The organism is Sedimentitalea sp. XS_ASV28 (assembly GCF_041224545.1).
GTDB lineage: Bacteria > Pseudomonadota > Alphaproteobacteria > Rhodobacterales > Rhodobacteraceae > Sedimentitalea.
In genome coordinates, this window is the sequence record NZ_JBGFGP010000124.1 from 57,236 (window position 1) to 109,753 (window position 52,518).

The window sequence follows — 52,518 nt, forward strand, 5'->3', positions numbered from 1 at the left end:
CGGGCAGGAAAACATCCTTGAAAAAAACTTCGGAAAAATGGGCGTCCCCGTTCAGGTCCTTAATCTCACGAATTTCCACCCGCGGAGCGGACAGGTCGATTACAAACTGAGATAGCCCTTGGTGCCGGTCAGCAGCGTTGCCTGACGTGCGCACCAGCGCAATCATGTAATGTGACCGCGTGGCATTGGTGGTCCAGATCTTCTGTCCGTTCAACAGCCAGCCGCCATCGGTCTTTTTAGCGCGACTGCGCACGCTCGCAAGATCGGACCCCGCGTTTGGTTCGCTCATCCCGATACAGAAGAAGCTCTGTCCAGCGCAAATGCCGGGGAGATAGCGTTGCTTCTGCTCTTCCGAGCCATAGCGCTGGATCAAAGGACCGCTTTGCCGGTCCGCAATCCAATGAGCAGATACCGGCGCACCTGCGGCCAATAGCTCCTCGACGATGACATAGCGGCGAAAGAAACCGGCTTCCTGGCCTCCATACTTCTTTTCAATCGAGAGCCCAAGCCAGCCCTTTTCTGCCATCTTCCGGCTGAATTCCGCAGAGAACCCCATCCATGAGCGCGCTCGGACAACAGCAGGTAGATTCGCGGTCTCCTGCTGCGCAAAGGCACGGACCTCGGCACGTACCGCTTCATCTTCTGCCGGCACGTTCGAGAGAGATAAGGGACTCAACATTATGTCGTACTTCCACGTCTGCACAAAAGCATATTTCGCGCCTCACACATGCTTGCTGGTACTTGCTACAGGCCCCGGCTGTGCCGGGACCTGCAGCCCGATAAAAGGCCGGGTCAGTTCAATTCGTTCATGAAAGCCTTCATCACGACGGTTCCCGGTTTGCCACGGGAATCCAGTTCCGCAGCCCATTCTACCCCGACGGATTCAAGCGAGTTACGGATTTCGGTAACATCGGCATCGGGCAGTGTTACAAATCTCACCCCGGCATCGGAAATCTTCTGCTTGTCACCTTCCACCAGATCATCAATCACGGCACAGGCGTGCCGGGTGGCGCGTTCGCCAGCTTCGGTCAGGGCCTGCTGAACGTCAGGCGAGAGACTGTCATATTTGGATTGGCTGATCATGTATGCGGTTACAAAAGACCCAAGGTTCAAACCCTGTGTCGCCGTTTTCAGGTGCGGAGCCAGATCATAGGGAAATATGGACCCATACGGAAACACGATCGCGTCCACAGTTCCACGCGACAGAGCTTCGCGAGCCTCGGGCGCTGACATCTGCACAGGGACTCCACCCAATTTGGTCATGGCAAGCGCCTGAGACCCGCCGCTGGTACGGATTTTCTGGCCACTGATGCTCTCAATCCCCGTAAGCTCTTTGGCCGAAAACAGCTGATAGGGTGGCAGGGCGAGCACCATCAGGGCACGAAGGCCTTCCGGGGCGTACTCCACCTCATCCAGAACGCCGCCGGGCTTCGCGAGTTCCCAATAGGCCATTGTCCCTTCGCATGAACTGTCGAAAGTGCCAGGCAACTGGGCCACCGAACTGAGCGGCAACTTGTCCGCCAGATAGGACGCCCCGATATATCCGATGTCTGCAACACCGGTCTGGGTCAGCGAAAGCATGTCCTTTGCTTTGCCCAGCTGCTGCGCCGGGAAATACTCGATGCCGACTGCGCCGCTGGTGTTTTCCTCCACATCCTCGACGAATGGCTTCAGCAGGTTTTCCGCTATATAGTGTCCTACGGGAAGACTGTCCGCCACGCGTAGCGTGACGTCCTGGGCCATCGCGGCGCTGGCACCGACACCGAGGGCAAGGCTCGCGATCAGGCATATCTTATTGTTTTTCATGTACTTTCTCCTCCTTGAAAGACGTGTCATTGCATAGTCGAGGGCAGCCATAGAATGATCTGGGGAAAGGCTGCCAGCAGGGCGATCACAATCAGATGCGCCCAGAAATGGGGCATGACTCCCCGGAACAGTTCGCCCAAGGGGCGACGAGTGTACCGGGCCACGACGAAAACATTCATTCCCATCGGAGGCGTGACCATACCAACTTCTGCGGTAACGACGATCAGGACGCCGAACCAAACCGGGTCAAAGCCCAACTGAGAAATGAGCGGCAGGGCCACAGGTACCGTCAGGATGAGAATGGCGATCTGATCCATGAAGAAACCAAGGATCAGGTATCCCACCAATATGACGGCAAGGATGATCCAACGGGATACCTCAAGGGTCCCGACCCAGTCTGCAAGATCATTGGTGACACGGGTCAGCGTAAAGAAATAGCCGAAAACATGGGCCCCCAGAATGATGAAAAGGATCATGCAGGTTGTTTGAGCGGCCGAACGCAATGCCTGCCAGCTGTTCGAGAGAGTAAGCTTGCGCTCCCAAGCTGCGATCAGCATGGCACAGAAGGCCCCGATACCTGCGGCCTCGGTCGGCGTTGCTATGCCGGAATAGATCGTACCGGTAACGGCAAAGAACAGGATCAACACCGGGCCCACTCTTTTGAGCGAGCCGAACTTCTGGGCGAAACCATAGGCTTGCCCCTTGGGGGCCGCCTCGGGATCGCGCCAAACCAGAAAAGCGATGGTCAGCATGATCGTTGCTGTGACAAGGATTCCGGGGAAAACGCCCCCCACCAGCAGCGCTGAAACGGGGATATCCGCAATAATTCCATAGAGGATCAAGGCGATCGATGGCGGAATAAGCATGGCCAGAGTTCCCGAAATCGCGACAACGCCTCCAGCCAGTTTCGGGTCGTACCCCTCTTTCAACATCGCCGGTATCGAAGTAGAGGCAAGCGTCGCCGCTGCCGCAGTGGATGACCCCGAAATCGCGCCGAAACCGGCCCCGGCCAGTGCCGTCGCCATCGCGACCCCACCGCGCAGACGGCCGACCCAGACCGTCGCGGCGCGAAACAGATCGTTTGCGACACCTGAAATGATGATGAATTCCGCCATCAGGATAAACATCGGTATCGTGATTATCTCGTAATCGCTGGCGGTAGAGAGGGGTGTGGTCTTGAGGATGCCTTGAAGGATCGGCCAGCCCCCGAACATGTACAGCCCTACGGCCCCTGATACGCCCATCGCAAGGGCCACGGGCAGGCCCGTCACTAGCAAGAGAAACAGAAGCACGAGAACAATTGTCACGGTCATTCGCCATGCTCCGCGGTTTTGGCGTCGGTATTTGCAGGCGCCGGCACCTCGACCAGGTCCCGCTCGGAAAAAACCGAGGCCAGATGGAGCACGGCCCGATATCCGCATCGCAAGCAAAGCGTGGCCATGCCCGTCGCGAGAAGCGCATAAGCGATCCATGTCGGCCAGGCTACAACCTCGGCTATGCGATCGTCCGACAAGAAAGCGTCACGTGCCTGGCTGATGCCAAGCCAAGTCATGATGGCAATGAAGAGCGTCGAGGCGCCGTATCCCAGGCCCTGTGTGAGATGCCGCACCGGTCTGGGCAGAAACGGCACGAAGACATCGAGCGCAATATGACCGTGATGGTTCAGGCTGTCGGACAACGCCAGAAAGAACACTGCACCAATCAAGTACAATCCGATCAGACTGTATGACCAGCTTAATGGCGCTGACAGAACATAGCGCAGGCAGACATCGATCACCACGATCAGCATGATGGCCGCCATGGCCAGTCCGGATATGCCGATCAGAACGGTCTCTGCGCGCCCCAACAGCGCAGAGACCGCATTTGCCGGTTTGTTCTCCTCCCTTACTCCTCCCATAGTTTCCTCCTGACTGGGTTTGGTAGCTTGCACTCAGAATCTTGCGAACCGTGCGTCCGTTCTGTTTTCCGACCTGCGTATGGTCGAACTGAAGGAGCATGACCGATCCTTGTCTGAAACTTCGTAATCTGTTCTGGGCATGGGCCTGTTCGTCAGTAGGATTTCGGTAGGCCAAGTACTTTCTCGGCGATGAAGCAAAGGGCGAGTTGTGGAGAAACCGGCGCGATCCGCGGGATCAGACTTTCACGCAGATATCTTTCGACATGATATTCCTTGGCGTAGCCGAAACCGCCGTGGGTCATTACCGCCGTCTGGCACGCGCTGAATCCTGCCTCGCCCGCAAGATATTTCGCGGTATTCGCAGAAGCACCGCACGGCAGCCCATTGTCATATTCCCAAGCCGCCTTCATGATCATCAACCAAGCCGCTTCCAGTTCCGCGTGACAGATTGCAAGCGGATGCTGAATCGACTGATTTTTGCCAATCGGGCGATTGAAAACCACCCGTTCACGAGCATATTCGGTTGCGCGCTTCAGCGCCGCAAAGCCAAGCCCTACTGCTTCTGCCGCGATCAGGATACGTTCCGGATTAAGTCCGTGCAGGATGTACTCAAAGCCGCGCCCTTCCTCACCGATCCGGTCGGTTTCAGGAATCTCGAAATCCTCGAAAAACAGTTCATTCGAGTCCACAGCCTTACGACCCATCTTGTCGATTTCCGAAACCTTGATGCGGGCTCGGTCAAACGGCGTATAAAACAAGGACAGCCCGTGCGTTGGCGATCTGACCTCCTCCAGCGGTGTCGTACGCGCCAGGACCAATAGGTTGTCGGCTTCCTGCGCGGTGGAGATCCAGACCTTCTGACCATTCACCACGTATTTGTCGCCTTGCTTCTCGGCCCGCAATTTCAATTGGGTCGTGTTCAGCCCGGTATTGGGTTCGGTAACAGCGAAACAGGCTTTCTCACGCCCCTCGACCATAGGGCGGATCATCCGCTCTTTCTGTTCTTCTGTTCCGTACACGGCCACGGGATTGAGACCGAAAATGTTGATATGTACGGCGGAAGCGCCCGATAGCCCGGCTCCGGACTCCGAAATGGTGCGCATCATCAGGGCCGCTTCGGTAATACCCAGGCCCGCACCACCCTGCGCTTCGTCGGTGCATATTCCGAGCCATCCCTCGACGGCCAGCGCATCGTAGAAATCCAAGGGAAATCCTCCCTCCCGATCGCGCTTCAACCAGTATTCGGCATCGAATCTTTCGCAGATCCGGCTCACTGCGTCGCGGATCGCTCTTTGATCTTCGGTCAGGGAGAAATCCATCTGTCAGTCCTCTATTGCCACACGCAATGCGCCGTTGTCCTGCAACGCGGCGATTTCGCTGTCGGTAAACCCGGCCTCGGCCAATATTTCGGGACCGTGCTCGCCCAGGCGTGGTGCAAGGCGCTGCGGCTTGACCGGGGTACGTGAAAAACTGACCGGGACAGCCATCTGCCGAAGTCTGCCTTCAGTGGGATGGTCCACGGTCTCGAAAAAGCCGGTTGCCTTTAGATGCGGGTCCTCAAATACGGATTCATAGCTGTGCATCGGCATTGCCGGCACGTCTGCACGTTCAAAGATCTCCAGCCATTTTGCGGTGGTCTTTGTGCGAACGATCTGACCCAATGTCGCGTAAACGAAATCAATATTCGCCATGCGGTTCGCAAAACTAGCGAAACGTTCATCCGTTTCGGGAATATCCGTGCGCCCGATTGCCTCGAAGAAGCGACGCCAGTGACCGTCGGTGTAGATCAGAGCACAAACATAACCGTCCTGGGTCTGATAAGGACGACGATCCGGAGACAGATGCCGGGCATAGCCGCCTTCGTCCAGTGGAGGGTCGTATGTCAGCCCGCCCATGTGATCGCCCATGATCATCGAGATCATGGTTTCAAACATCGGAATTTCGATTTTCTGCCCTTTGCCTGAGGTGGTTCTCTCAACCACCGCAGCCAGGATCGCGTTAACGCCGGCCATTCCGACGATACGGTCCGCAATGGCTGCCGGCACATAGGCGGGTTTGCCTCCGGCTCGAACAAAGCCATGTGAAATGCAGGAACCGCCCTGGATCAGATCATCATAGGCCGGCCGGTTCGCATAAGGCCCTGACTGCCCGTAACCCACAAGTGCAGCATAGATCAGGCGCGGGTTCAGACCGGCGAGGTCTTCATACGACAGACCCAGCCGGGCCATCGCCCGAGGACGGATATTGGTAACGAGCACATCAACCGTCTTTACCAGTTCGAGGATCGCGGCGCGGCCTTCCGGCTGTTTCAGGTTCAGAGCAATGTCCCGTTTCGAGCGGTTCACGTTCAGGAACAAGGGTCCCATATCCGCATGTCGCGACGGGCCGATCTGGCGGACGACATCGCCCTCAGGCGACTCGACCTTGATCACATCTGCCCCGTAGTCCCCCAGAATCTGAGAGGCGTAGGGACCCATCAACACCGTAGACAGGTCCAAAATGCGCAACCCCTTTAACAGGCTCATTGCTTTCCTTCCATTTTGTCCATATATATGAACAATATATTCACCATATGGATCATTAATCGAAACGCGATCCGCTTTGTCAATAGGATTCTGGACTCTGAAGACCGCCGGGGGTTGTTGCCGGCAGGGCGCTAAAGAGAGAGAATAAGCAAAGTGAGATCACCAGCCGGAGCCGCTCAATGGCAGTCAAGCAAGTCGAAAACCTATTGGGATTGCTGGAATTTTTCGCTGAACGTAAGAGTCCCGCCACATTGGCCGATGTTGTGGCGCATTTCGGCTGGGCGCGGTCCAGCGCCTTCAACATTCTGACGACGCTGGTGGAAAACGGATATCTCTACGAACCCAAGGCGCGCTCGGGATTCTATCCATCACCCAGATGGCTGCAACTGGCTCAATCAATTGCGGAAGGTGAGCCAATCTCCGAAAAGCTTCGCCAGGTGATGACCGAACTGGCCACCCAGACCGGGGAAACAATCTGGATCTCTGCATCCAGTGGGCTGTTTGCTGTATTTATCGACATTGTCGAATCGATGGCCAACATTCGCTACACCGCCAAGGCGGGCAAGCGGGTTCCCATCCATGCAACGGCGTCCGGGCAGGCGCTGCTTTCACAACTTCCAGAACAGGATCGCAGCGTGTTGCTGCGAAAAGTCAACTTTGAGCGATATGGTGCCAATACCCCGATGAGCATCTCCGAGGTTCTGGATCAAATCGAGGCCGGGCGTCGGCGTGGATGGTTCGAGTCCGCCTCGAACTATTCACCTGACCTTGGTGGCGTGGCCGTGCCCTTGGTGGACGGTCATCGGACCTACAGCGTCACCGTTGCAGGGCCTTTATACCGCGTCCGCGACAAGGCAGTCGAACATGCGCGTTGTATCCATGAAACGATAAACCGAATCTACGGTCGGGATCATAGCCGCACAACGCTCACAAACTTCGACATTCCGTTTTAAGCGACACCCACATTTGCGTGACCTGAGGCATCCGGGTGGGCGCGGCGGTCGGGACGGCATCGGGCCAGCAGCCTGATCAGGAGCCCGGCGGGCTGACCAGTGAGCCGCGCCGGGTTTGATATCAGTCCGCGACGACGCTCTGTCGCTGGACACCAAGGCCTTCGATACCCAGTTCGACAATGTCGCCTTCTTTCAGATATTGCGGCGGCGTCTGCCCCATACCGACGCCCGGAGGTGTCCCCGTCGAAATCACATCGCCCGGTTGCAGGGTCATGAACTGGCTGAGGTAGGACACGAGATAGGCAACGCCATAGACCATCGTTCTGGTCGATCCATCCTGTTTGGTTTCGCCATTCACCGTCAGCCACATTCCAAGTTCCTGCGGGCTGGCAATCTCGTCCGGGGTCACGAGCCAGGGTCCGATCTGGCCATAATTGTCGCACGATTTGCCCTTGGTCCACTGCCCGGCGCGCTGCAGCTGAAAATCGCGTTCCGATACATCGTTGGTCACGGCATAGCCCGCCACATGCTGCATGGCATCGGCTTCGGATACGTATTTCGCGGGTTTGCCGATGATCACCGCCAGTTCAACCTCCCAATCGGTCTTGGTTGATCCGCGCGGGATCACGATCGGATCGTTCGGCCCGCAAATGGCCGAACTTGCCTTCATGAAAATCACCGGTTCGGGTGGCACGTCCATACCGCTTTCGGCGGCATGGTCGGCATAGTTCAGACCAATGCAGATGAACTTTCCGGTGCCGGCGACCGGCGGCCCGAGACGTGGCGCGCCTTCCACAAGCGGCAGAGCCGAAACATCCATCCCCTTCAGGGCGGCGAGGTTTTCAAGCACCGCGCCGGACAGGTCCGGAATGAGGCCGGACAGATCCCTGATGTTGCCATCAACGTCCAGGACACCCGGTTTTTCCGCGCCCTGGGCGCCAAATCGCACAAACTTCATCTCACTCTCCTTCAGATAGCCCAGCCGCCATCCACGATATGGCATTGGCCGGTCGTAAATGCACTTGCATCGCTGGCGAGATACAGCGCAAGCGCAGCGATCTCTTGCGGTGTACCGATACGCCCCATGGGCTGACGGGCGATGAAATCGCCCATCGCCTTGTCGTAATCCCCGGTCGCCCGAAGGCGGTCGTGCAACGACGGGCTTTCGACGGTCCCGGGACAGATCGCGTTGCAACGGATTCCGTCCGTGACAAAATCGGCGGCAACCGATTTCGTCAGCCCGATCACCGCCGCTTTTGACGCACAATAGGCAAAGCGGTTCGGCACGCCTTTCACGCTGGATGCAACCGAAGCCATATTGATGATCGAACCCGACCCCTTTACCAGCATGCCGGGCAGATAGGCGCGGATCATCCGGTATTGGGCCTTCGCATTCAGATCAAAAGCGAAGTCCCAATCACTGGCAGCGCACTCCATCACTGTGCCGGCATGGACGACGCCCGCGCAATTGAACAGCACGTCGATCGGCCCGGTCTCTTCGGCAAGTGCCGTAATGGCGGCGGCATCGGTGACATCGAGACGCCGGGACGTCGTGCCATCGATCTGCGTGACCGCTTCGGCATTCAGGTCGGTGGCCCAGACCGTCGCCCCCGCCGCGACAAAGGCTTCGGCGGTTGCGCGACCTATTCCCTGTCCGGCGGCTGTGATGAGACAGGTCTTGCCTGAAAGTGCTGTCATATCGGTCTCCTGATTTGGGAATGTGGTCATGCGCCGGCCTTTCCAAGCAACAGATCCGGCAGGAAAGTCACCAGCGTGGGGAAGAAGATCAGCAGCAACAGCACCACGATCAGCGGGATGAGGAAGGGCAGGATTGCGCGGGTCAGCACGCTGAGGCTGATCCCCGACACGCCCGAGATCACGAAAAGCCCTATCCCCATGGGCGGCGTCATCAGACCGATCATCAGATTGAAGATGAAGACCACCCCGAAATGCACCGGATCTATGCCGACCGCCGCGACTGTCGGCGCCAGGGCCGGCACCGCCAGGATCATGATCGCGAGACCCTCGACAAAGAATCCGGCGATGAACAGGAACAGGTTGATGATGAGCAGCAGCAACAGCGGATTTTCGGTCAGCGATGTCAGCCAGATCGACAGGTTCTTGGGCGCCTCATGCGCGGCAAGAACCCAGGCAAAAACGCTGGCCGTCGCCACGATGAAACAGACCATCGCCGTGGTGCGTATGGTGTCGAGGATGACGTCGTACAGTTCCCTGAATCCGATCTCGCGATAGACGAGCATCGACAGCACGATGGCATAGGCCGAGGCGCCGACAGCGGCCTCGGTCGGCGAGAACAGCCCGCCCACGATTCCCGCGATGATGATCGCCGGGGTGAGCAACGGCAGAACCGCACGCAGGAAGCTGCGGCAGACATGACCAAGCGTTGGTACATCGTCGCGCGGAAAGTTGCGGCGACGGGCAACGATGCCAATCAGGATCATGAGCGCCACCGCGGTCAGAAGTCCGGGCACCACCCCGCCCAGGAACAGCCGCCCGATCGAGGCATCCGCCAGCACGCCATAGATCACCATGGGGATCGATGGCGGAATCAGCGGCCCGATCACCGAAGACGAGGCCGTGACGGCACCGGCAAACCCGTCGGTGTATCCGGCCTTTCGCATCGCCCGGATTTCCATGTTCCCGAGTCCCCCGGCATCGGCCAGCGCCGACCCCGACATGCCCGAAAAGATGATCGACGCCACCACATTCACATGGGCCAGCCCGCCCCGGAAATGACCGACGAGCGATCTGGCGAAGACAAAGACGCGCTCGGTAATGCCGCCTGCATTCATCAGATTGCCCGCGAAGATGAAAAAGGGCACCGCCAGCAGCGGGAAGCTGTCCGATATGGATTTGGTCATTCGTTGCGCCATGACAGCCAGCGGCGTGCCATCGGACCAGAGCTGGATCATCGCCGAAATGCCAAGGGTAAAGGCCACACCCATACCGAGAAGCAGAAGCGCCAGCCAAAGGAATATCATTGCAAACATTGTGTCAGGGCCTTCAGATCAACGAGCCATCGGCATCTTTCGGGGCACCGTGCCGCGCCGCGCGCATGAGGTTCGCTGCGGTGCGCACGGCGATAAGTGCGGCGGAAACGGGCACGGCGGCATATTCCCAGGATGAACTGATACCCATCGCAATCGTGGGCAGCTTGCGGACCTTCCAGGCAACATCAGTGCCATGCCAGCAAAGCGCTACGGCAAAGCCGAGGACAAGAAGCTGCATGGCCATGTAAACCGTGGTGCGCAGTCGGCTGGGAAACCGGTTGGTCAGCAATGTGATCGAGATATGCCCGTTCAGCCGGACCAGATAAGCCGCCCCCAGAAACACGATCCACAGAAACAGGAAGCGCGCGGCCTCTTCCGACCAGGCCAGGGGATAGGGAAAGAAATGGCGGCTGAGGATTTGCAGGACAAGCACCCCAAAGGCCGTCAGAAACAGAATCACCAGAAGAATCTCTTCCAGTTTTTCGAACATGCGCATGTCATGAATCCTCGCTCGGCTGCATAATTGCGCCGGGCCGGTTGGTGGCGGCCCAGCGCGGACTCAGGTCACTCGACAGCGGCCATGGCATCAAAGACGCCAGCGCCCCAGACATCTTCGAATTCGGCATAGACCGGGGCCATGGCCGCAGCCATCTCGGCGCGATCGGGTTCTGTCACCTTCATGCCCTTGTCCTTCAGCGTCGCAACCAGGTCTGCCTCGACGTCCACGATGCTCTGGTTATATGCGTCGCCTACCTCGCTGAAGGCTTCGATCAGGATGGCCTGATCTTCCTCGGACAACGAATTCCAGGCCATTTCAGACACGATGGGCGCCACGAACTGGACCAGATGCCCGGTCAGAGCCAGATGTTCCTGGACTTCATAGAACTTGGCCGCATCGATGGTGGGCAGCGGGTTTTCCTGGCCGTCGACGACGCCGGTTTGCAGGCCCAGGTACAATTCGGAAAAGGCCATCGGTGTCGGCGTCGCGCCAAGCGCCTTCATGAACGACAGGCTCAGCGCCACCTCGGGAACGCGCACCTTCATGTCCGCCATATCCGCAACCGAATTGACCGGGCCGAGGTTGTTGGTCAGATGGCGAGTGCCGTAGTACCAGATATCGAGCATCCGAAAGTCATGATCGGCGCGCAGTTCCTCGACGATCTTCCGGCCCTGCTCGCTTGCGAACATGCGCTCGACATGGGCGAAGTCCTTGGCGAGAAACGGTGCCTCGAAAACCCCCATGCTGGGCGTCCACTGGCTCAGGATGCCGGCACCGTCAAAGGCCATCTGATGCGTGCCAAGTGTCATGCCCGTCAGGATCTCTTTGGCGCCGCCGATCTGTCCCGAAGGGAATACCTTTATGTCAACACGACCGTCCGTTTTTTCGAGAACTTGCGCAGCAGCCTTTTCCAGCGCCAGATTGGTCGGATGCGACGGCGGCAAGACATGCCCCAGACGCCATTCCTCCGCCTGGACCTGCGACATCAAGGACAATGTGGCCGCGGTTGCGACGGCGCTCAGCGTGGTCAAAAATCTCATCTTTTCCTCCTGTAAACCGAGATCTTATTGTGCGGGTGACTGCAAGTCAGCCTGGCAGGCAGGCAGGCCCGATCGGGTCGAAACTCTTATAGGTCAGAATGAACTCGGCGTGGCCGAGCTCTTCGGATTTGGTCGGCGCCCCGGCCGCCACATCAATCACCAGGTCGTGGATTTCGTCGGCCACCGCATCAAGCCCGTCCCCCTGAAGGATACGCCCGGCATTGACGTCCATATCCTCGGAGAGCCGCGCATAGGTATCCGGGTTGGCACAGACCTTGATGACCGGCGAAATCGCCGAGCCCACCACCGAGCCGCGCCCTGTCACGAACAGGATCACATGCGCTCCGCAGGCGATAAGCTCGGCGATCTCGGCATTGTCGTTGATGTTGGGAAAGCCGAACCGCACCTCGCCATCGGGGACCACATCCAGCAGATACAGGCCGCCGGTTGGCGGAATGTCACCCGGTTTGATCAGACCGACAATCGGCGCGGCGCCGGATTTGGCATAAGCGCCCATCGATTTTTCCTCGATGGTCGACAGCCCGCCTTCGGCATTGCCCGCCGCAAAGCTGCCATAGCCCAGCGTGGCATAGTATTCGGCGGCCTTGTTCACCGATTGCACAAGCGCGCGCGCGAGCTCCGGGGTGGCGGCGCGGGCGGCCATGATCTGCTCGCATCCGATAAGCTCGCCGGTTTCCTCAAAGATGCATGCGGCACCGGCGGCGCCCATCCGGTCAAAGGCGCGACCGACCGCCGGATTGCCGGTGATCCCGCTGGTAGCATCCGATCCGCCGCAGATCGTACCGACCACCAGATCCGACATGTCCATGGGAACGCGGGGTGTGACGCGCAGCGCCTCGATCTGCTCGGCAACCCAGGACCGGCCCTGATCGACCGAGGACCGGGTTCCCCCGGCGCGCTGGATCACGATAGAGGTGACGGGACGGCCACTCTCGGCAACGACCTTTTCCAGCCGGAAGCGATTGAAGCTCTCGCATCCAAGCGAAATCAAAAGCACCGCGCCCACATTGGGATGCGTACACAGCCGCTCCATCATGGTCTGGGCATAGTCGTTCGGATAGCACCCCGGAAAGCCGATCACCTGTGCGCCCTGATCGCGATAAGGCATCACGATTTCGGTGGCGACATGGCGCGCGCATTCCACCAGATAGACCACAGCGGTCACATTGCGGATGCCCTTGCGGCCGTCACGGCGCAGATAGCCTTCAAGCATGGGTGCCTCCTGCGGTTTCCGTCAGCGAATGCGTGGCGGTATAGTCGCTCTGGATATTGTGCACATGCACATGGTCGCCCGGTGAGATATCGACCGAGGCCGAGCCGATCGGCACCCCGTATTTGCGGATTTTCTCGCCCCGGGCGATGGCGACGCGCGCGATCTTCTGGCCCAGCGTCACCGGTTGTTTCACATCGACGAACGTGCCGTCAGATACAGGGTTCGGGCCGGCATCGACCGGTCCGAGCGCCACAAGAACATTATCAGTATCGGAGAGCAGCAACAGCTTGTGTGTGTTCGGAGTGGTCATGCGGGGCTTTCGTCAGATTTTGAGGACGGTTGCATTCTCGATCAGATCCCAGTCGAGATCGCGGCCCAGGCCGGGCGTGTCGGGAAGGCGGGCGATACCGTCTTGAACGGGCAACGGCTCGGTCAGACCAAAGGCGAAATCCTCAACCGGGCACAGCAGCTCCAGATAGGAACAGTTGCGGATCGCCGCGCACAGATGCAGATTCACCAGTTCGAGCGGATGGAAGATGGTCGAATGCAACTCGCAATTGACGTTGAACGCCTCGGCCAGATGCGCCGTCTTCATGACTGCGGTCACACCGCCCGACCAGCTTACGTCGGCGCGCACCGCATCCACCACATGTGTCGAAAGACATTCCGCGATACTGTATGGATGTTTCGCGATGACCTCGGTTCCCCAGACCGGTATATCCAGCGCGCGGGTCAACTCGCGCAGGGAAGACAGGCTTTCATCCGCCATGGGTTCCTCGAACCAGGCAAATCCAAGCTCTTCAAGACCCCGGCCATAGCGCAGCGCCTCGGGCAGGGTCATGAGCGCGACGGGATCCGAGGCCAGCGTGAACTCGCGCCCGACCGCCGCGCGCACATCGGCATGAATATCCAGATCATCGGTAATCGACTTGCCAGGCGGGTGCAGCTTGTAGGCTGCAAACCCGTTGTCCCGCGCGGCCATCGCCTCGGCGATATAGACGTCGGCATCGTCATGAAACATCGAACTCAGGTATACCGGCACCTCGTCCCGAACGCCGCCCAGAAACTTGTAGAGTGGCTGGCCCGCCGCCTGCGCCGCCAACAGCCAGAGACATGTGTCCAGCGGCCCGTAGATATAGATCGGCAGGTGGCTCCAGAATCGATCCTGGGTTCGAAAATCATGCCAGAGTGCCTCGCGGTCGCGCGCGTCCCTTCCCTCGACGAAGTGCTTCAGGGACGCGGCCAGATGGGCAGAGCCAAGCGCGCTCGCACCCGCAAAGCCGAAGATCGATGCCCGATGCCCGCAATCGGTTTCCATCGTGTAGACCAGAAACTCGATCCCCTCGGCCCGTTTCGCACCCCGGAGCAGGTCGCCAGAAGCGGCATCGCCGGCAATCCGGCACGCGCGAATGTCCAGCCTCCTGATGCGCATCAGAACTTGCCGTAAGTCAGATAGGCTTCCTGTGGATCGGTGCCGTTCATGATCGCGGTCCGCACCTTGCTTTCGGTCTGCATCGCCTCGACGCTTTTCATCGTCACGTCTTCGGCAAGGGCGCGCGGTACACGTACCATACCATCCCGATCACCAAGCATATAATCACCCGGCTCGATCCGCACGTCTTCGATCTGAATCGGAACATCCGTCGCGGTCGGTATCCAGCGCCCGACGACATCCTTGGGGGTATGTCCCCGCCGCCAGGTCTGAAATCCGATGTCGAGCAAAAAGTTCGTGTCCCGCGCCAGACCGTCAAGAACGCAACCCAGAACACCCTTCTTCTGGAGCGTTTCGGCCGTCAGCTCGCCCATCTGTGCCAGGTCGTGCGTGTGCGGCTGGCTGACCCAGACATGGCCCGCCCGGGCCTTGGACAAAAGACCGGTCCAGGCCAGCAGGGTCTGATGCCCGTCGGCAGTATCATCGGGGCGCCCCTCGATGGTGAAGGCGGGTCCGCACAGGGTCCGTTCCGGCATCAGGGGCGTGATGTCATGAGGCAACGTGAAATTTCGCAGCCCCATAGCGCGCAATATGTCATGCACAACGCCCGAATAGCAGGTCGAGAGTCGCTCGGTGATCTTGTCGGTCATGCCTACCCCTTCGAAACTGGCCCGGCGACGCCGGGAAGGCGATGGGTCGAGGTCGCGCCTCCACCCAAAATTCACATATGAGTTGTTGCTTCATCAATGAATTGATTGATTGTGTCAATGAAAACTTGCGGCTAGTGTTTCGCCAGTGTTGGAAAGGCGATGATGTATTGGACGAAGAGACTGGAAAATACCGGGCGCCCGCGCTCGATAAGGGGCTGGATATACTTGAATTTCTTGCCGCCTCGCCCGAAGGGTTGACCAAGGTCGAGATCGCCAAGGGACTCGGTCGCACAGCCAATGAAATCTACCGTATGCTCAGCACGCTGGAGCGGCGCAACTATGTCACCTCCTCTCCGGGCGGGGACAAATTCATGCTGAGTCTCAAGCTGCTGATGCTCGCCAACGCGCATCCGCCGCGGCGTCGGTTGCTGGACATCGCCGAACCGCTGATGCGGCAGTTCACGCAAAAAAGCGAACAGTCCAGCCATCTTGCGCTCTGGGAAGACGGCAATGTCGTGATTTCCTCATCCATGTCCGCGCCCGGAAACTGGCGGCTTGCCCTCCGGCCCGGCGCAACCGTCGGAATGTACAATACCGGTTCCGGATTCGTTCTGGTGGCATTTCAGCCGGATCAAACACGCAAGCGTATGATCGGCGAACATCACCTGGTCAAAGGTGAAGACCGGATACCCGACGCCGCCTTTCTGAAAACACTCGATCACGTGAAAGAGGTCGGCTTCTCACGCGGGGCGAGCCAGACATTGACCGGGGTCATCAACCTGTCTTTCCCGATCCTCGACCCCTCGGGCTGTGCCATTGCCGCCTTCACCTGCCCCTATATCGAGCGGATCGACGATTATGATGCCCCAAGGCTGGAGGATGTCATCGCAATGGCCGGAGAGGCCGCACAACAGATCGGCCGACAGGTCAGCGGAAGGTTCCTGGGGCTAAGGTGATCCGACGCCAGCCCCCCCGCGCTCCTCTGGCGGAAACGCCTGGCCCGATCGCGGCCGCTCTGAACTGGCAATCCGATGCTTCGGCATTGACCACGCCGGCGATTTGTGGGCGCAATTTCACCCGACAGGCTGACCCGCGCCGGTAACGCCAACGCCTGACAGCGGAGGATCAAATGACAGAGACCGCCACACGCACCGAGTTCACCGTGACCGACACGGAAACATCAATGGACCCGCACCTCCAATGGGCGGTCAGCAACCGAAAACGCGGCTTTCTGCGGAGTGCCACAGCCTCGTCGGCACCGAGCGAGATCTCGGTGATTGCCAAGGTCAGGAACGCCGTCAAATGGCACGGTTTGAGCGAAGTGCGAAACCCGATGACCATTGCCAGTCAGGATGCCGAAGACGAGACGACCATCGTGACCGGTCGGGTGCCGCTCGACAGGATCGAATTCATCCGCGAACTGGATTTTGTCGAGAGCCTCAAGGCCGCACAGCCGGTCCAGCTGACGCTCGCCGCAGGGATCGCGGAAACTTCGGCCAGGCCCGATCTGCTACCACCCGACACGCTGGCAAATGGCGGAGAGGGTGTCGTCGTGGGCGTCATCGACTACGGATGTGACTATGCGCATCGCAACTTCAGGGACGGTGCCGGCAGGACAAGGATCGAAGCGATCTGGCACCAGGCTGGCGCAAGGATCCCGACGTCGACTGCCGTTAGCTATGGCCGCGAATACACCGCCGCCGAGATCAACGCCGCGCTCGCCCTGGCGGATCCCTATGCTGCGCTCGGATATGCGCCCGACCTCGATACCCCCAACAGTGTCGGCACGCATGGCACACATGTGATGGATATCGCCGCAGGAAACGGCTTTGGTTCGGGCGTCGCGGGTTTCGCCCCGAACGCCACCTTGATCTTCGTCGACGTTTCCCACGCCGACATCCCGTTTTCCGGGCCAAGCGTCGTCGAGACCTCGTTCGGAGATTCGGTCATGCTGCTGGAGGCGGTTCAGTACATATTCGACAAGGCCGGTGACCGGCCATGTGTCGTCAACATCAGCCTCGGAACGAACGGTGGGCCGCATGACGGCTCGACCCTGGTCGAGGACGGGATTGACCGGCTTCTGAGCGAAGCGCCAAACCGCGCCGTGACCATTGCGGCGTCCAATTCGCACAAGGACGGCATTCATGCCGCCGGGCAGATCGCGCAGGATGGCTTCATCGACCTGATCTGGCGTGTGCCGACCAACGACTTTTCGCACAATGAGCTTGACGTCTGGTATCCCGGTTCCGACGCCTTCGACGTTGAACTGATCGATCCCTCGGGCAACAGCCTCGGCACGATCCCTGCCGGCAGCAACGGTCAGTTGCTCGACGCCGCGGGCAATGTCGAGATATTTGCCGCCAACCGGTTGCGCGACCCGAACAACGGCGACAACCAGATCGGCATCTTTCTGGAAGACACGGTCGCATCGGGGGCCTGGACGGTCCGCCTGCTGGGACGATCGGTCACCGACGGCAACTTTCACGCCTGGATCGAGCGCGACAACGCCGCGCCCTCTTCCTTTGCCCCGCCGCACGATAACAGCCACACGATCGGTTCTATCTCCTGCGGGCGAAACACGATCGTCGTGGGATCCTACGATGCCCATAAATCGGAGAAACCGATCTCATGGTTTTCCAGCGAGGGGCCAACCCGCGACGGTCGGCGCAAGCCGGAGGTATCGGCACCGGGGCATGCGGTCGAGGCCGCCCATTCGCGAACCCGGACCGGTGTCGTGTCTAAAAGCGGCACCAGCATGGCGGCGCCCGCGATGGCGGGAATCATATCCCTGATCTTCGCCGAGGCCAGGAAACAAGGCACCGACCTCACGATCACAGAGCTCCACGACGTTATCGCCGCATCCGTCAACTCATCTCCGCCGACACCTTCCGGGGGGTGGGATGCGCGTTACGGTCGCGGACGAATCGACGCCGCAAAGGCGATCGGTGAGATACATAAGCGCAGCCCTGCGCCTCTGGTGGCATCTGCGGGCAAAACGAGATCGACGCCCAGGAAAAAGAAGACCTGACATCAAGAAGACTCGCCGTGAGGCCGAGGAATGCCTATGTTGAAAGGATGCACCCTGAGTGCGGGAGACAGGCATGAGCAGCTTCGAGATTCAAAGGAACCGGTTCCGTAAAGTCAGCGGGGTCTCGGAATCCGACCTCGACAAGGCGGAGCACAGCAGGCTGCGCGCCATCGTGAAGGTCAATGTCGAGGGCTATGTTCCCAAGGATGTCGAATTGCGCAAGCGGATCGACGACGAGATGTTCACCGCCGAATTCGACCCGGACGTGCTGGAAGACCTCGAGAGGGATGAAGGCGTATCGTCAGTCGCCGTTTCAAGAAAGCTGGACATCATCGAGCAGGATAAACCCAATTGAGTTGAGCAAGTCTGTGTCTGCCGATGCGCAACAGAAAACGGCACCGTCAAGTCAAAGCAGCTCAGTCTTTGACTGAATCGAATGGGGCTTCCCATTTTCATCGGACCATGGTTCAGATCCCATACTGGTGAAAGAGGCCAGCATGGACGACGAGAGCCTATTAGATTGGCCACTGAGGCGGCGTCTGCATCTGGTTTACCCATGCCATAGCGCAAGCCAGATCGGCGAAGGCTTTCGAGGAGTTGAGAGCTTTTCGCAACGCAGGGCGATGCACCGAAGCACGTCGTTCCCGGCGGGCTGCCCACCGAGGCACCGACAGCCTAGATGTTTGATCCCACGGTTTAATGGTGCGATCTTTCCATTCCTGCGAAAGGATCACACCATTAAACCGTGGGATCAAACACCTAGGGTCACAGCAAAGCGCTTACCCTCGTTCATCCTGCAGGGAAAATTCTAATTCCGCATCCTCTTAAGATCGGGGGGATTACCCGTCCAACACGATCCTCTTTCGTCGATTTCAACGCTTTACCCTTCCCGAACCACTTGCGGACCGCGCGATCAGCTTGCTCCGGGCGATTTGACACCATAGACAGGCGCGAGCCCCAAGCCGCCAGAAAACGGAGCCTGCCATGTCCCCCGAAAAATCCGATGACCGCCTGATCGTCGCACTTGACGTCCCTAACGCATTACAGGGTCTGGAACTGACCCGACAGATCGGCGACGCGGTGGGGTTCTACAAGATCGGGCTCGGAATGCTGACCGGGGGCGGCTTGGCCCTTGCCAACGAGTTGAAGGAAGAGCACGGCAAACGCATCTTTCTCGACATGAAGCTGTTTGACATCGGCGCGACGGTCGAAGCCGCGGTGCGCGGTCTCGCGCAATACGATCTGGACTTTCTGACCGTGCATGGCGATCCGCATGTGGTGCGGGCCGCCAAGGAAGGCGCAGCGGGCAGCGGACTGAAAATCCTCGGCGTGACGATCCTGACCTCGCTGGATCGCGGCGACCTGGATGACAGCATGATGATCGCCGGACAGGTTCCCGAATTGGTTGTCGAGCGGGCCGCGCGTGCGCTTGCGGCCGGGGCCGACGGGGTCATTGCAAGCCCGCAGGAAGCAGCCGCAATCCGCGCCTTGCCCGAAGCGGAGGGCCGCCTAATCGTCACTCCGGGCGTTCGACCGGCAGGTGCGGCGCTTGGCGATCAGAAGCGGGTTGCGACACCAGAAACCGCAATCGCGGACGGGGTCGACCATATTGTCGTCGGTCGTCCGGTCTGGACCGCACCGGATCCGCGCGCCGCCGCACAGGCGATACTCGCTGAAATGGCCGGTTCGTGACGCGCGCTTGCAACCACCAGGAAATGTTGTTTCCCGCCTGTGCCCGTAAAAGCACATTCAGGAGTTGTATTTCCAGCGTCAGGAATTCCTGACTTTTCAAATCAGTGGTTTTAGGTGACGCCGGGTCAACGGATACTCCCCTGCGAACCTTTTCTTCCTGTGGTTCGCAACCTCCCCCCGCCTCATCCGCGGGGGGTCTTTCTGCAGAGCCCCGGCTAGCCGTTCTTTTGCGACAGATACATGCGGATCTGTTCGGCAAGGTGCGGCACCGCCAAGTCGTGTTCGCAATAGGTTCCGACCGGCATCAGGCGCCACCCCTGCCCTTCGTTTCCGAACACGATTTTTTCCCGCAACTGGCGTGGTCGATGCGCCGCAAAGAACCATGAGGAACCTTGCGGTCGCTGATGACAGCGCGCCCAGACCAGATCGCGCTCGTGCAAGGTCAGGCCAACTTCCTCATAGGTCTCGCGCAACACACATTGCGCGGCAGTCTCGCTGCCTTCGCGCCCGCCGCCGGGCAGATCCCAATGATCCGGCCAGGGAATGTCCGGGCGGTCATCGCGGCGGATCACCAACAGATCGCTCCCCAGGAACAGGGCCAGCTTGGCTCCGGAAAACTCCATGATCGAGGCGCGGCCCCCTGAAAAATGCGCTGACGCGGCAAAGCAACCTGCTGTATCATGACGAGTATAGTAACGATGTGCGTATCGGACAAATCCACAATGCCCTCACTCTGCCGAGATTGCCTGCATCAGGCGCAAGGCGACATGCGCCGCTGCGTCAGATGCGCAAGCCCGCGCGTCCTGCGGCATCCGGAACTGTTCGATCTCGGGATCGCGCATATGGATTGCGACGCGTTCTATGCGTCCGTGGAAAAGCGTGACAATCCCGATCTGGCGGACAAACCCGTGATCATCGGCGGTGGTCGCCGGGGGGTCGTGTCGACCGCCTGTTATGTTGCCCGCATCCGTGGTGTGCATTCGGCGATGCCGATGTTCCAGGCGCTGAAGCTGTGCCCGGACGCCGTTATCATCAAGCCCCGCATGGCAGCCTATGTCGAAGCCAGTCGCCAGATCAGGGCATTGATGGAAGAACTGACCCCCGCAATTCAGCCGCTTTCGCTGGACGAGGCCTTTCTCGATCTGACCGGCACCACCCGCTTGCATGGCGCACCGCCGGCGGTGATGCTGGCCCGGTTGGTCAAACGCATGAAGGACGAGCTTGGCCTGACCGGTTCGATCGGCCTGTCCCACAACAAGTTCCTCGCCAAGATGGCCTCGGATCTCGACAAACCGCGCGGCTTCTCGGTGATCGGAAAGGCGGAAACCGCAGCGTTCCTGCACGACAAGCCCGTGCGCCTGATCTGGGGCATTGGTCCCGCGGCTCAGGCCTCGCTCGACAAGGCGGGCATCCGAACCTTTTCCGACCTGCTGCGATGGGAGCGAACCGCGCTTTCGGCGCGTTTCGGCGCGATGGGCGAACGCCTCTGGCATCTCGCGCGCGGACAGGACCGGCGCCGCGTTTCCGCCCATGAACCGGTGAAATCGATCAGCAACGAAACCACTTTTTCCGAAGACACCGGCGATCCCGATCTGCTTGACGGGCACCTGTGGCGCATGGCCGAAAAGGTCTCGGATCGCGCCAAGGCCAGGCATATCGCCGGTCGGGTCGTGACACTCAAGCTGAAGCGTGCGGACCACAGCAGCCTGACCCGCCGCCAGGCGCTGCGCGATGCGACGCAAATGGCCGACACGATCTACCGCACCGCACGCGCATTGTTCGATCAGGTGGCAAATCAGGGCCCCTTCCGTCTGTTGGGCTGCGGGCTGAGTGAACTGGTGCCCGAGACCGAAGCCGACAAGTCGGGCGACCTGCTCGATCCGGGCGCACGACAGCGCAGCAGCGCCGAACGCGCCACGGATGCGATTCGCGCGCGGTTCGGATCGGATGCGATCAGAAAGGGACGATCGCTGCGCTGATCGTCCGACCGCAACGGATATGCCGTCTCAGCGCAGGACCCAAAGCGACACGCGGTCCTGTTGCCGGGTTCCAAACCACAGGCACATCACGATCCGTCCGTAAGCGGTTAAACGAAAAGAGCCCCGCCGTGAAGGCGGGGCAAGTCTGGTGCCTCATGACAGGCCACAGGCACCGGCGGTAGCTCGGTATTTTGATGTGTCAGTTCTGCATCTCGGCGCGGATTTGCTGGCGCAACACGTCGATCGGCACCGTCTTGCCGTCACGCTTGAAGCACCAGTAGGTCCAGCCATTGCAACTCGGCGCGCCCTCCAGAGCGGCACCGACCTGATGGATCGATCCCTTGACGTCGCTGCCGATCAGGGTGCCATCGGCACGCACCTTGGCCTTGTGACGCCTGTTCATCGAAAACAGTTCTTCGCCCGGACGCAACATGCCCCGTTCGACAAGTTGTCCAAAGGGAACGCGCGGCTCGGCGCGCTTGCTGGTGCTGACCTGCAAGGCTTCACGATCGAATTTGCGCACGTTGGCAATGCGCTTCTCTGCAACCTTGCGATAGGTGGCTTCGCGTTCGATTCCGATGAAATCGCGCCCCAGCATCTTGGCCACGGCACCGGTCGTGCCGGTGCCAAAGAACGGGTCGAGCACCACGTCGCCCGGCTGGGTCGTTCCAACGAGAACCCGATGCAGCAGGCTCTCTGGCTTTTGCGTCGGATGCGCCTTGTCACCGTTTTCATCCTTTAGCCGCTCGTGCCCCGTGCAAATCGGCAACACCCAGTCGCTGCGCATCTGGATGCCTTCGTTCAGCGACTTGAGCGCCTCGTAGTTGAAGGTGTACCTGGCCGCCTCGTCACGGCTGGCCCAGATCATCGTCTCATGGGCATTGGTCAGACGTTTGCCACGGAAATTCGGCATCGGGTTGGATTTACGCCACACCACATCGTTCAGAATCCAGAATCCCGCATCCTGCAACGCCGCACCGACGCGAAAGATGTTGTGATAGCTGCCAATGACCCAAATGGCCCCGTTCGGCTTGAGAACGCGGCGCGCCGCGGCGAGCCATTCACGGGTGAAGCGATCATATGCACCGAAAGAGGCAAACTGATCCCAGTGATCGTCGACCGCATCCACCTGGCTGTTGTCGGGGCGGTGCAGATTGCCACGCAATTGCAGGTTGTACGGCGGATCGGCAAAGATCAGGTCGACACAAGCCTCGGGCAGGCTGTTCATTGCCTCGATGCAATCGCCATCCATGATCGTGTTCAGCGGGAGCGCCGGGGCCCCCTTGGTCTTGGTCTTGGTCATTGTCTGCCTCTGTCCGTGGCGCTTTGTGCGCTCTTTGGTTGAGGCAAGGATGAGTCAAAGCCGATTCGTCGTCAATTTCTTTTTTGAATCAGTGGCTTATAGATTTTTCTTGATACAATATATTGTGTACCGGTTTGAACGAACGTCTATGGTGTGGGGTCACACCGAGATTTTGAAGCGCGTCCCTGTGTCTTTTTGACGGGTATCCGGCATTGGTCTCCCATCCGTATCCGGGATGCTGTTGCGCCAAATCCACCATGATGCGATCGCGTGCGATTTTGGCCACGATCGACGCTGCGGAAATCGACACCGAACGGGCATCTCCCTTGATCACCGCCTCGGCGGGTATGCTCAGCCCGCACGGGATCAGGTTGCCGTCGATCAGCAGGAAATCCGGTGCCGGTGACAAGGCCGCAACGGCGCGCTCCATCGCCAGGTGGCTGGCGCGCAGAATGTTCAGCCGGTCGATCTCTTCAACACTCGCATGGGCGATGCTGACCTCTGCGACGCGATGCAACTCCTGATTCAGAACCGCACGGACCTTAGGCGACAACTTTTTGGAATCATTGAGCCCCCCAGGCACCGCATCGAGGTCAAGAACCACGGCCGCCGCAGTGACCGGCCCGGCCAGTGGGCCACGGCCGACCTCGTCCACACCCGCAATACGACGATGCCCGCGCGCGCGGGCGGCCAATTCCAGGCTGTTGTCAGGTGTGCTCATGCCCCCTGCTGCATTCTGCCTAGCGGCAGTGCAAGCGAAAAGCGCACAGCGAGGCATCATATGGTTCTGCCGCAAATTTCTCTTGGAATTGATACAAACCTCTGGCCAACGTACTTATCCCGCGAGCGCAGCGAACTGCTGAAATGGATTCTGGCCGTTGGCTGAAGGCTGACCTTTGCAGATCATATGAGCGGTCTCGATTTCGGCGAGGGTTGCACCGCTCTTGTCTGTCTCTACCATGTCGGCCAGCCGTTGGTTTCAATCGTTCGGGCGAAAAAGGCTGTCGCAGCCGTCTCGTCGCGGCTCTCGGCATGAAATCAGCGTTCACCCGTGGTCGCCGACAGTCCGACACAGGTAGCACCACCGGCCCTTTATCTCGATATAGCTTTCATTCATGCGCCGGAATCGGCCAGTTGGCGATCTCCTTTCTATGGGGCCCAGCGGCGTGTGTTTCACCGCCCATCGGTTCAGGGTCATGTGATCGGTATCCGCGCCTCGTTCACTTTGGCAATGCCGACAGAACTGGTGCGCCCTGATAAAGGACTAGTGCAAGACAGGGACAACAAATCCTTGCAGATCATCCAGTCCCACGACATGACAATAAATCATATTGATGATCTCAAGTTCGCGTTCATGTAATTCATCAGTGGCCGCTGCGCAGGCATCATGAACAACAAGAACCTCGAAGCTCTCATCGGCCAGCGAGCGCACCGTCGAACTGATGCATTGATCGGTGAAGATGCCTGAAACGATTACGTTCCGGATGCCGATATTTTGTAGCGTCAGGCGCAAGTTGGTGCCGGTGAGCGCGCTGTCGGTGGTTTTGGTGACCACAATTTCGTCACCCTTTGGAGCGAGCGCATCGACGATCTGGCTGTCTTTGCGCTCCTTGGGCAAAAGAAGATAATTGAAGCCGGGTTTCTTCTGGCTGAGCGAGCGGTCGCGGCCATCTTCTGTCTGACAGGCAATCCGTGCGAACATCACTTCGATCCCTTCCGCACGAGCCCATTCGATGAGCCGCGCGTTATTGGGGATGACGATATGGTTCATTCGGTCAAAGAAGGGCTGCCAGCGGTCGGCCTCGGCTTTGTCGTCCGGTGTTTCCAGATAGGTGTTCTGGATGTCGATAACGAGCAGCGCGGTGCGCGCCGGGTCGAGAATGATGTCGTCGGGATCTTTCGCGTTCTCATAGTAGAAGCTGCGGAAAGCTGTTTTCCAATTGCTCATGATTGTCCCTTCCGCAAAAGGCTAAGCCCCGATTTTATCCATGTAGGCCTGGCCCAGGCGCGCCGTGGTCGCCGCAAAGCCTGGGGCGAGTTCCTGTGGTTCGGGCGCCTCGATATGGCTGCCGATCCACGCCAGCAGCGCCATGCGCCTGAGCATGATAAAAGTGTCGATCTCGGCTTCTTCGTCCTCACTCATCTCGCGGACCGAACGGTATCCCCGAACCCAAGCCTCGCGCATGGTGGGAATACGCGGGTCATCCTCGATAAAGCTGATCGCCGCCGCAAAGTCGTAGAGAAACCAGCCCCAGCCGCAGTCGTCAAAATCAATGAGACGGGTCCCGTTGGCATCGACCAGCAGATTGGCCAGACGCATGTCGGCGTGGATCAGGTTGAACCGGTCGGGTGCCTTGCCGAACGCGTCGAGCCGGTCGCAAATTGTCTGCTGCACCTTCTCCAGCACCTGCGCGACCTCTGCCGTGACCTCTGGGGCGTCGCGCCAGTCGCCCCATGTCGCCTCGGGACCGAACATCGCGTCGGCATCCCAGGTAAGACGTTCGAATCCGTCCGGCTTGCCCCAGCTCAGCACATGTTCGTGACAGCGCGCGGCAATGGTGCCGAGCTCCTCGAATCCATCGGTCATATCACCGCTTTCATCGGGCTCCGAGCCTTCGACGAAATGGAACAGGACCATGTAGCGGCTATCGGCCAGACCGTCGACGCTACCGCTCTGGATCGGATCGCCGTTTTTGCCGGTATGATAACCCGGCGTCGTGACCACACCTTCGCGGTCCAGCGCCTCGAGCCATGCAAGCTCGCATTCGATCGCACGACGGGAATGGTAATTTTCGCGATGAATGCGAAGAACGGACCTGTAGCCATCTGGCGCTTCCACGAGGTAGGTCGCATTCTCGGAAACGTTGATCAGCCGAGCCTTCGCATCTGCGGGAACATCCCACAATGAGAGCGACTCCTGCGCGAGCTGGTCGAGATGGCGCAGCAATTCTTCAAGAGCCAAATCCGATCCGGACATCGCGATCTCCCTTCCTGTCCTCTTTTAGAATTGTCAGATTTCTTCCATTGCCTCGAGCGACTCGGGCAGGATCTGACCACCGTCGACGACGATCTGCTGCCCGGTGATGTACGCAGCTTCGTCCGACGCAAAGAACAGTGCGGCATTGCCGATATCCTCGACATCGCCAAGACGCTTGAGCGGGATAGAAGCAGCCATTGTGTCCAAATAATCTTGACCGAGATCCTGAAGACCTTCGGTATAAATGTTGCCGGGCATGACGGCATTGATCGTGGTGTTGTAGCGCGACAATTCCATTGCAGCGGTCTTGATGAAACCGAGTTGTCCGGATTTCGAGGCGCCGTAATGCGCCCAGCCCGGAAAGCCTGTATGCGGGCCGGTGATGGACGAGGTGATCACAACACGGCCCTTGCCCGCTTTCTCGAAATGCGGAATGGCCGCTTTCACGCAAAGAAAAGAAGAGCGCAGGTTCGTGGCCATGACCTGGTCCCATTCGGCTGGGTCCATATCGATCATCTTGGTCTGAGGGAATGCGCCAGCGTTGGCGCAGAGCACGTGCAGGCCGCCCTGCGCCTCGGCGGTGCTGTCCACCATGGCCTTGACCGAGTCCCAGTCGGACACGTCGCACACCTCGTAGCGGACATCGCCCTCAATCTCGCTTGCGGCCTTTTTCAGGTCGTCCTCGTTGCGGGCGGCGATCGTCAGTTTCGCGCCTTGCCGCGCAAAGACCGTGGCAATGCCGCGGCCGATGCCTTTGGAACCGCCTGTGACAATGACGCTTTTGCCTTTAAGTGACGTAAGCATGAAATTTCCTCCGTATTGGTGTCTTCTTGTGTTGGTTCAGTCCTGGGCCGTTCTGGCCTCTTTATTTGCCCGCATCAGCCAAACCACCGCGAACACGAACAGGATCAGCAGGAACGATCCGACTACGGACATGATGCCGAGCGTGGGCACAAGCGGCGAGTAGCCCGAAACCATCTTGGCGTAGAGCCATTCGGGAAGGGTCGAATCCGCCCCGGTGGTGAAAAGTGACAAGGGGAAATTCCCCCAGCTCAGCAGGAAGGCAAAGAGTCCGGCCGACACGAGGCCGGGCATAAGCAGTGGCAGCGTGATCTCGCGCAGGACGGTAAGCGTCCCTGCTCCCATGTCACGGGCCGCCTCTTCCAGCGCGGGATCGAAGCTGTAGGCGCGGATGGCGACGATCAGTGTGGCAATCGGCGTGATCCAAACCAGATGCGCGACGACCGCGGTCTTCCAGGTGGGAATGATACCAAGCGAGTTGAACCACATCAGCAGCGCGAGCCCGAGGACGGTCTGCGGAAAAAAGATGGGCAGCAGGATCAGTTTCTGGAACGTGTTCCGGAACCGCCATTGATAACGGGCGAATGCCAGCGCGCCGAAAAACGCGAAAATCAGCGACACGATCGTGACGACGACCGCCACAGAAAGCGAGGTCAGGAGCAACTCGCTGACGGTGCTGCTTTCGAATGCCTCGCCGTACCACTTTGTCGAGTAGCGACGGATCGGAAAGCTGAGGTACCGCGCCTGTGACACGGAGGCGAAGCCGACCGAGACCAGAGGCAGGTACAAAAAGGCGATCATCAGGATCCCGTAGACGAACAGGACAGTCCGGGTCAGGCGGCTGGCGTTCATCAGCGTTTCCTTCCCATGATCGCGTCGAGATCGACCCTGGAGACGCCAAGAAGGGCAAGCGTCCCGATAATGAGGATCAGGATCATGGACAGCGCGGACCCAAGCGGCCAGTTCTGGCCAAAGGTGAACGCAGTTTCGATGTCGTCGGCAATCGCGATCACCGCCTGACCACCAAGTATCTTGGACTCGGCCAGCGCGCCTGCTGCAAGCACGAAGCTGAGCAGCGAGCCTACGACGATGCCGGGCGCGGCCAAGGGGATCTCGATCTGCCAGAGCACCTGCCAGCGCGACGCGCCAAGGTCATATGCGGCCTGGCGGGTGTCGTCGGGCACCATCGCAATACCCTGCGCCAGCGGGAAAAGCATGAAGGGCAAGTAGACATAGACAAGACCGAAAACGATGATCGGAACGCCGTAAAGGGGGCTGTCAAAACCGATACCGGTGAGAGCGCGGAAATGTCCTTCGATCAGCCCACCCTTCATCAGCGTCAGAACCCAGCCGAAAAGTCGGATGTTCTCGGACACGAACAGGCTCATGACGATTGCAATGGTCAGGACCAGCGTGAACCGCTTGAAAATCTTGGCCATGGCATAAGCGAGCGGCCAGCACACAACCAGCAGGATCGCAGTCGACGCCAAAGCCATCCCCAGCGACCACAGAAGAGACTTGTAGTAGCCCTGCTGGAAGAACACCGCGTAGGCCGAAAAGTCCGGCATATTGGCGAGCGAGAAGACCTTGGTCGGCATGATGGAGAACAGAGCGACCACGACAAGCGGCGCAAGAAACGCCAACCCGAGCAGCAGCACCACCGGCAGGGCGGAGAAAAGACCGAGTTTTTGATCGAGGGACTTCATGCGGCCTCGTCGATAAAATGGGTGTTCTCGACATTGAAACCGATGGTCAGCGTCTCGCCCTCGGATACGGTGCGCCGGTCTTCACGCAGCTTTTCGACCGTGACCATGCCGGTCGGGGTCTCGATTTCATACTGGATGCGCGATCCAAGCGCGTATTCGCCGTGCAGCGGACCGGACATGGTAAAGTCGAAAGCATCGGCGGTATCCGCAAAACCGACATACTCGGGACGCACCATGAGCAGGCCACGCCCCCCTTGCGCGGCTGGTTCCAGTTTTGCGCCGGGACGGATTGCAAGGATATCACTGGATACAACGCCATCGGCGCCGACGGTCACGTCAAACAGGTTCACTTCGCCCATGAATTCGGCGACAAACCGGCTGACCGGTGCGCCGTAGATTTCGTCGGCTACTGAAATCTGCTCGATCTTGCCCTGCTTCATGATCGCGATCCGGTCGGACATCACCATTGCCTCTTCGAGGGAGTGGGTGATGTAGACAAAGGTCTTGCCCGTGCGCGCGTGCAGATCCTTCAGTTCTTTTTCAAGCGTCTTGCGCAGGCGATAATCGAGCGCCGAGAGCGGTTCGTCGAAAAACAGGATCTCGGGATCGAAGGCGAGCGCCCGGGCCAGCGCGACGCGCTGCTTCTCGCCTCCGGAACATTGCGAGATTCGCTTATCGTAATAGCTTTGCGGCAGGCGCAGCAGGTCCAGCAGTTCCAGCGCTCTGGCCCTGCGGCGATCAGGCACTTCCTTGCGCAGTTTCAACGGAAACTCGATGTTCTGGCCAACCGACATGTGCGGAAACAGCGCCAGCGACTGGAAAACCATGCAGGTCGGGCGCTGGTTGGCGGGGGTTTGATCGATGCGTTGGTCACGCAGCCGGATTTCGCCGCTGGTCAAATCATCCATACCGACAAGCAGGCGGATGAGCGTTGATTTTCCGCTGCCGGAGGGGCCGACGATCGTAAAGAACTCGCCCTCTTTGATATCGAGATCGATCCGGTTGAGCGCGGTGAAGTTTCCGAATGACTTCACCACACCACGCAGGCTCAGAAAAGGCGAGGAATTCATGCTCTAACCTTGAAAACAGGAAATTCAGAAGAAGCGACCCCGACGGTTGAGACGCCGGGGCCATTCACGCTTACGAGCGGCGCTCTTCGGTATAAATATCGATAAGCGTGTCGTAGGATGTGACGACTTGGTAGTCGAGCGAGCGTTCCATCTCCTCGGCAAGTGAGTCCATCTGGATCGCGTCCAGTTCGTCCGAGTCGAACAGCGCCATGACCGCCTCGTCGCCCATCTGGCTGACCGGGTTGTATGTCCCCTCCGTAAAGGCGACGGCCTTGGAGATTTCCGGCGTCTGGACGAATTCAAGGAAATCCTCGGCCAGATCGCTTGGGTCCGGATTGTTGACCAGGGATGTCAACTCGATCCAGACCACACCTCCCTTGCCATCGACCGGGCCGGATAGCGGCGTTATGGCGCGAATATTAGTGGCACCGTCATATCGCGCCGGAGACGCTGTATAGGTGCCGCCGGTAAAGTAGGCGTCGATCTCGCCGTTGATCAGCGCGGTATTCATCGCCACGAGATCATCGGTCAGCAGCTTCGCCCCGCCAAAGATCGTCCTGGCGGTTTCCCGGAACTTCTCGACATTCTCGCCCTCGACCGGCTCGAAAGGGTTCAGACCGGCCGTCAGACACATATGCATGACGTTCCAGTTGTCATAGGTCAGAACGCCGTATCGGTCCTTCATCTTGGGATCGAGGAACAGGTTCCAGCCCTGCTCTTCCGCCATCTCGCGGCTGATCTTGTCGGTGTTCACGACGAAGCTGAATGGCCCATAGCGCTGCGGCATGCCGATAAGCTCTCCATCATCCGCAAAGGACAGCTCATAAGGCGGGTTCCTGAAGGATGGCAGCATCCTGTCAAAGTACGGCAGGAAGCGATCCTTGTTGAGCGGCTTTATCAACTTGTCAGGATAGAGACGGTCGCGCGCCCAGGGTTGGTTGACGTTGATCAGATCCCAGACCGAAGTTTCCCCGGCGCGAAGTTTGTTGATCATGTCCGGATCGGAAGTGCCGCTTTCTGCACGCACGGTCGCGTCGGGATGCGCGTTGCGGAACGGTCCAAGGACCTCGTCCGAATTGTAACCTTCCCAGCAAAGGATATTCATCCGGTCGCGGCGCGCCGCAAAGGCGGGACCGAGCGGACCTGCGGCGGCCAGGCCGGCGAGTGCCGCCGAGCGGCCAACGAACTGTCTTCTTGAAATTCCCTTCTTCATCTTTGTCTCTCCTGTTGGTTGGTTTATTGCGCCCTGTTCAAGCAGAGCGGCCTTTGATTTCGCTCAACGTCGCTGTGATCCTGTCCCGTGCGACCTGCATGTCTTCCAACCTGCCGGACATGAAAACCCGCCCAGTCGCGCCCATCATCTGGACATCGTTGATCACGGCCTCGGGTGCAGCCTTCTCGGCTTCGTTGGCGGCCACGCAGGCAAAGAGCGCCGGCGTCATTTCGTAGATCAGCAGCGCCACTCCGGGCACGAGGATTGACCCGTCGCGCGATCGGTTCAGGATGATGGCGTGCTGGTCCGACAGATCCTCGATGATGTCATGGTAAAGAACCTTCGGCGCCAGTTGATCGGTATGTCTTGCGCCGATCCCCTTCAGGATCGCCCGCCCCGCCGCGTCAAGATCCTTCATGTCGTCGGCGTGCAACTCCAGCAGGCCGAACTGCCGCTCGGTAAAGAGGATGCCCGGCTCCATGTCCGGAGACTCTTTCAGCGCCAGATCGGCGATGCGGTGGATGCTGAGTGCGGGCGCGACCTCGATGATCAACGAGTTCTGCCCGCGGAACGGCGGATAGGCGCGCGCCCGCAGCGGGGAGGAAAGATAAGCCGCGAACTGCGGCTGCAGGTCCGTGATCGGCAGGTATACGCGAAGCTCCGTCATGATCCTGTCCTGTCCCCTCACCCGAGCTTATTTGGAAACGGCTGCAGCCGAGAAATGCTTGCCGAGATCGGCATGCGGGCGCGGGATGACATGCACGGCGGTCACTTCACCGACCTGGCTGGCCGCTTCAGCGCCCGCTTCGGTGGCAGCCTTGACCGCACCGACATCGCCCTTGACGACGACCGAGACGAGCCCGCCGCCGACTTCGTTGCGGGCAACGATTTCCACGTTCGCGGCCTTGACCATGGCGTCCGCTGCGGAAAGCGCGGGGACGTAACCCTTGGTTTCTATCATTCCGATTGCTAAGTTAGCCATGCGTTTGTTCCTTCATGCTTGACTGTTATTTCTTGTCATCGATGGAGCCGATGATCAGGGCATCCACGGGCACCGTTTCGCCTTGAAAATACCCTGCGGCCACAGAGCCTTGAGTTACCAAAACGGTCTCGCCAGTGTCGCACCCAAGCGGATCGAAGGCGATCAGCTTGCTGCCGCTGTCGGTCTCGACCTCCAGCAGTGCGCCGCGTGGCAGCGATGTCACGCGACGGGTCGACCAGATCTTTCCGGTCACGCGCGCTTGTATCATGTCTTATCCCTTTCGATCCGGATGCCGCGGCGCCGCGCTTCGTCGCGCGCCAGCGGCGTCAGCCGACTTGATGGCGAGATCCGCAGGCTGCGGGCGGAGCCGACGAGCGCATTGATGTCTCGTTCGGTAATCAGCGACTTGTCGAGCCGGTTCGGTGCGGTGCGCTGCGGCCCGGTAACGATCGGCTGTGCCGCAAATGCCGGGGCGGCCGCAGTCATCGGCGCGGCCAGGTCGAACACAAGGTCGCCACGCGTCACGCGTTCGGCAAAGCCCGGCTCGGCTGCACGTTGCAGCAGGTCCTGCGCAAAGCGGGTCAGATCGGCGCCGGAGGTAATGCGCACAAGTTCCCGAGCCGGCGGTGTGCCTCCCGCCTCGTTGCGTAACGCGGCAATTTCCTCGCGCAGGATTGCGCGGATCTCGTCTCTCAGGGCTGACATCATGACGCTCCTGCATCACGCAATGCGCCTTCTGCCGCATTTCTTGCATTCCGGACATCGGCCTCGGTCCCGGCCATGTAAAGTCGCCCGTTTGCCCCGATCATCCGCATGTCAATCAGTTTCACGTCGGCTTCCTTCTCGGCCTCGTTGCAGGCGAGGATCGCGTAAGCCGCAGACTGGCATTCCAGCAGGTAGATGCTATCGCCACCAAGCACCATCGAGCCCAGCTTGTTGCGGTTCATCAGAAAGGCGTGCTGGTCGTCGACATTGGTGACCAGCTTGGAAGCAAGGATCTTGGGGGGGGCCACATCGTCGGCGGTCTTGCCGAGCGTCTCGAGAATGGCAGCGGCACCCGAATGCACTTCTGCGGTAGAGCGAGAATGGAATTGCAGCGTGCCGAACTGGCGCTCGACCACCAACAGGCCCGCGTGGACATCCGCACTTTTCAGGACGGTATCGGTCAGCGCCTCGACATCGAGGCCGGGGGCGATTTCGACGATCTGGGCCGCCATCCGAAGACGCGGCAGCGTGCCCCGCATCCAGGTCGAGATATAGGCCAGAGTCTGGGGCTGAAGTTGATCGATGAAGATCGACGCACGAAGATCGGTCATGCGTCACCCCCTTTCAGGCTGCGCAGTTCTTCAAGGATAAGTCGCCGCAGTTCGTCGCGGCTGACGTCGGCTGAACGCTGATGTGTTGCGGGCTCCGGCGAGGCGACGGGAGCCGCCGGCATCGCTCGTCCCGACGAAACCGCATCTAGGTCTATGCCCGCAAGATCTGCCGGCACGTCCTTGCCGTAGGCGATGCGCGTCCATTGAACCAGGTGCTGCGGGCCGAGGTTTTCGCCGATCGAGGATCGTCCCGCAAAGCCGGTTCCGATGGTAAAGGACGGCGGCAGATGCGTCGCAAAGCCTGCCGCGCCCTGCGAACACGGCGCGTTGACCACCACGCGGTAGACGGGCACGCCCTGAGAAAAAGCCACCAGCCGGTCAGTGTCTTCGCCATGGAACGCGGCCGAGTGCCCCGCGCCGCGCCGCGTCGTATGCTTGGCGAATGTCAGAGCTTGTTCGAAATCCCCCGCGGCGGTCAGCGTCAGGACGGGACACAGTTTTTCGCGGAAAAGCAAATCGTCCTGTCCTGGCGTCTCCACCACGGGCACGAGGATTTTCGTGGAGGGGTTCACGCGCAGACCCGCGCGCTCAGCGATCCAGGTGGCGCTTTTGCCGATGGCCTTGAGATTGAAGCCCTTTTCGGTGAAAAGGTATTCCCGCAGACGCTCGGTGTCCGCCGCGTTGCAAACATGCGCCCCGGCAGAACGCAAAGCGCGTTCCATGTTGCCCCGGTTGCTGTCCAGTGTGATCGCCACGCTTTCATTCGTGCAAAGCACGGAATTGTCGAACGCCTTGCTTTCGACAAGGCAGCGCGCAGCGGCATCCACCTTGGCGGTCGGGTCGATATAGGCCACGGCATTACCCGGACCCACTCCAAGCGCGGGATTGCCCGAGGAATAGGCGGCACGCACCATCGCCGTTCCGCCCGTCGCGAGGATAACGTTGATCCTGTCGGATCCCATTATGTCCTGCACGAGCGGAATTGAAGGGTCCTCGACGCATTGGATCAGACCGGCGGGCGCACCCGCTGCCTCTGCCGCCTGCGCGAGATGCCGGGCGGCGGCCGACGAAACGGACTTTGCCGCCGGATGTGGGCTGAGAACGATGGCATTACGGCTAAGGATCGCCAGCATCGCCTTGTAATAGACAGTGGCCACGGGGTTCGTCGCTGGCGCCAAGGCAAAGACAACACCTGCCGGTTTCGGAAGCTCAATGATCTTTCGGACCTCGTCAACGCGCGGAGTCACCAGATCCAGATTGCGGTAATAATCCAGCAAATCGTGCGTGCAGAGCCTGTTTTTGATCGTCTTATGCTCGACCACGCCGAACCCGGTCTCGGCGACAGCCTCCTCGGCGAACTGAGCAGCTTTCTCATATCCCGCCTTCGCGACGGCCTCGGCGATCGCCTCTACCGCCTTGCGGCTGAAATCTTTGTAGTAGCGCGCGGCCCACGCGGCGCGGCCCACCTTCATCCGGGCGCGCGACAGTTCTCTGTCGGGGACAGCAAGACGCGGCGCATCCAGTGTAGCCTGTTCACTCATGCCGCTCGCCTCATGGTCTTCAGAAGCTCACGGGCGCGCGGCATGGACGCATCAAACCTGTCCATGATCTCCTGACAGGTATCGACATCCAGAACGACGCCCGGCTTGAATTGCAGCACGCGCTTGTCGAGCGACGAGAAGATCGCCCAGACACCGTTTTCATACAATGCGCGAGACACGGCGACGGCACCTTCGGGGTGATCGAACTCCAGCCCCAGAACGACGCCCCGCTGGCGCACGCCCACAAAGATATCACTGTGGCGCGCCATCATCTCGGCCATGCCGCAGGCAAAGAATTCCGCCACGAAATGCACGTTCGAGACAACCTCGGGACGCTGCAACATCTCTATCACGTGATGCCCGACAAGACAGCCCAGTTCGGCCCCCCCGGAGGTGCTGATATGAGCCGCGCCGTCCTCGATCAGCCACGCACCGCATTCCTCGGTAGTGAGGCACGCACTTATCGGATAGATGCCGCCGCCCAGACCCTTTCCGCAAACGAACATGTCAGGCGTCAGACCATATCCCTGCCACCCCCACATCACGCCGGTCCGCATCAGGCCGGTCTGCACCTCGTCGGCGATGAACTTGGTGCCGTATTTCCGGCACAGATCCTGGCAGGCGTTGAGGTAGCCGTCTTCAGGCATGGGAAACCCATATGTCGCCGGGATCGTCTCGATGATGAAACCGGCCACGTCCCTGTTCTTGAGCACAGCCTCGAGCGCATCGACGTCGTTGAAAGGCACCTGAATGAACTCGTCGGGCTTTTCTGACAGGAATATCTTGGAAAAGCGTTCGTCGCCGGCGGCGACCGACAGGCCGGAATGCCCGTGATACCCCTTGATGATCGACACGATCTTGCGCCGCTTGGTGGCGTATCGCGCGGTTTTCAGAGCGATTTCGACAGCCTCGGCCCCACCCGCCCCGAAGATTGCATATTTCGTGTGCGGCGCCGTCGCGACCAGTTTCTCGGCAAAGGCGGCGCGCGCGACAGAAGGAAACCAGTGATTTCCCATGTCGAAATAATCAAGGCCGGACTTGAGCACCTCGACCAGTTCCGGGTGGCGGTGCCCGAAATTGTAGGTCCCCCCGTTAAGATGAAGGTCGATCAGCCGCTTGCCCGACATGTCGTAGAGGAAATACCCCTCGCGGCGGTCGATCACCATCGGCGTGCCAGCTTCCTTCCAAAAGCTGACCTTGCCGGGGTTCCAGAATTCCGCCGCCTTTTCAAGAAGGTCGTCCTTCGATTCGAAGGAAAAGTATCCGTAGTTGAACACGCGATTCCCCTTTGCAGTTGGTCAACAGGTTAGCATTTAATTTTTGACTAACAACATTTTTTGACCAAAGTCGGTCATTTTTATTTAGAACATCCTGTGATATTCACGTATATTCAGGGCTGCCGGCCAGCTAGCGGATTTGAAATGTCTAAGAAAACAAAGCGGCATGACCAGATTTTGGGCATTCTGGAAGTCGACCCGTCCATCCGTGTGGCGGAGATGGCGGAGGAACTGGGCGTGTCGAGCGAAACGGTTCGGCGCGATCTGACCGAACTGGACGAGTCCGGGCGGATCAAGCGCACCTATGGCGGAGCCGTCAGGACCAAGGCTTTCGAGCCCGCGCTGGCTGAGCGGTTAAAATTGCACACACGAGCACGTGAACAGATTGGCCGGCGCGCGGTCGAACGGATCGGCGATGCTGGCTGCCTCTTTATCGGCGGCGGGGCGACCACATTGCATTTCGCGCGCGCCCTGCGCGGCATCGACCGGCAGTTGACGGTGCTGACCCCTGCGTTCAGCATTGCGACCGAGTTGTCGGTCAATCCACTAATTCAGGTTATGTCGCTGCCCGGTATCGTTGAGCCACGTGAGGGGCTGGTCTACGGATCGCAGACCACCGAATGTATCAAGCAGTTCCACGCGCCCATAGCCGTCACCGGGGCTTCGGGTGTGGACGAAGGCGGCGTCAGCGAGGCGCTATTGCATGCGGGGCAAGTCTACGCCGCGATGATCGAAGCCTCGGACGAGACGATTATCCTCGCCGATGCCTCGAAATTCGGCAACCGGGCACTGCAGCAGATCATCGACTGGAACCCCACCATGACACTGATCACGGATGAGCGGCCGCCTCCCAACCTATGGGACGCGATCCGCAAGGCCGACGCACAGATCATCGCCGGCTGAGCAATGGATGGGCGCGGGGGAGGCGCAAATCAAAATGAGCAACAGTTACGATGCCAACCGCTGGAAACGCTTTGACGAGTGGGATGAGCGACCGCTCCGCCACGACCAATTCGCGATCGAAGACCCCGAGAACGGTTTTTCGGCGTTCAACGGTGCAGCCGATCCCAGCCCCGGCCTGAAGATCGAAAACGGCAAAGTCACCTCCATGGACGGAGTCGCGGCACAAGATTTCGACATGATCGACGCGTTCATCGCGGCGCATCACCTGGACATGAACGTGGCCGAGGAGGCGATGGCGATCCCGGCCGAGCAACTTGCGCGGATGCTGGTCGACATGAATGTCCCGCGAACCGAGCTTGTCCGCCTGGCGCGTGGCCTGACACCGGCCCGCCTTGCGGAGGCCGTCGCGCAATTGAACGCGATGGAAATCGCCTTTGCCTATTCCAAGATGCGTGCCCGCAGAACGCCGGGCAACCAGGCGCACGTGACCAACGCCAAGGACGATCCCCTGCAACTGGCCGCCGACGCCGCCGTGGCGGTGGCACTGGGGTTCGACGAGATCGAGACGACGATGCGGGTGGCGCGCAATTCGTGGTCGAACGCACTGGCCTGCTGCGTGGGGTCGGTCGTGGGTCGGGCCGGCACGCTTTTTCAGTGCTCCAGCGAAGAGGCCGAAGAGCTCGAGATCGGCATGGCGGGCTTCACCTCCTACGCCGAGACTGTGTCGGTCTATGGGACGGAAAGCGCGTTCATCGACGGGGATGACACGCCTTGGTCGAAGGCGTGGCTCGCCGCCGCCTATGCCTCACGCGGGATCAAGATGCGCTGTACCTCGGGTGCAGCGTCAGAGCTTTTGATGGGGTATCACGAGGCAAAGTCGCTGCTCTATCTCGAGGCGCGGTGCCTATGCATTCAGCGCGGCATGGGGTCCCAAGGGACGCAGAATGGCGGGATTGACGGAGCGCCGCTTGCCTCGTCCATTCCCGGCGGGGTGCGCGAGATCTGGGCCGAGAACCTGCTGGCTGTCTGGCTGGACCTTGAATGCGCCTCGGGTAATGACGCAAGGCACTCTGAATCCGAGATGCGGGTCGCCGCAAAGGTGCTGCCGTTCCTCATCGGCGGATCGGACCTGATCTGCTCGGGGTTCGGCAGCATTCTGAAATACGATAATTCGTTCAATCCCTCATCCTTTAATGGTGAGGAACTGGAGGAATTTCTGGTGCTGCAGCGTGATTTCGAGGCCGATGGCGGGCTGACCTCGGTTGAGGATGCAAGCGCGCTGGACCTCCGGCGCCGCGCAATCGCCGCGCTGTCGCATGTGCTGAAGGATCTGAACCTGGCCGCGCCGACCGAGATCATGAAGCGATCGGTTGCAGTCGCGTCGGGCTCAAACGACACGAACAGCTTTGCACCGCGCGAGGTCGCGATGATCAGCGACAAGATCAGCCGCGAGCGCATTACCGTTCTGGACGTGATCCGGTCGCTGTATCGCGGAGGTTTCGTGCCCGAGGCGCAGAACCTGCTGTTTCTGGTAAAGCTGCGCGTTTCCGGCGATTACCTTCAGACATCCGCCATCATACGCGACGGCCATGTGATCAGCGCCATCAATGACCCCAATGACTATACCGGTCCCGGCACCGGCTATCGCCTGACCGAGGCGCGGCGCAAGGAGTTAGCGGCGATCCGCAACGTACTGGACCGTGAGGAGGTGCTGCACCGCGAGGCAGCGAGTGAACCTGCCGAGGCCCGCGCGATCGAATACAACACCATGGGCCCCGCCGCGCGCGGCACCGACCCGCACGAGGTGGTCGTGGGTATCAGCCCAGGGTTCGGCACCAAGATATTCCGGACCCTTGCCGGACTTCCGCTCAGCAAGGTGTTGAAGGCGCTTCGCGACGGGATCGAAAAGGGGGGCGGACGAATGCGGCTGATACGGATTCGGCATACCGCCGACACGTCCTTCTTAGGGCTCAGCGCCGCGCGGCTGTCGGGCTCCGGCATCGGGATCGGAATCCAGTCCAAGGGCACGGCGGTCATCCACCAGAAGAACCGCTTGCCCCACAACAATCTCGAGCTTTTCTCGAACGCGCCGGTGACCAGCCTGGACCACTACCACGCGCTCGGAGAGAATGCAGCGCAATACGCCCGCGGCGACCTGCCCGCGCCAGTTGTTGTACCGACGCAGGGTGAGGCGCTTGGTGCGAGGTTCCATGCACGCGTGGCGCTGACCTATGCGATCGAGACCACGATGACGGAAAACAATGCCTCGCCCGAAATGGTCGAGATCAATTTTTTGGGAGACACTTGATGGCTGGTCGGCCGCTCACGACAGATAATTACCCACTTGCAGAAAAGTCCCCCAATCGGGTCGCGGGCCATCGTGGCAAGTCGCTGGACGACCTGACCCTTGAAGCGGTTCTTGCCGGCGACGTCGAGATGGAGGATTTGCGCATCACGCCTAACGCTCTGTTGCAACAGGCCGAGATCGCCCGTTCCGCAGGCCGCGCCGCACTTGCGCGGAACTTCGAGCGGGCCGCGGAAATGACACGGGTGCCTCAGGAAGAGATCATGGAGATCTACGAACTGCTGCGCCCCGGAAGGACACGCTCGATCGAAAACCTGCACGACATCGCGCAAAGGCTTAGGTTCGATTTCGAAGCGCCTTTGCTCGCCCGACTGGTAGAAGAGGCCGCTTCAACCTACGAGAAACGGGGGCTATTTAGTACGCGCTACTGACACGAGTGGGGCTGGGTAGCCTCACTAATTCCCTGATTGAGGGACTGTTGCGTTCAGCGCCCGTTTGTCAGCGATTTGCAAATCCATCAGTGCAATTCGTTCAGTCGTTTTTCCTGCCGTGCGATCAGCCTGTCGACTTCAGCGCGGGTGGCCTCTGTCAGCGGCGCGCCGGGACGGCGCAGGGTGTCGTGAGCGATGATGCCGCGTTTCGCGAGCGTGTATTTGCGGATGGCGAGGCCCAGTCCGGGCTGCTGTTCAAACCGGGCCAGCGGTAGATAGTCGTCAAAAATGTCCTGGGCGCGGCTGGCCTCTCCCCGGGTATAGAGATCGACCACCTGCACCATCATCTCGGGATAAGCGAAACCGGTCATTGCACCATCCGCCCCGCGCGCCATCTCCTCGGGCAGGAACAGCCCGCCATTGCCGCAGAGGATCGACAGTGGACGCTCAAGCATACCTGCGGCCCGCAGGGCGCTGATCTTCTCCAGCCCGGGCCAATCCTCGTGTTTCAGGCAGACACAGGTAGGCAGATCATTGATGATACGCGCAATCACTTTAGGCGCGATCTGAACGCCGGTGACCAATGGGAAGTCCTGCAAAACAAAGGGCACATCGCCCAAAAGCTCGGCCACCTGGGTGTAGTAGTTCACGATCTGGTCGTCGGTGCGCAGGTTGCCGGGCGGGGCGATCATGACGCCTGCCGCGCCCATATCCATCACAGCGCGGGTCAGCGTCTCGATCTGCGCGAACCCCGGGGCGGAGACGCCGACCACCACCGGAACGCGGCGATTGACGCGGGCAAGGATGCGCGCCACGACCTCGCGGGATTCCTCGACCGTGAGCTTGGGCGCTTCGCCCATCATGCCCAGAACAGTCAGCCCTGTCGCGCCTGCTTCGAGATAGCAGTCGACCATGCGGTCGCAGCTTTCCATGTCGATCCGGCCATCGGGGTGGAAGGGGGTCACGGTGATGACAAAGATACCCTTTGCGTCTGCTGTGAGTGCAGGCATGTTCTTTCCTATCGTGTCTGTTGCAGGGCGACGCGGCCGATGGCCATGGCAGTCGCGGCTTGGCAGGGTTCAATCACCGGGATGCCAAGATCGGTTTCAAGGTCGCTCCGAAAGGCGGTCATGCCGGCGCAGCCCAGGATCAGCACATCGGCACCCGCGCCGTCGCGCAAGCTGGCTCCCACCTCCTTGAGCCGCTCGAAGGTACGGGCCTCATCGGCCAGTTCGAGTACGCCCAACCCCAGCGGTTGGTCACCGGCAAGACGGTCCATCACGCCCATGGCACCGAGATAGCGCATGTGGCGAGGAATGGAGCGGCGTAGGATCGAGAGAATGCCAAAACGCTGGCCAAGGGTCATGGCTGTCAGTACCGCGGCCTCGGCAATGCCAAGCACCGGGCGGCAGGATTGCTCGCGCAGGGCGGCGAGGCCGGGATCGGAGAAACAGGCAACGACAAAGGCGCTGGCCTGATCTTCAAGGGCTGCGCAATGGGCGAGCATCGGCCCCACGACGCCATCAACGTGGGCCTGCGTTTCGATCCCCGGCGGACCTTCGGCGAGCGTATGGGCGACGATCGGAACCGGGCTGGCTGCCCGCATGGGATCAACGGTGCGATCGATGCCGTCGGTCACATGCTGGCTGCTGTTGGGGTTGATGATGTAGATCGTCATGGCTGCCCTCCCGACCGGTTTCCGCTTTGCCCCCAGAAATCGGCGGGTAGAGCGAGATCCTCCGCACTACCCATCCGCTCAATCATCAGCGCAGCCTCGGATGCAGCATCGCGCAACACTTCGGCCTCATCCAGCCGGGTGGCGCGGGCACCGCGCAGCACCATTTCGCCGCCGACCATCACGTTGCTTACGTCATTGCCGTTGGCAAAACAGACCAGCCGATGCACCGGCATATTGCCAGGCTGAAGGTGCGGTCGCGCGAGGTCGAGCGTGACGATATCCGCCGCCTTGCCGACCTCTAATGACCCGAGGCGGTCTTCCATCCCGAGCGCTTTGGCCCCGTCGATGGTACACATGTCGAGCACCTTTCCGATGGGCAGCACATCGGCGTCCCGGAAATGCCGGCGGTGGTAATGCATGGCCTGCTGCATGTGCCGGAACATGTCGCCCGAGCGATCCGGTGCGGTGGCGTCAGAGCCAAGCGCAACACAACCGCCGATCTCCATGATCTCGGTCGCCGGGCAGCGGCCTGCGATAGAGGCATTGGCCGACGGGTTATGCGCGATCTTCGTGTCGGTTTCTGCCACCAGGGCAATCTCGTCATCATGTAGGTTAATGCAGTGGGACAGCAGCGCATCCGGCCCAAGCAGGCCGAGCGCCGCAGCCCGGCGGATCGATCCGCGCCAATGGCCGTCTTGCGTAAAGATCACTCCCTTTTCGCGTGAATAGGCCCGCACCGCCCGGCTTTGAGCGCAGGCGGCAGCATAGTCTTTGGCCGCCATGTCACGCTCGTGTTCATCGCGCAGTACGGGGTACAGCATGGCGATGCTGATCCGGCCCGCGTGGGAATTGTGAAAGTCCTCGACAACGGCCTTGCTCGTGTCGAACTGCTGCTCGAAACTGACCTGATAGGGCCGCTGCACGCCCCCATTCCAATCGGCGTAGGTAAGGGGATGCGGCGTGCGGGTGGGACCTATGGCGACAACCGAGCGGGTGCCGACCTCCAACACGCCACGACAGTGAGCAGCGGCATAATCGGGGTGATCGCTGCGCATGATCGTATCGCCGCCGCCCAGCAGAGAGACGCCGGTCGTCACCCCAAAGCGCAGCCGTTCAAGCGCCGCCAGCCGTGCTTCGGCATACCAGAATTCGGGCGGCGACACCTGTGTGTAGACCTCGCCGCAGATCGCTTCCCAACGGTCGTCGCCATGCATTCCCATCGTTTTGATCAGCCCGTGGCCCGCATGTGCATGGACGTCGATCAGGCCGGGAAAGACGACATGGCCGGCGACGTCGATCACCTCCGCCGCCTGCACGTGTTCGCCCAGTTCCGTCGCCGTGCCAATGGCGGTGATCAGGCCACCTGATACGGCGACCGCGCCGTTTTCGATCACTCGGCGCGCGGGGTCCATTGTAATGACGGTGCCGCCGATGAGAAGCGTGTCAACATGCATGGCCAATCTCCTCCAACAGCGGCAGCTGCGTCACGTCGATCACCCCGTCCGGGGGCATAATAAAGTCTGGATGCTCCCCGGCGATCCCGATCACCCGCAGCGGGTTGTAGAGCGTGAGCCAAGCCGGGTCGTCTTGGAGCAGCGCGTAGGCGCGTCGCCAGATTTCGGCACGAGCCGTTCGATCGGTCGTCACACGGCCCTTGTCGATCAGGGCTTCGATTTGAGGGTTGACATAGCCCTGCCACCATGACCCGCCGACACGGCTGTCGATCTTCTCATACAGCACGCGGTAGGTGCTCATCGGGCTGGAGTCGAATACGCAGAGATCATGGATTTCCTTGCGCCGAACCATATGCGCATAGTCTTCGCGTTCGGGATGGACGTGGACGTTGAGCGAAACGCCCACTTCGGCAAGCTGCGCGGCAAGAGCCGCAGTGAGCCGTTCGGCCTCATCAGGCAGGCGCGTGGGGCAATCAACTTCAAGTGTGAGACCATTGCCGTGTCCCGCCTCGGCCAGCAAAGCGCGGGCGGTTTCGCGGTCCATCTCGGCAACCGCCTCCCGCGCCGCACCAAAATGGTTGGGGCTGACAAAGCCGTGCAGGGGCCGTGCGGCGCCGTTCATGACCGTTTCGACGATGGCTTCGCGGTGGACTGCAAGACTCAGCGCCCGGCGGACACGCGCATCGGCAAGCGGGCCTCTCGCGGCATTCAGCAGATATATGATCGCCACAGGGGAGAGAAATTCATGGCGCATCGCGCCAAGCGAGCGCGTGGCTTCGAAATTCAGGTCATTGGCAACCTGGAAGGTGCCGTCAGCCAGCATTGCCTGACGCTTTGCTGCGTCAGGTTCCAGCAGCCAAGTGATTGTGGCATTCGCCGGTGCGCCCGAGAAATGCCCTTCAACACGTGTGGCACTGATCCGGTCGGGTCTGATTTCGGCAATGCGATACGGGCCGCTGCCGATCTGAACGCTGTAATCGCCCGCGTCCAGCGCGGCAAGGGCCGAAGGCGCGACGATAAACCCCTGTTCCAATACATCCAGCAGGTCAGCCATCGGCGCTGTCAGGGTGACTCGCAGTTGCGTTGGCCCGAGCACCTCCAGCTTTGCCCCGCCGAGAAACTGCCGCCAAACGGCGGGCGCGCCAAGGGTATAGCCTTTGTCCTCGCGCGCCATACGCAAAAGCGAAGCGGCCACAGCCGCTGAGTCGCAGGCGGTGCCATCGTGGAACTTCACACCTGTCTGCAAGGTGAAGCCCCAGACGCAGGCGTCGTCAGACACCGTCCACTCTCGCGCGAGAGCCGGGACGAACCCTTGCCCCTCGCGTTTCACCAGCGTGTCGTAGACGGCGTGTAATACTGTCAGCTCGTGACTCGCATCGGTGCAATCATGGGGGTCATGCAGTCCCAGCCGGGCCTGCGCGATAATGGTCATGCGACATCCCTTTCCGGCTCGTCGATCAGGTGGCAGGCGACCGTTTGCCCCTCGCCCACATCGTGCAGGGCGGGGCGTTCGGCGGCACAGCGGTCCCATGCGAGTGGGCAACGGGTGCGGAAGCAGCAGCCGGACGGCAATGACAGAGCCGAGGGCACCTCGCCCATCAGCTCGATCTCTTCCTTATCGCGCTTTTCCTTGATGCTTGGTGCGGCAGAAAGCAGCGCGCGTGTATAAGGATGACGCGGGCGTGAGAAAAGCACATCGCGCGGGGCGTTCTCGACCATGAAGCCCAGATACATAACTCCGATCTTGTCGGCGATATGATGCACCACCGAGAGGTCGTGGCTGATGAACAGATAGGCCAGCCCGAATTCATCGCGCAGGTCTTTCATCAGATTGAGGATTTGCGCCTGTATGGAGACGTCGAGCGCGGAGACCGGCTCATCCGCAACGATCAGACCCGGCATGACCGAGAGGGCGCGGGCAATACCGATCCGTTGCCGCTGCCCGCCTGAAAACTGATGCGGATAGCGCCCGGCGTGTTCGGCGTTCAAGCCAACGCGGGCGAGGAGCGCTTCAATCCTTGCGGGCACCTCGCGCCGTTCGGCGGCCGTGGCGGTTTGCTCAAGCAGGGGCTCGGCCACGATATCGCGAACTTTCTGGCGCGGATTGAGCGAGGCATAGGGATCCTGGAAGATCATCTGCATCTTCGCGCGGACAGGCAGCATCTGCGCGAAGTCGTGCTCGGCCACGTCTTCGCCGTCGATGCGCAATTCGCCATTCGTCGGCTTGTAAATCCGCGCGATGGTCTTGGCGACCGTCGACTTGCCGCACCCGCTTTCGCCGACAAGGGCCATGATCTCCCCGCGCTCGATGCTGAAACTGACACCGTTCACCGCACGCACCATCGGGCGGTCAAGCCGTATCCCCTTTTTGTCAAAGCGCAACCGATCGAGTACCGAACCGCCCAAGGAGAAATGCATCTCGAGATTGCGCACGTCGAGCATCGGTGCGGGAGCGTCGGTCATGCGCATTCTCCGGGGTCCAGAGGGAAATGGCAGGCGGCGAAAAGGGAGCCGCGCTGCGCGGTCAGGCTGGGTTCAACTTCGGTACAAAGGGCCTGCGCACGGGGGCAGCGGTCGCGGAAATTGCAGCCTTTGGGAAGATTGCGGATGTCCGGGACGGTGCCGGGGATCTGCTGAAGCCGCTCGTGCCGGTTCGATAGATCGGGGATGCTGTCGATCAACCCGCGCGTATAGGGATGCGCGGGGGCTTCGATCAATTCGCGGGTGCGTCCGCGTTCGACCACGTTGCCGCAATAAAGCACGGTAATGTGGTCGGCCATCTCTGACACCACAGCTAGGTCGTGGGTCACAAGGATCATCGACGCGCCTTTCTCAGCGATCTGACGACGCATGAGCTTTAGTATCTGGCTCTGGATCGTCACATCAAGCGCAGTGGTCGGTTCGTCTGCGATGATCAGCCGGGGTCGTGCCAGAAGGGCAATGGCAATGACAACCCGTTGGCGCATCCCGCCAGAGAACTGATGCGGGTAGGCTTTCAGGCGTTCTTGTGCACGACTGATACCGACGCTTTCCAACATCTCGACGCAGGCGGCATGGCGTGCCTTGGCGTCAAGATCGCTGTGCAGGCGCAGGACTTCGTCCATCTGGCGACCTATACTGTGCAGCGGGTTGAGCGATGTCATCGGGTCTTGAAACACCATCGAGATATCGCGCCCGCGGATTTCGCGCAGTCGGGCTTCGCCCGCTTTCACAAGGTCTTCGCCATTAAGCAGGACCTCCCCGCCCTCGATCTTGCCCGGGCTGTCGATCAGGCCGAGGATTGAGAAGCCCACGACCGATTTGCCGCCGCCGCTTTCGCCGACCAGCCCCATGACCTCGCCCGCGGCGATGTCAAAACTGACGCCGTTGACGGCCTTCACCGTGCCGGCGAATGTGTGGAAATAGGTCCGCAGATCGCGCACTTCGAGCAGCGTGGATTGTGCTGTGCCCGCCATCATTTCAGCCTCGGGTTCAATTCGTCACGCAGGAAATCTCCAAACAGGTTGATGCCAAAGACCAGCATCATGATTGCGACACCAGGGAAAACGCTGGTCCACCAGAGACCAGAAAAGAGCACGTCGAACCCGTTCTTGATCAGCAAGCCCAGAGAGGGTTGGGTGATTGGCACGCCGACGCCGAGAAAGGACAACGAAGCCTCGATCAGCACGAAGGTGCCAACCTGAATGGTAGCAATCACGATCAGCGGGGTCAGTACGTTAGGCAGCACGTGTTTGCGAATGATCTTGGAGTTGGGCAGACCAGCGACCTTGGCCGCCTGAACATATTCCTTTTCGATCTCCGATAATGTTGAGCCACGCACGGTACGGGCGTAGACAACCCAACCCACCGCCGTCAGGGCAATCAGCACCTTGTCGATGCCGGTACCGACCGCTGACATTAAAAACAGGGCAATCAGGATCGATGGGAAGGACAGCTGGATGTCGGCGATCCGCATGATGATGCTGTCGACCAGCCCGCCATAGAAGCCCGCGACCAGGCCCAGAAGCGTACCGATGGCACAGGACGCCATCATCGCGACCAACCCGATAAAGAGTGAGATGCGCGCGCCGTAAAGGATCGACGCCCAGACATCGCGCCCCTGCCCGTCGGTGCCGAGCCAGAACCGAGGGTCGCCCCCTTCCAGCCAGAAGGGCGGCTTGTAGCTGTCCATCAGGTCGAGCGCTGCAATGTCATAGGGGTTCTGGCTCACCAGGAATGGGCCGACCAGAACCGCCAGCGCAAAGAAAGCCATCAGTGCGCTGCCGATCATTGCCGAGGAGCTGCGACGGTAGTTGTAGAAGAATTCGGACTGGAAGAATGCCGTCATGTCACCGCCTGTTCATTTCAACGCGATGCGCGGGTCGATCAGCGTGTAGACGATATCGACAAGGAAGTTGATGATGACAAAGATCAGCGCGACCAGCATCAGATAGACCACGATCACGGGCCGGTCGGCGCGGTAGATGCTGTCGATCAACAGCTTGCCCATGCCGGGCCATGAAAAGATCGTCTCAGTGATCGTGGCGAAGGCAATGAGATCGCCCAGTTGCAGGCCAAAGATGGTGATGACCGGGATCAGCGCGTTTTTCAGCCCGTGTTTGTAGAGTACGTCGCGTCGCGTCGCACCTTTGGCGCGGGCGAATTTCATGAAATCCTGCCGCCCGACCTCCATCATGCCCGCGCGGGTCATGCGAAGAAGGATCGCCATAGTCGCGAGCGACAGAGTGACGGCGGGCAAAATAATATGGTGCCATCCGTCGGCGGTTAAAAGGCTGATGCGCAGACCAAACAGCTCGACCGTATCCCCCCGGCCTGAGGAGGGGAAGATCCCCCAATGCACGGCAAAAAGAAAGATCAATACCATACCAACCCAGAACCCCGGCAGAGAGATGCCAAGAAGTGAGCCTGCCATAATGATCCGGCTGATGCGGCTGTTCGGATTGGCACCGGCATAAACGCCGAGGGGGATGGCAACGACCAGCGCCAGTGCCATGGCGACGAGAACCATCTCGACGGTGGCGGGCAAGCGTTCGAGGATCAACTTCATTGCGGGTTGCCGGAAGACGTAGGAGTTTCCGAAATCCCCCTGCACAAGACTAGAAATGAAACGCCAATATTGCACGAGCAGAGACTGATCGAGTCCCAGAATACGCCGCGCCTGCGCAATCTCGGTATCGGTCGCGTCGATGGGCACGACCATGAATACCGGGTCGCCGGTGAAACTCATCATCAAAAAGACGATCACAGAGACGACCCAGAGCACGAGGCTCATCTGGATCATGCGTTTCAGCAGATATCCGAACATCGGCGGCTAAGGTCTTTCGCTGGCGGAAAAGGTGACTCCGGCGACAGCAAGCCGCCGAGGTCGTGCGAGGTGGCCTACTCGGCCACGTCCATGTCATACGCCCAGATGAACTTGTCCACGCGTGGCACAAGGGTAACCCCGTCTCGCACGGCATAGATGTCCTGCTCGTAATGCACGGGGATCATCGGGATATCGGCCAACAGCAGCTTGGAAGCTTCCTGCAGCAGGCGATCACGCTCTTCGATACTTGGTGTGGCATCGGCCTGATCGACCAGCGCGTCGAGTGCCGGATTGGAGTAGGAGCCGCGGTTGACCTGCCCATAGCCTTCCTTCTTGTCGCGGGTGTAGAAAAGCGCGCCATACATGGAACCTGCATCCCCCGCAGGCACGTCCCAGCCAGACATGATGAAGCTCGACTGCTCGGTTGGCACGCGGATGTAGCCCCAGAAATTCGATTTGGGCATGATGTTCAACTTCAGATCAATATTGATCTTGGCCAGCATGGAGGCCAGCGCTTGCGCAATCTGCGCGTCGTTGACATAGCGGTTGTTGGTGGCGTCCAACGTCATGGTAAAGCCATCGGCATAGCCCGCTTCGGCCATCAGCTCTTTGGCCTTTTCAATGTCCACCGGATACATCTCGCGGAAGCTCATCCCATCGGCATAACCGATATGGGATTCCGGGACGAATTGATCGCTCGGCGTAGCCAGACCATTCATGACGATCTTGTTTATCGCATCGGTGTCGATGGCACGGGCGATGGCTTCGCGAACGCGCTGATCGACCATCGGGTTGTCACCTTCTATGGTCGGCGAATTGGCGCGTGTGTCCATCGCCAGCACAACGTTCAGCAAGCTGGGGCGAGTGACAACTTCGAAACCCTCTTCGCGCCTCACACGATCCACGTCGCGCACGGCGAGATCTTGTATCACATCGACTTCACCAGTCAGAAGCGCCGCAGTACGGGTCGCCGGGTTGGTAATGGGTCGGAAAGTAACCGTGTCAATCCTGGGTTTGCCCGCCCAGTAGCCGTCAAAGGCATTGAGGACCAGTTTCTCCTCCTTGATCCACTCGCCAAGCTTATACGGCCCGGTGCCCATCGGCTCGAGATCCATCTTCTCGTCTCCGGCCTCGGTCGTGTAATCGCTGTCGAGTATGAGCAGTTCAGCCAGATCATTGGGCAGAACGGCATAGGGCTTTGGCGTCGTGATCTCGACCGCGTGATCATTCACGGCGGTGATCGAGGCAATATTTGCCACCAGATCGGGGCGGATCGACTCGCGGGCTTTCTCGACGGTAAAAACCACGTCCTCGGCTGTGAAATCGTTCCCATTGTGGAATTTCACACCTTCGCGCAGCTTGAAGCGCCATGTGGTGTCATTGACGTTCTCCCAGCTTTCAGCGAGCCCCGGGCCAAACGACAGATCCGCGCCGCGCTTCACCAGCGGATCATAGAGGTGATAATACATGATGTTGGATGACAGCTCCTCCCCGGCCAGCGGGTAGAGGTGACTGGGGTCGGCGGTCAGGCCAATGGTCACTGATTTCTCGGCCAGTGCCGCGCCCGCCGTCATCACCATCACTGCAAGACCGAGGACACTGGTGCGCAGTGCGGTTTCACTGAGGTATTTCATTGCGAGTTCTCCAATGTTGGATGGGTGGCGGGGCCGCTTTTTCGACCCTCGTTCGTTATCGTTTGGGAATGGATCAATGACCCGGACGCGCGGTTTGCACCTCGATCTGGTAGCCTTCGGGGTCGTTCATGGCGAAGGCGCGGATGCCAAGCTCGTCGCTGTCGAATATCCTGGTCAGACCAGCAACGCCATTCGCCTCGGCCCATGCATACCAGGCATCAACATCAGGCACCCGTAAGCAGAGCTGCACCGTCTTCTTCTCCTGCCACTTCTGCATGCCACGGGTTTCGTCGACGAGACCCACATGGGCCTGGCCGTCGATGCGATAGATCTTTGACCAGCCCTGGTCGATGGCGAGGGTAAGGCCCAGCACGTCTTCGTAAAAACGCATCGCTATCGGAAGATCGCGGTAATACTGAAAGGTAATCGCCAGAACGATCCCGCCCTCGGGTAATTGCGCCTGCATGGAATCCCCGCTGCATTCCCATTTAGTATTCAGATGGTATACACATGGAATTCTGAGTCAACCATCTTTGCTTTTGAGCCGGCTTTGGCGGGGATCAGAAAGGGTGATAAATATGCGATATGATGGATTCGCGAACGTTCACCAGGTGCAGTTTCATCGCGGCGCTGGCGGCCTCTGGATCCTGTGCGATGACGGCATCAATCAGTGCAATATGCTCTTCACAACCCGGCACCAAACGATCGGGGATCGAGCCTTGGTCATACATCCCAGTCTTGACCTTCAGCCCCTCAATCAACTCCAATAAAAGTTTGGAGCCTGCCATCTCTGCAAGGATAAAATGAAGCCGCATGTCCAGGGCTGAATGCTCGGCTGTCGAGGGGCGCGGGCCATCCATGAAAGCCTGCATCTTGGACCTGATGTCTTCCAGTTCCGCAGTGGATTTACCCGAAATTGCCGCCTTGCGCGCCGCTTCACACTCCAGCAGACTGCGCACATGGAGGATCTCCATGATCTCGTTCAAAGTCACGCTTGAAACCACCGGCGCGCTGCCGGCGCTACGCTTGGCCAGGCCCTCGCTGACCAACTGCGCGATAGCTTCGCGCACCGGAGTACGTGACACGCCCAAATGATCGGCGAATTTCTTCTCGCTCAACCGCGTGCCCGGCTCCAATGTGCCGTCCAGGATCATCGCCTTTAGACGCCTGAAGGTGGTATCCCCAAGCGTCTCCGTTTTATCGGCCATGTTACCTCCTCTTGACGGCATATTGTCCGCCTCTTCCGCAATATGTTTCTCAACGGTATACCAATTAGTATACGCATGGTATGATTATTTCACAGGTAATTGACACTGCATATCGTCGAGGTCGTCATGCAAAGTAAACAGATTGATACCATCATTCGCGGCGGCACCGTTGTCACCCCATCCGGCACTGCGGTTCAGGACATCGCCGTTTCGGGCGGCAAAATCAGTGAATTGGGCAACGCAATCCAATCTTCCGCCCCGAGGGAGATCGACGCGCGCGGTCTGCTTGTCCTGCCGGGCGGCGTGGACACCCACTGCCATATCGAACAGATGTCCGGTGCCGGGCTCATGAATGCCGACACATTCCGCACGGCCACACGCTCCGCCGCAATGGGCGGAACGACGACAACCGTTTCATTCGCCGCGCAACATGCAGGTCAGAAAATGCGGCAAGTGGTAGGAGACTATGCCGCGCTGGCCGAGAAAGGCGCAGTGATCGACCACGCCTTTCACATGATCGTTGCCGATACCGGCAAGGGCAATCTGACCGAGGACATCCCCGCTCTGATCGCCGGAGGGCATCGCTCAATCAAGATTTTCACCACCTACGCCAAAGTGCGCCAGGACGATAAATCGATCCTCGATATCCTCGCGCTTGCCCGGGACGCAGGGGCGCTGGTCTGTTTCCACGCCGAGAATGACGGGCTGATCGGCCATATGACCGAAAAGCTACTGTCCGAGGGCAAGACCGCGCCGAAATACCACGCGGTCTCTCACCCGCGCGAGGCGGAGATTGAGGCGATCGACCGCATGTGCCGCTTTGCTGAATTCACCGGCGCACGGATCATGATTTTTCACGTCTCTACCCGCGAAGGGGCCGAGATCGTTCGTCAAGCGCGGTCCCGTGGCGTGAGGGTGCAGGCCGAGACCTGTCCGCATTACTTATTCATGACCGCTGATGTTCTGGAGCGCGAGAACGCGGCCCGCTTCATGTGTTCCCCTCCGCAACGCAGCCGCGATGATCAGCAGGCACTTTGGGACGCAATGGCCGATGGCACGATTGAACTCGTTACCTCAGATCACGCGCCCTATCGCATGGATGCAAGCGGCAAGTTCGCTCATGGCGAGGATGCGCCTTTTAACCAGATCGCCAATGGCATGCCGGGGCTGGAAACGCGGTTGCCGCTGATGTTCACCGCCATGGTGAGCGGTGGCCGCTTGGGGGTTGAAGCCTTCGTCCAACTCACCGCCACCGCCCCTGCCAGAGCTTTTGGTTTGGACGGGAAGGGTGCGATTATCGAAGGGTTTGATGCCGATCTGGCGATTTGGGATCCGGAGGCGACCCATACCTACGGAGCGAATGATCTGCATGACAACACAGGGTACAATCCTTTCGAGGGCACTACCGTCAAAGGGCTGCCGCTCCACGTCTTATCTCGCGGGAGAATGCTGATACGCGATCGGTCCCTCGTGACAGAAACGCCCCAAGGGCGCCGGTTGCCGATGACTTCCCTCGGTTGGTAAGCCCCAGCCTCATTGATCGTCAAAGAAGCTAGAAGAGGACGGTAGCAGCCAGGGCGACGGCGGAGAGGACTGTCTTCGCGCATCTGTCGTAGCGTGTGGCCACGCGACGCCAATCCGTCAAACGGCCAAACATGATCTCGCGGT

The 52,518-nt window shown here is 59.9% G+C and carries 53 protein-coding genes and 1 pseudogene (1 of these 54 running past the window's edge); 10 read left to right on the forward strand and 44 right to left on the reverse strand.

The window, feature by feature from the left end:
* The 6 genes from AB9K34_RS09590 to AB9K34_RS09615 all read right to left on the reverse strand — a co-directional run.
* A protein-coding gene (locus AB9K34_RS09590) for an acyl-CoA dehydrogenase family protein (RefSeq protein ID WP_369954195.1) crosses the window boundary here: on the reverse strand, window positions 1–679 show its 5' portion. 464 nt of this gene lie to the left of the window's left edge; only the first 679 of its 1,143 coding nucleotides appear in the window; it begins with the start codon at window positions 677–679; the stop codon falls past the left edge of the window.
* 113 nt (window positions 680–792) lie between these two features.
* A complete protein-coding gene (dctP, locus tag AB9K34_RS09595; protein WP_369954196.1) occupies window positions 793–1,857 on the reverse strand; it encodes a TRAP transporter substrate-binding protein DctP in 1,065 nt (354 codons plus the stop codon).
* A complete protein-coding gene (locus AB9K34_RS09600) occupies window positions 1,833–3,119 on the reverse strand; it encodes a TRAP transporter large permease (RefSeq protein ID WP_369954197.1) in 1,287 nt (428 codons plus the stop codon). The genes dctP and AB9K34_RS09600 overlap by 25 nt, the downstream gene beginning before the upstream one ends.
* The gene (locus tag AB9K34_RS09605; RefSeq protein WP_369954198.1) at window positions 3,116–3,703 is read right to left on the reverse strand and encodes a TRAP transporter small permease; all 588 of its coding nucleotides are present in this window, start codon (window positions 3,701–3,703) and stop codon (window positions 3,116–3,118) included. The genes AB9K34_RS09600 and AB9K34_RS09605 overlap by 4 nt, the downstream gene beginning before the upstream one ends.
* A gap of 152 nt (window positions 3,704–3,855) precedes the next feature.
* The gene (locus tag AB9K34_RS09610; RefSeq protein ID WP_369954199.1) at window positions 3,856–5,022 is read right to left on the reverse strand and encodes an acyl-CoA dehydrogenase family protein; all 1,167 of its coding nucleotides are present in this window, start codon (window positions 5,020–5,022) and stop codon (window positions 3,856–3,858) included.
* Window positions 5,023–5,025: 3 nt separating this feature from the next.
* Window positions 5,026–6,228, reverse strand: a complete 1,203-nt coding sequence (locus tag AB9K34_RS09615; protein WP_369954200.1) for a CaiB/BaiF CoA transferase family protein — start codon at window positions 6,226–6,228, stop codon at window positions 5,026–5,028.
* A 179-nt stretch (window positions 6,229–6,407) separates the two neighbouring features.
* Here AB9K34_RS09615 and AB9K34_RS09620 point away from each other — a divergent pair, with 179 nt between their 5' ends.
* A complete protein-coding gene (locus tag AB9K34_RS09620; RefSeq protein WP_369954201.1) occupies window positions 6,408–7,181 on the forward strand; it encodes an IclR family transcriptional regulator in 774 nt (257 codons plus the stop codon).
* 121 nt (window positions 7,182–7,302) lie between these two features.
* Here the strand turns inward: AB9K34_RS09620 and AB9K34_RS09625 are convergent, their stop codons facing one another.
* From AB9K34_RS09625 to AB9K34_RS09665, 9 genes are all read right to left on the reverse strand, one after another.
* Entirely contained in the window at window positions 7,303–8,139 is an 837-nt protein-coding gene (locus AB9K34_RS09625; RefSeq protein WP_369954202.1) for a fumarylacetoacetate hydrolase family protein, read from the reverse strand.
* 11 nt (window positions 8,140–8,150) lie between these two features.
* Window positions 8,151–8,879 carry an SDR family oxidoreductase gene (locus AB9K34_RS09630; RefSeq protein ID WP_369954203.1) on the reverse strand — a complete coding sequence of 243 codons (729 nt, stop codon included), beginning with the start codon at window positions 8,877–8,879 and terminating at the stop codon, window positions 8,151–8,153.
* 26 nt (window positions 8,880–8,905) lie between these two features.
* Window positions 8,906–10,192: a TRAP transporter large permease gene (locus tag AB9K34_RS09635; protein WP_369954204.1), complete on the reverse strand. Its 1,287-nt coding sequence runs from the start codon at window positions 10,190–10,192 to the stop codon at window positions 8,906–8,908.
* A gap of 13 nt (window positions 10,193–10,205) precedes the next feature.
* Complete coding sequence (locus tag AB9K34_RS09640; protein ID WP_369954205.1) at window positions 10,206–10,688, reverse strand: TRAP transporter small permease; 483 nt, start codon at window positions 10,686–10,688, stop codon at window positions 10,206–10,208.
* 68 nt (window positions 10,689–10,756) lie between these two features.
* A complete protein-coding gene (locus AB9K34_RS09645; protein WP_369954206.1) occupies window positions 10,757–11,731 on the reverse strand; it encodes a sialic acid TRAP transporter substrate-binding protein SiaP in 975 nt (324 codons plus the stop codon).
* A 46-nt stretch (window positions 11,732–11,777) separates the two neighbouring features.
* A complete protein-coding gene (locus AB9K34_RS09650; RefSeq protein ID WP_369954207.1) occupies window positions 11,778–12,965 on the reverse strand; it encodes a UxaA family hydrolase in 1,188 nt (395 codons plus the stop codon).
* Window positions 12,958–13,275 (reverse strand): UxaA family hydrolase, encoded by a 318-nt coding sequence (locus AB9K34_RS09655; protein WP_369954208.1) that lies wholly within the window; start codon window positions 13,273–13,275, stop codon window positions 12,958–12,960. Before AB9K34_RS09655 ends, AB9K34_RS09650 begins: the two co-directional genes overlap by 8 nt.
* A gap of 12 nt (window positions 13,276–13,287) precedes the next feature.
* Window positions 13,288–14,397, reverse strand: a complete 1,110-nt coding sequence (locus AB9K34_RS09660; RefSeq protein WP_369954209.1) for an enolase C-terminal domain-like protein — start codon at window positions 14,395–14,397, stop codon at window positions 13,288–13,290.
* Entirely contained in the window at window positions 14,397–15,047 is a 651-nt protein-coding gene (locus AB9K34_RS09665) for an RraA family protein (RefSeq protein ID WP_369954210.1), read from the reverse strand. The genes AB9K34_RS09660 and AB9K34_RS09665 overlap by 1 nt, the downstream gene beginning before the upstream one ends.
* A gap of 167 nt (window positions 15,048–15,214) precedes the next feature.
* Between AB9K34_RS09665 and AB9K34_RS09670 the strand changes: the two genes are divergently transcribed.
* From AB9K34_RS09670 to pyrF, 4 genes are all read left to right on the forward strand, one after another.
* On the forward strand, window positions 15,215–16,003 hold the full coding sequence (locus AB9K34_RS09670) for an IclR family transcriptional regulator (RefSeq protein WP_369954211.1): 789 nt from the start codon (window positions 15,215–15,217) through the stop codon (window positions 16,001–16,003).
* Between the two features lie 173 nt (window positions 16,004–16,176).
* On the forward strand, window positions 16,177–18,075 hold the full coding sequence (locus AB9K34_RS09675) for a S8 family serine peptidase (RefSeq protein WP_369954212.1): 1,899 nt from the start codon (window positions 16,177–16,179) through the stop codon (window positions 18,073–18,075).
* A 73-nt stretch (window positions 18,076–18,148) separates the two neighbouring features.
* Complete coding sequence (locus tag AB9K34_RS09680) at window positions 18,149–18,430, forward strand: hypothetical protein (RefSeq protein ID WP_369954213.1); 282 nt, start codon at window positions 18,149–18,151, stop codon at window positions 18,428–18,430.
* A 629-nt stretch (window positions 18,431–19,059) separates the two neighbouring features.
* Window positions 19,060–19,767: an orotidine-5'-phosphate decarboxylase gene (pyrF, locus tag AB9K34_RS09685; RefSeq protein ID WP_369954214.1), complete on the forward strand. Its 708-nt coding sequence runs from the start codon at window positions 19,060–19,062 to the stop codon at window positions 19,765–19,767.
* A 215-nt stretch (window positions 19,768–19,982) separates the two neighbouring features.
* On the opposite strand, the gene AB9K34_RS09690 is transcribed toward pyrF, so the two are convergent.
* Complete coding sequence (locus AB9K34_RS09690) at window positions 19,983–20,390, reverse strand: NUDIX hydrolase (protein WP_369954215.1); 408 nt, start codon at window positions 20,388–20,390, stop codon at window positions 19,983–19,985.
* A 99-nt stretch (window positions 20,391–20,489) separates the two neighbouring features.
* Here AB9K34_RS09690 and AB9K34_RS09695 point away from each other — a divergent pair, with 99 nt between their 5' ends.
* Complete coding sequence (locus AB9K34_RS09695) at window positions 20,490–21,746, forward strand: DNA polymerase IV (RefSeq protein ID WP_369954216.1); 1,257 nt, start codon at window positions 20,490–20,492, stop codon at window positions 21,744–21,746.
* A 199-nt stretch (window positions 21,747–21,945) separates the two neighbouring features.
* Here AB9K34_RS09695 and AB9K34_RS09700 read toward each other — a convergent pair whose 3' ends face one another.
* The 16 genes from AB9K34_RS09700 to AB9K34_RS09775 all read right to left on the reverse strand — a co-directional run bounded on the left by AB9K34_RS09700 (window position 21,946) and on the right by AB9K34_RS09775 (window position 35,932).
* The gene (locus AB9K34_RS09700; RefSeq protein ID WP_369954217.1) at window positions 21,946–23,049 is read right to left on the reverse strand and encodes a site-specific DNA-methyltransferase; all 1,104 of its coding nucleotides are present in this window, start codon (window positions 23,047–23,049) and stop codon (window positions 21,946–21,948) included.
* Between the two features lie 88 nt (window positions 23,050–23,137).
* Window positions 23,138–23,770 carry a ribonuclease HII gene (locus AB9K34_RS09705; protein WP_369954218.1) on the reverse strand — a complete coding sequence of 211 codons (633 nt, stop codon included), beginning with the start codon at window positions 23,768–23,770 and terminating at the stop codon, window positions 23,138–23,140.
* Window positions 23,771–24,313: 543 nt separating this feature from the next.
* Window positions 24,314–24,997 (reverse strand): cysteine hydrolase family protein, encoded by a 684-nt coding sequence (locus AB9K34_RS09710; protein WP_369954219.1) that lies wholly within the window; start codon window positions 24,995–24,997, stop codon window positions 24,314–24,316.
* Window positions 24,998–25,018: 21 nt separating this feature from the next.
* Window positions 25,019–26,026, reverse strand: coding sequence for a phosphotransferase enzyme family protein (locus tag AB9K34_RS09715; protein ID WP_369954220.1), 1,008 nt, complete (start codon window positions 26,024–26,026; stop codon window positions 25,019–25,021).
* Window positions 26,027–26,059: 33 nt separating this feature from the next.
* Window positions 26,060–26,830 (reverse strand): 3-oxoacyl-ACP reductase FabG, encoded by a 771-nt coding sequence (gene fabG, locus AB9K34_RS09720; RefSeq protein WP_369954221.1) that lies wholly within the window; start codon window positions 26,828–26,830, stop codon window positions 26,060–26,062.
* A 36-nt stretch (window positions 26,831–26,866) separates the two neighbouring features.
* The gene (locus AB9K34_RS09725) at window positions 26,867–27,679 is read right to left on the reverse strand and encodes an ABC transporter permease (protein ID WP_369954222.1); all 813 of its coding nucleotides are present in this window, start codon (window positions 27,677–27,679) and stop codon (window positions 26,867–26,869) included.
* Entirely contained in the window at window positions 27,679–28,533 is an 855-nt protein-coding gene (locus AB9K34_RS09730) for an ABC transporter permease (RefSeq protein WP_369954223.1), read from the reverse strand. The genes AB9K34_RS09725 and AB9K34_RS09730 overlap by 1 nt, the downstream gene beginning before the upstream one ends.
* Window positions 28,530–29,603 (reverse strand): ABC transporter ATP-binding protein, encoded by a 1,074-nt coding sequence (locus tag AB9K34_RS09735; RefSeq protein WP_369954224.1) that lies wholly within the window; start codon window positions 29,601–29,603, stop codon window positions 28,530–28,532. Before AB9K34_RS09735 ends, AB9K34_RS09730 begins: the two co-directional genes overlap by 4 nt.
* A 70-nt stretch (window positions 29,604–29,673) precedes the next feature.
* A complete protein-coding gene (locus tag AB9K34_RS09740) occupies window positions 29,674–30,816 on the reverse strand; it encodes a PotD/PotF family extracellular solute-binding protein (protein ID WP_369954225.1) in 1,143 nt (380 codons plus the stop codon).
* A gap of 37 nt (window positions 30,817–30,853) precedes the next feature.
* Entirely contained in the window at window positions 30,854–31,483 is a 630-nt protein-coding gene (locus AB9K34_RS09745) for a microcompartment protein (RefSeq protein WP_369954226.1), read from the reverse strand.
* Between the two features lie 27 nt (window positions 31,484–31,510).
* Window positions 31,511–31,798, reverse strand: coding sequence for a BMC domain-containing protein (locus AB9K34_RS09750; protein ID WP_152491589.1), 288 nt, complete (start codon window positions 31,796–31,798; stop codon window positions 31,511–31,513).
* A gap of 25 nt (window positions 31,799–31,823) precedes the next feature.
* Window positions 31,824–32,066 carry a EutN/CcmL family microcompartment protein gene (locus AB9K34_RS09755; RefSeq protein WP_369954227.1) on the reverse strand — a complete coding sequence of 81 codons (243 nt, stop codon included), beginning with the start codon at window positions 32,064–32,066 and terminating at the stop codon, window positions 31,824–31,826.
* The gene (locus AB9K34_RS09760) at window positions 32,063–32,503 is read right to left on the reverse strand and encodes a hypothetical protein (protein WP_369954228.1); all 441 of its coding nucleotides are present in this window, start codon (window positions 32,501–32,503) and stop codon (window positions 32,063–32,065) included. Before AB9K34_RS09760 ends, AB9K34_RS09755 begins: the two co-directional genes overlap by 4 nt.
* Complete coding sequence (locus AB9K34_RS09765) at window positions 32,503–33,114, reverse strand: BMC domain-containing protein (RefSeq protein ID WP_369954230.1); 612 nt, start codon at window positions 33,112–33,114, stop codon at window positions 32,503–32,505. Before AB9K34_RS09765 ends, AB9K34_RS09760 begins: the two co-directional genes overlap by 1 nt.
* Window positions 33,111–34,655, reverse strand: a complete 1,545-nt coding sequence (locus tag AB9K34_RS09770; RefSeq protein WP_369954231.1) for an aldehyde dehydrogenase family protein — start codon at window positions 34,653–34,655, stop codon at window positions 33,111–33,113. Before AB9K34_RS09770 ends, AB9K34_RS09765 begins: the two co-directional genes overlap by 4 nt.
* On the reverse strand, window positions 34,652–35,932 hold the full coding sequence (locus AB9K34_RS09775; RefSeq protein ID WP_369954233.1) for an aspartate aminotransferase family protein: 1,281 nt from the start codon (window positions 35,930–35,932) through the stop codon (window positions 34,652–34,654). The genes AB9K34_RS09770 and AB9K34_RS09775 overlap by 4 nt, the downstream gene beginning before the upstream one ends.
* Before the next feature lie 60 nt (window positions 35,933–35,992).
* On the opposite strand from AB9K34_RS09775, the gene AB9K34_RS09780 reads away from it, so the two are divergent.
* Genes AB9K34_RS09780 through AB9K34_RS09790 form a run of 3 tightly spaced genes read left to right on the forward strand, consistent with a single transcriptional unit; the run spans window position 35,993 to window position 39,571 of the window.
* Entirely contained in the window at window positions 35,993–36,835 is an 843-nt protein-coding gene (locus AB9K34_RS09780) for a DeoR/GlpR family DNA-binding transcription regulator (protein ID WP_369954234.1), read from the forward strand.
* A 34-nt stretch (window positions 36,836–36,869) separates the two neighbouring features.
* Window positions 36,870–39,143, forward strand: coding sequence for a propanediol/glycerol family dehydratase large subunit (locus AB9K34_RS09785; RefSeq protein WP_369954235.1), 2,274 nt, complete (start codon window positions 36,870–36,872; stop codon window positions 39,141–39,143).
* Window positions 39,143–39,571 (forward strand): diol dehydratase small subunit, encoded by a 429-nt coding sequence (locus tag AB9K34_RS09790; RefSeq protein WP_369954236.1) that lies wholly within the window; start codon window positions 39,143–39,145, stop codon window positions 39,569–39,571. The genes AB9K34_RS09785 and AB9K34_RS09790 overlap by 1 nt, the downstream gene beginning before the upstream one ends.
* Before the next feature lie 86 nt (window positions 39,572–39,657).
* On the opposite strand, the gene AB9K34_RS09795 is transcribed toward AB9K34_RS09790, so the two are convergent.
* The 11 genes from AB9K34_RS09795 to AB9K34_RS09845 all read right to left on the reverse strand — a co-directional run bounded on the left by AB9K34_RS09795 (window position 39,658) and on the right by AB9K34_RS09845 (window position 50,850).
* Window positions 39,658–40,581, reverse strand: coding sequence for a dihydrodipicolinate synthase family protein (locus AB9K34_RS09795; protein ID WP_369954237.1), 924 nt, complete (start codon window positions 40,579–40,581; stop codon window positions 39,658–39,660).
* 8 nt (window positions 40,582–40,589) lie between these two features.
* Window positions 40,590–41,249 carry an aspartate/glutamate racemase family protein gene (locus AB9K34_RS09800; protein WP_369954238.1) on the reverse strand — a complete coding sequence of 220 codons (660 nt, stop codon included), beginning with the start codon at window positions 41,247–41,249 and terminating at the stop codon, window positions 40,590–40,592.
* Window positions 41,246–42,703 carry an amidohydrolase family protein gene (locus AB9K34_RS09805; protein ID WP_369954239.1) on the reverse strand — a complete coding sequence of 486 codons (1,458 nt, stop codon included), beginning with the start codon at window positions 42,701–42,703 and terminating at the stop codon, window positions 41,246–41,248. Before AB9K34_RS09805 ends, AB9K34_RS09800 begins: the two co-directional genes overlap by 4 nt.
* A complete protein-coding gene (locus tag AB9K34_RS09810) occupies window positions 42,693–44,135 on the reverse strand; it encodes an ABC transporter substrate-binding protein (protein ID WP_369954240.1) in 1,443 nt (480 codons plus the stop codon). Before AB9K34_RS09810 ends, AB9K34_RS09805 begins: the two co-directional genes overlap by 11 nt.
* Window positions 44,132–45,166 carry an ABC transporter ATP-binding protein gene (locus AB9K34_RS09815; RefSeq protein WP_369954241.1) on the reverse strand — a complete coding sequence of 345 codons (1,035 nt, stop codon included), beginning with the start codon at window positions 45,164–45,166 and terminating at the stop codon, window positions 44,132–44,134. The genes AB9K34_RS09810 and AB9K34_RS09815 overlap by 4 nt, the downstream gene beginning before the upstream one ends.
* Complete coding sequence (locus AB9K34_RS09820) at window positions 45,163–46,158, reverse strand: ABC transporter ATP-binding protein (RefSeq protein ID WP_369954242.1); 996 nt, start codon at window positions 46,156–46,158, stop codon at window positions 45,163–45,165. The genes AB9K34_RS09815 and AB9K34_RS09820 overlap by 4 nt, the downstream gene beginning before the upstream one ends.
* Entirely contained in the window at window positions 46,158–47,030 is an 873-nt protein-coding gene (locus AB9K34_RS09825; RefSeq protein ID WP_369954243.1) for an ABC transporter permease, read from the reverse strand. The genes AB9K34_RS09820 and AB9K34_RS09825 overlap by 1 nt, the downstream gene beginning before the upstream one ends.
* Window positions 47,031–47,042: 12 nt before the next feature.
* Window positions 47,043–48,008 (reverse strand): ABC transporter permease, encoded by a 966-nt coding sequence (locus tag AB9K34_RS09830; RefSeq protein WP_369954244.1) that lies wholly within the window; start codon window positions 48,006–48,008, stop codon window positions 47,043–47,045.
* A 74-nt stretch (window positions 48,009–48,082) separates the two neighbouring features.
* The gene (locus tag AB9K34_RS09835; RefSeq protein ID WP_369954245.1) at window positions 48,083–49,642 is read right to left on the reverse strand and encodes an ABC transporter substrate-binding protein; all 1,560 of its coding nucleotides are present in this window, start codon (window positions 49,640–49,642) and stop codon (window positions 48,083–48,085) included.
* 73 nt (window positions 49,643–49,715) lie between these two features.
* Window positions 49,716–50,108 carry a VOC family protein gene (locus tag AB9K34_RS09840; RefSeq protein ID WP_369954246.1) on the reverse strand — a complete coding sequence of 131 codons (393 nt, stop codon included), beginning with the start codon at window positions 50,106–50,108 and terminating at the stop codon, window positions 49,716–49,718.
* Window positions 50,109–50,202: 94 nt separating this feature from the next.
* Window positions 50,203–50,850 (reverse strand): GntR family transcriptional regulator, encoded by a 648-nt coding sequence (locus tag AB9K34_RS09845; RefSeq protein ID WP_369954247.1) that lies wholly within the window; start codon window positions 50,848–50,850, stop codon window positions 50,203–50,205.
* 126 nt (window positions 50,851–50,976) lie between these two features.
* On the opposite strand from AB9K34_RS09845, the gene hydA reads away from it, so the two are divergent.
* Window positions 50,977–52,374, forward strand: a complete 1,398-nt coding sequence (gene hydA, locus AB9K34_RS09850) for a dihydropyrimidinase (RefSeq protein WP_369954248.1) — start codon at window positions 50,977–50,979, stop codon at window positions 52,372–52,374.
* A 28-nt stretch (window positions 52,375–52,402) separates the two neighbouring features.
* Here the strand turns inward: hydA and AB9K34_RS09855 are convergent.
* Window positions 52,403–52,518 (reverse strand): annotated as a pseudogene (locus AB9K34_RS09855) (IS5/IS1182 family transposase); the annotation flags it as partial.

Excerpts from the sequence above, each read along its gene's own strand:
- dctP (WP_369954196.1), bottom strand. The coding sequence starts at position 1,857 with ATGGCTGCCCTCGACTATGCAATGACACGTCTTTCAAGGAGGAGAAAG.
- AB9K34_RS09600 (WP_369954197.1), bottom strand. The coding sequence starts at position 3,119 with ATGACCGTGACAATTGTTCTCGTGCTTCTGTTTCTCTTGCTAGTGACG.
- AB9K34_RS09605 (WP_369954198.1), bottom strand. The coding sequence starts at position 3,703 with ATGGGAGGAGTAAGGGAGGAGAACAAACCGGCAAATGCGGTCTCTGCG.
- AB9K34_RS09610 (WP_369954199.1), bottom strand. The coding sequence starts at position 5,022 with ATGGATTTCTCCCTGACCGAAGATCAAAGAGCGATCCGCGACGCAGTG.
- AB9K34_RS09615 (WP_369954200.1), bottom strand. The coding sequence starts at position 6,228 with ATGAGCCTGTTAAAGGGGTTGCGCATTTTGGACCTGTCTACGGTGTTG.
- AB9K34_RS09620 (WP_369954201.1), top strand. The coding sequence starts at position 6,408 with ATGGCAGTCAAGCAAGTCGAAAACCTATTGGGATTGCTGGAATTTTTC.
- AB9K34_RS09625 (WP_369954202.1), bottom strand. The coding sequence starts at position 8,139 with ATGAAGTTTGTGCGATTTGGCGCCCAGGGCGCGGAAAAACCGGGTGTC.
- AB9K34_RS09630 (WP_369954203.1), bottom strand. The coding sequence starts at position 8,879 with ATGACAGCACTTTCAGGCAAGACCTGTCTCATCACAGCCGCCGGACAG.
- AB9K34_RS09635 (WP_369954204.1), bottom strand. The coding sequence starts at position 10,192 with ATGTTTGCAATGATATTCCTTTGGCTGGCGCTTCTGCTTCTCGGTATG.
- AB9K34_RS09640 (WP_369954205.1), bottom strand. The coding sequence starts at position 10,688 with ATGCGCATGTTCGAAAAACTGGAAGAGATTCTTCTGGTGATTCTGTTT.
- AB9K34_RS09645 (WP_369954206.1), bottom strand. The coding sequence starts at position 11,731 with ATGAGATTTTTGACCACGCTGAGCGCCGTCGCAACCGCGGCCACATTG.
- AB9K34_RS09650 (WP_369954207.1), bottom strand. The coding sequence starts at position 12,965 with ATGCTTGAAGGCTATCTGCGCCGTGACGGCCGCAAGGGCATCCGCAAT.
- AB9K34_RS09655 (WP_369954208.1), bottom strand. The coding sequence starts at position 13,275 with ATGACCACTCCGAACACACACAAGCTGTTGCTGCTCTCCGATACTGAT.
- AB9K34_RS09660 (WP_369954209.1), bottom strand. The coding sequence starts at position 14,397 with ATGCGCATCAGGAGGCTGGACATTCGCGCGTGCCGGATTGCCGGCGAT.
- AB9K34_RS09665 (WP_369954210.1), bottom strand. The coding sequence starts at position 15,047 with ATGACCGACAAGATCACCGAGCGACTCTCGACCTGCTATTCGGGCGTT.
- AB9K34_RS09675 (WP_369954212.1), top strand. The coding sequence starts at position 16,177 with ATGACAGAGACCGCCACACGCACCGAGTTCACCGTGACCGACACGGAA.
- AB9K34_RS09680 (WP_369954213.1), top strand. The coding sequence starts at position 18,149 with ATGAGCAGCTTCGAGATTCAAAGGAACCGGTTCCGTAAAGTCAGCGGG.
- pyrF (WP_369954214.1), top strand. The coding sequence starts at position 19,060 with ATGTCCCCCGAAAAATCCGATGACCGCCTGATCGTCGCACTTGACGTC.
- AB9K34_RS09690 (WP_369954215.1), bottom strand. The coding sequence starts at position 20,390 with ATGGAGTTTTCCGGAGCCAAGCTGGCCCTGTTCCTGGGGAGCGATCTG.
- AB9K34_RS09695 (WP_369954216.1), top strand. The coding sequence starts at position 20,490 with ATGCCCTCACTCTGCCGAGATTGCCTGCATCAGGCGCAAGGCGACATG.
- AB9K34_RS09700 (WP_369954217.1), bottom strand. The coding sequence starts at position 23,049 with ATGACCAAGACCAAGACCAAGGGGGCCCCGGCGCTCCCGCTGAACACG.
- AB9K34_RS09705 (WP_369954218.1), bottom strand. The coding sequence starts at position 23,770 with ATGAGCACACCTGACAACAGCCTGGAATTGGCCGCCCGCGCGCGCGGG.
- AB9K34_RS09710 (WP_369954219.1), bottom strand. The coding sequence starts at position 24,997 with ATGAGCAATTGGAAAACAGCTTTCCGCAGCTTCTACTATGAGAACGCG.
- AB9K34_RS09715 (WP_369954220.1), bottom strand. The coding sequence starts at position 26,026 with ATGTCCGGATCGGATTTGGCTCTTGAAGAATTGCTGCGCCATCTCGAC.
- fabG (WP_369954221.1), bottom strand. The coding sequence starts at position 26,830 with ATGCTTACGTCACTTAAAGGCAAAAGCGTCATTGTCACAGGCGGTTCC.
- AB9K34_RS09725 (WP_369954222.1), bottom strand. The coding sequence starts at position 27,679 with ATGAACGCCAGCCGCCTGACCCGGACTGTCCTGTTCGTCTACGGGATC.
- AB9K34_RS09730 (WP_369954223.1), bottom strand. The coding sequence starts at position 28,533 with ATGAAGTCCCTCGATCAAAAACTCGGTCTTTTCTCCGCCCTGCCGGTG.
- AB9K34_RS09735 (WP_369954224.1), bottom strand. The coding sequence starts at position 29,603 with ATGAATTCCTCGCCTTTTCTGAGCCTGCGTGGTGTGGTGAAGTCATTC.
- AB9K34_RS09740 (WP_369954225.1), bottom strand. The coding sequence starts at position 30,816 with ATGAAGAAGGGAATTTCAAGAAGACAGTTCGTTGGCCGCTCGGCGGCA.
- AB9K34_RS09745 (WP_369954226.1), bottom strand. The coding sequence starts at position 31,483 with ATGACGGAGCTTCGCGTATACCTGCCGATCACGGACCTGCAGCCGCAG.
- AB9K34_RS09750 (WP_152491589.1), bottom strand. The coding sequence starts at position 31,798 with ATGGCTAACTTAGCAATCGGAATGATAGAAACCAAGGGTTACGTCCCC.
- AB9K34_RS09755 (WP_369954227.1), bottom strand. The coding sequence starts at position 32,066 with ATGATACAAGCGCGCGTGACCGGAAAGATCTGGTCGACCCGTCGCGTG.
- AB9K34_RS09760 (WP_369954228.1), bottom strand. The coding sequence starts at position 32,503 with ATGTCAGCCCTGAGAGACGAGATCCGCGCAATCCTGCGCGAGGAAATT.
- AB9K34_RS09765 (WP_369954230.1), bottom strand. The coding sequence starts at position 33,114 with ATGACCGATCTTCGTGCGTCGATCTTCATCGATCAACTTCAGCCCCAG.
- AB9K34_RS09770 (WP_369954231.1), bottom strand. The coding sequence starts at position 34,655 with ATGAGTGAACAGGCTACACTGGATGCGCCGCGTCTTGCTGTCCCCGAC.
- AB9K34_RS09785 (WP_369954235.1), top strand. The coding sequence starts at position 36,870 with ATGAGCAACAGTTACGATGCCAACCGCTGGAAACGCTTTGACGAGTGG.
- AB9K34_RS09790 (WP_369954236.1), top strand. The coding sequence starts at position 39,143 with ATGGCTGGTCGGCCGCTCACGACAGATAATTACCCACTTGCAGAAAAG.
- AB9K34_RS09795 (WP_369954237.1), bottom strand. The coding sequence starts at position 40,581 with ATGCCTGCACTCACAGCAGACGCAAAGGGTATCTTTGTCATCACCGTG.
- AB9K34_RS09800 (WP_369954238.1), bottom strand. The coding sequence starts at position 41,249 with ATGACGATCTACATCATCAACCCCAACAGCAGCCAGCATGTGACCGAC.
- AB9K34_RS09805 (WP_369954239.1), bottom strand. The coding sequence starts at position 42,703 with ATGCATGTTGACACGCTTCTCATCGGCGGCACCGTCATTACAATGGAC.
- AB9K34_RS09810 (WP_369954240.1), bottom strand. The coding sequence starts at position 44,135 with ATGACCATTATCGCGCAGGCCCGGCTGGGACTGCATGACCCCCATGAT.
- AB9K34_RS09815 (WP_369954241.1), bottom strand. The coding sequence starts at position 45,166 with ATGACCGACGCTCCCGCACCGATGCTCGACGTGCGCAATCTCGAGATG.
- AB9K34_RS09820 (WP_369954242.1), bottom strand. The coding sequence starts at position 46,158 with ATGGCGGGCACAGCACAATCCACGCTGCTCGAAGTGCGCGATCTGCGG.
- AB9K34_RS09825 (WP_369954243.1), bottom strand. The coding sequence starts at position 47,030 with ATGACGGCATTCTTCCAGTCCGAATTCTTCTACAACTACCGTCGCAGC.
- AB9K34_RS09830 (WP_369954244.1), bottom strand. The coding sequence starts at position 48,008 with ATGTTCGGATATCTGCTGAAACGCATGATCCAGATGAGCCTCGTGCTC.
- AB9K34_RS09835 (WP_369954245.1), bottom strand. The coding sequence starts at position 49,642 with ATGAAATACCTCAGTGAAACCGCACTGCGCACCAGTGTCCTCGGTCTT.
- AB9K34_RS09840 (WP_369954246.1), bottom strand. The coding sequence starts at position 50,108 with ATGCAGGCGCAATTACCCGAGGGCGGGATCGTTCTGGCGATTACCTTT.
- AB9K34_RS09845 (WP_369954247.1), bottom strand. The coding sequence starts at position 50,850 with ATGGCCGATAAAACGGAGACGCTTGGGGATACCACCTTCAGGCGTCTA.
- hydA (WP_369954248.1), top strand. The coding sequence starts at position 50,977 with ATGCAAAGTAAACAGATTGATACCATCATTCGCGGCGGCACCGTTGTC.